General features: G+C 36.3%; 32 protein-coding genes and 2 pseudogenes (1 of these 34 only partly in view). 27 read left to right on the forward strand and 7 right to left on the reverse strand.

The annotated features are described in order from the left end of the window. From NON16_RS07760 to NON16_RS07780, 5 genes are all read left to right on the forward strand, one after another. Positions 1-269: the end of a LysR family transcriptional regulator gene (locus tag NON16_RS07760; RefSeq protein ID WP_257348260.1), read on the forward strand. Its footprint begins 613 nt before the window's first position; the window shows 269 of its 882 coding nt (coding positions 614-882); its start codon lies off the left edge, out of view; its stop codon occupies positions 267-269. Positions 270-435: 166 nt separating this feature from the next. Then, the gene (locus tag NON16_RS07765) at positions 436-1,638 is read left to right on the forward strand and encodes a M20 family metallopeptidase (protein ID WP_257348261.1); all 1,203 of its coding nucleotides are present in this window, start codon (positions 436-438) and stop codon (positions 1,636-1,638) included. Beyond that, complete coding sequence (locus NON16_RS07770) at positions 1,605-3,080, forward strand: YfcC family protein (RefSeq protein ID WP_257348263.1); 1,476 nt, start codon at positions 1,605-1,607, stop codon at positions 3,078-3,080. Before NON16_RS07765 ends, NON16_RS07770 begins: the two co-directional genes overlap by 34 nt. 29 nt (positions 3,081-3,109) lie before the next feature. After that, positions 3,110-3,262 carry a hypothetical protein gene (locus NON16_RS07775; RefSeq protein WP_257348264.1) on the forward strand — a complete coding sequence of 51 codons (153 nt, stop codon included), beginning with the start codon at positions 3,110-3,112 and terminating at the stop codon, positions 3,260-3,262. Positions 3,263-3,716: 454 nt separating this feature from the next. Then, complete coding sequence (locus NON16_RS07780; RefSeq protein WP_257348305.1) at positions 3,717-4,868, forward strand: M28 family metallopeptidase; 1,152 nt, start codon at positions 3,717-3,719, stop codon at positions 4,866-4,868. Here NON16_RS07780 and NON16_RS07785 read toward each other — a convergent pair. From NON16_RS07785 to NON16_RS07795, 3 genes and pseudogenes are all read right to left on the reverse strand, one after another. Next, positions 4,837-4,965 (reverse strand): annotated as a pseudogene (locus NON16_RS07785) (SDR family NAD(P)-dependent oxidoreductase); the annotation flags it as partial. The gene NON16_RS07780 and the pseudogene NON16_RS07785 sit on opposite strands and share 32 nt — an antisense overlap. Before the next feature lie 194 nt (positions 4,966-5,159). After that, the gene (gene blaI, locus NON16_RS07790; RefSeq protein ID WP_257348266.1) at positions 5,160-5,540 is read right to left on the reverse strand and encodes a penicillinase repressor BlaI; all 381 of its coding nucleotides are present in this window, start codon (positions 5,538-5,540) and stop codon (positions 5,160-5,162) included. Between the two features lie 23 nt (positions 5,541-5,563). Continuing rightward, positions 5,564-7,333, reverse strand: coding sequence for a BlaR1 family beta-lactam sensor/signal transducer (locus tag NON16_RS07795; protein ID WP_372508767.1), 1,770 nt, complete (start codon positions 7,331-7,333; stop codon positions 5,564-5,566). 753 nt (positions 7,334-8,086) lie between these two features. On the opposite strand from NON16_RS07795, the gene NON16_RS07800 reads away from it, so the two are divergent. The 3 genes from NON16_RS07800 to NON16_RS07810 all read left to right on the forward strand — a co-directional run bounded on the left by NON16_RS07800 (position 8,087) and on the right by NON16_RS07810 (position 11,737). Continuing rightward, a complete protein-coding gene (locus NON16_RS07800) occupies positions 8,087-10,099 on the forward strand; it encodes a penicillin-binding transpeptidase domain-containing protein (RefSeq protein ID WP_257348269.1) in 2,013 nt (670 codons plus the stop codon). Positions 10,100-10,227: 128 nt separating this feature from the next. Then, on the forward strand, positions 10,228-11,130 hold the full coding sequence (gene bla / locus NON16_RS07805; protein ID WP_257348272.1) for a subclass B1 metallo-beta-lactamase: 903 nt from the start codon (positions 10,228-10,230) through the stop codon (positions 11,128-11,130). A gap of 166 nt (positions 11,131-11,296) precedes the next feature. Then, the gene (locus tag NON16_RS07810; protein ID WP_257348273.1) at positions 11,297-11,737 is read left to right on the forward strand and encodes a cell wall hydrolase; all 441 of its coding nucleotides are present in this window, start codon (positions 11,297-11,299) and stop codon (positions 11,735-11,737) included. Positions 11,738-12,874: 1,137 nt separating this feature from the next. Here NON16_RS07810 and NON16_RS07815 read toward each other — a convergent pair. Further along, the gene (locus NON16_RS07815) at positions 12,875-14,287 is read right to left on the reverse strand and encodes an L-cystine transporter (RefSeq protein ID WP_372508762.1); all 1,413 of its coding nucleotides are present in this window, start codon (positions 14,285-14,287) and stop codon (positions 12,875-12,877) included. 335 nt (positions 14,288-14,622) lie between these two features. Here NON16_RS07815 and NON16_RS07820 point away from each other — a divergent pair, with 335 nt between their 5' ends. Then, positions 14,623-15,402, forward strand: coding sequence for a TerC family protein (locus NON16_RS07820; protein ID WP_257348275.1), 780 nt, complete (start codon positions 14,623-14,625; stop codon positions 15,400-15,402). 784 nt (positions 15,403-16,186) lie between these two features. Here NON16_RS07820 and NON16_RS07825 read toward each other — a convergent pair. Further along, entirely contained in the window at positions 16,187-16,435 is a 249-nt protein-coding gene (locus NON16_RS07825; protein ID WP_257348276.1) for a hypothetical protein, read from the reverse strand. 65 nt (positions 16,436-16,500) lie between these two features. Here NON16_RS07825 and NON16_RS07830 point away from each other — a divergent pair, with 65 nt between their 5' ends. Beyond that, positions 16,501-18,435 (forward strand): hypothetical protein, encoded by a 1,935-nt coding sequence (locus NON16_RS07830; protein ID WP_257348277.1) that lies wholly within the window; start codon positions 16,501-16,503, stop codon positions 18,433-18,435. 48 nt (positions 18,436-18,483) lie between these two features. On the opposite strand, the gene NON16_RS07835 is transcribed toward NON16_RS07830, so the two are convergent. Continuing rightward, on the reverse strand, positions 18,484-19,392 hold the full coding sequence (locus tag NON16_RS07835) for an LCP family glycopolymer transferase (protein ID WP_257348278.1): 909 nt from the start codon (positions 19,390-19,392) through the stop codon (positions 18,484-18,486). A gap of 303 nt (positions 19,393-19,695) precedes the next feature. Between NON16_RS07835 and NON16_RS07840 the strand changes: the two genes are divergently transcribed. The 16 genes and pseudogenes from NON16_RS07840 (at position 19,696) to NON16_RS07915 (ending at position 38,029) form a co-directional block, all read left to right on the forward strand. After that, on the forward strand, positions 19,696-20,439 hold the full coding sequence (locus tag NON16_RS07840) for a YveK family protein (protein ID WP_257348279.1): 744 nt from the start codon (positions 19,696-19,698) through the stop codon (positions 20,437-20,439). Next, the gene (locus tag NON16_RS07845; protein WP_257348280.1) at positions 20,429-21,130 is read left to right on the forward strand and encodes a CpsD/CapB family tyrosine-protein kinase; all 702 of its coding nucleotides are present in this window, start codon (positions 20,429-20,431) and stop codon (positions 21,128-21,130) included. The genes NON16_RS07840 and NON16_RS07845 overlap by 11 nt, the downstream gene beginning before the upstream one ends. A 150-nt stretch (positions 21,131-21,280) precedes the next feature. Then, positions 21,281-22,045, forward strand: coding sequence for a tyrosine-protein phosphatase (locus tag NON16_RS07850; RefSeq protein ID WP_257348281.1), 765 nt, complete (start codon positions 21,281-21,283; stop codon positions 22,043-22,045). 190 nt (positions 22,046-22,235) lie between these two features. Then, on the forward strand, positions 22,236-24,065 hold the full coding sequence (locus NON16_RS07855; protein WP_257348282.1) for a polysaccharide biosynthesis protein: 1,830 nt from the start codon (positions 22,236-22,238) through the stop codon (positions 24,063-24,065). Between the two features lie 13 nt (positions 24,066-24,078). Next, positions 24,079-24,325, forward strand: a pseudogene (locus NON16_RS07860) (sugar phosphate nucleotidyltransferase); the annotation flags it as partial. A 337-nt stretch (positions 24,326-24,662) separates the two neighbouring features. Then, the gene (locus NON16_RS07865) at positions 24,663-25,778 is read left to right on the forward strand and encodes a DegT/DnrJ/EryC1/StrS family aminotransferase (protein WP_257348283.1); all 1,116 of its coding nucleotides are present in this window, start codon (positions 24,663-24,665) and stop codon (positions 25,776-25,778) included. Beyond that, a complete protein-coding gene (locus NON16_RS07870; protein WP_308216593.1) occupies positions 25,778-26,419 on the forward strand; it encodes a sugar transferase in 642 nt (213 codons plus the stop codon). Before NON16_RS07865 ends, NON16_RS07870 begins: the two co-directional genes overlap by 1 nt. After that, positions 26,420-27,058 carry an acetyltransferase gene (locus NON16_RS07875; RefSeq protein WP_257348284.1) on the forward strand — a complete coding sequence of 213 codons (639 nt, stop codon included), beginning with the start codon at positions 26,420-26,422 and terminating at the stop codon, positions 27,056-27,058. A gap of 110 nt (positions 27,059-27,168) precedes the next feature. Then, positions 27,169-28,425 (forward strand): glycosyltransferase family 4 protein, encoded by a 1,257-nt coding sequence (locus NON16_RS07880; protein ID WP_257348285.1) that lies wholly within the window; start codon positions 27,169-27,171, stop codon positions 28,423-28,425. Positions 28,426-28,445: 20 nt separating this feature from the next. Further along, positions 28,446-30,302: a heparinase II/III domain-containing protein gene (locus NON16_RS07885; protein WP_257348286.1), complete on the forward strand. Its 1,857-nt coding sequence runs from the start codon at positions 28,446-28,448 to the stop codon at positions 30,300-30,302. Positions 30,303-30,344: 42 nt separating this feature from the next. Then, positions 30,345-31,475: a glycosyltransferase gene (locus NON16_RS07890; RefSeq protein WP_257348287.1), complete on the forward strand. Its 1,131-nt coding sequence runs from the start codon at positions 30,345-30,347 to the stop codon at positions 31,473-31,475. A 50-nt stretch (positions 31,476-31,525) separates the two neighbouring features. Next, positions 31,526-32,755: a nucleotide sugar dehydrogenase gene (locus NON16_RS07895; RefSeq protein ID WP_257348288.1), complete on the forward strand. Its 1,230-nt coding sequence runs from the start codon at positions 31,526-31,528 to the stop codon at positions 32,753-32,755. A gap of 19 nt (positions 32,756-32,774) precedes the next feature. After that, the gene (gene wecB, locus NON16_RS07900; protein ID WP_257348289.1) at positions 32,775-33,887 is read left to right on the forward strand and encodes a non-hydrolyzing UDP-N-acetylglucosamine 2-epimerase; all 1,113 of its coding nucleotides are present in this window, start codon (positions 32,775-32,777) and stop codon (positions 33,885-33,887) included. A 570-nt stretch (positions 33,888-34,457) separates the two neighbouring features. Beyond that, positions 34,458-35,810 carry an O-antigen polymerase gene (locus tag NON16_RS07905; RefSeq protein WP_257348290.1) on the forward strand — a complete coding sequence of 451 codons (1,353 nt, stop codon included), beginning with the start codon at positions 34,458-34,460 and terminating at the stop codon, positions 35,808-35,810. Positions 35,811-36,275: 465 nt separating this feature from the next. Beyond that, positions 36,276-37,508: a lipopolysaccharide biosynthesis protein gene (locus NON16_RS07910; RefSeq protein ID WP_257348291.1), complete on the forward strand. Its 1,233-nt coding sequence runs from the start codon at positions 36,276-36,278 to the stop codon at positions 37,506-37,508. A gap of 71 nt (positions 37,509-37,579) precedes the next feature. After that, on the forward strand, positions 37,580-38,029 hold the full coding sequence (locus NON16_RS07915; RefSeq protein WP_257348292.1) for a VanZ family protein: 450 nt from the start codon (positions 37,580-37,582) through the stop codon (positions 38,027-38,029). A gap of 128 nt (positions 38,030-38,157) precedes the next feature. Here NON16_RS07915 and NON16_RS07920 read toward each other — a convergent pair whose 3' ends face one another. After that, positions 38,158-39,549: a sigma-54 interaction domain-containing protein gene (locus NON16_RS07920; RefSeq protein ID WP_257348293.1), complete on the reverse strand. Its 1,392-nt coding sequence runs from the start codon at positions 39,547-39,549 to the stop codon at positions 38,158-38,160. A 258-nt stretch (positions 39,550-39,807) separates the two neighbouring features. On the opposite strand from NON16_RS07920, the gene NON16_RS07925 reads away from it, so the two are divergent. Beyond that, positions 39,808-40,692 (forward strand): iron-containing alcohol dehydrogenase, encoded by an 885-nt coding sequence (locus NON16_RS07925; protein ID WP_257348295.1) that lies wholly within the window; start codon positions 39,808-39,810, stop codon positions 40,690-40,692. The last annotated feature ends 141 nt before the right edge of the window (positions 40,693-40,833 follow it).

The following is a 40,833-nucleotide window of genomic DNA, read 5'->3' on the forward strand; positions in this document are numbered from 1 at the left end:
ATTGGTGGCATGAGAGATTTAATGAGTCACCTCTGATAACCATGCAAGTTGACAGCTATGAGACTTGTAAAGAGATGGTGAAAAATGGGTTGGGATACGCCATTATTCCGAGAAGTTTTGTGAGCCCTAGTGATGATCTATATGGGATAGATTTAATTCGAAAAAATGGCCAAGCCATTAAAAGGAATACGTGGATGTTGTATAGAGAAGCGTCATTGCAATTCACGATTGTGGAGAAGTTTATTAATTACATAAAAAGCTTGGAGTGAACAAAGTAAAGGGGGATTCCGGAAACAGGGGGTTCCCTTTCTATTTGGATTTTTAATAAAAATATTTTATTAATATTACTAAAAATTATTAATTTTACTTATTTTAATATGTATTATAGAATAAATTCAGAAAATATAAAAAATAATCAAAAAGGGGAATTTCGAAATGATTAGAGAAAAGAAGATCCATCAAAAAGAACGTATCAAACAAGCTATTGAGGAACTCAATACAGAGCTGTGTGAAATAGCTTTGAAGATACATGCGAAGCCAGAGCTGAGTTTTCAGGAACAAAAAGCCATTGAGTGGTTAACAGCTCCTCTTATTCAAGCCGATTTTCAAGTTGAAAAAGGTATCGCTAATCTTGAAACCGCTTTCCGTGCTACATGGGAGGGAACCCCTGGTGGCCCAACTATTGCTCTACTGGCGGAGTACGATGCTCTGCCTGGAATCGGACATGCTTGTGGACACAATCTTATCGGAGCGGCAGCAGTTGGTGCTGCACTGGCCCTAAAGGATTCGTGCCCTGATCTACCCGGACGGATTGTTGTATTAGGTACTCCAGCAGAAGAGGAGGGTGGCGGGAAAATCATCATGTGTCAAAAGGGGGTCTTTGATGACATAGATGCTGTCATGATTTGCCACCCGCATAAAAAGACAATGGTACTTCGAGGAGGATTAGCCTGTGTTGATTCCACTTTCCGTTTTTTTGGGAAACAGTCTCATGCCTCTTCTGCACCAGAAAAAGGCATAAGTGCACTTGACGCATTAATTAACTCCTTTGTAGCAATTAATTCACTGCGGCAGTTCTTTAAAGAAGATGTAAGAATTCATGGGATTATTAGTAAGGGAGGGGATGCGCCGAATGTAATTCCAGAATACTGTGAAGCAAAATTTATGTTCCGTGCTTCAACAGTGAAAGAACTTGATGTAGTCCGAGAGAAGTTGTATACGGCTGTGAGGTATTCAGCTGAAGCAGTGGGGGCCCGATTTGAAGTGAGTGAAGGTCTTGTATATGCGGAACGAAACAACAACAAGGAATTGGCAATGTTGTTTCAAAGAAATTTGGAGTTAATGGGAATTGAAGTGAGTGATCCTCCAAAGAAAGGAGGTATCGGATCTTCCGATATCGGAAACGTAGGTCAAGTGACTGCAACAATACATCCATATATTGAAATTGGAGATGTTAATGCGCATACGCCTGAGTTTTGCCAAGCGGCCGGATCGGAAAAAGGGTTAAAAGCTTTAAATCATGCAGCGAAAGCTTTGGCCATGACAGCGTTTGATTTATGTGTTGATTCCGATTCATTGCAAAGAGTTCGTGAAGAGTTTAAAAATTGGAAGAAAAAACAAAACGTGGAGGTAAGATGATGCATGATGTTCAAGACAGTCCCGACATACAGCGAGATAGGAAGCTAGCCTTTCGTCTGAGAAGGGTATTAAAAATGCCCCATACTTTTGTCATACTGGTCTTCCTAATTTTCTTTGCCGCTGCTTTAACATACTTTATCCCTGCAGGCGAATTGGACCGAATAGAGGATAAAGCTACTGGGAAAGAACTCGTAGTTGAAGGGTCTTACCAACAGATTGAAGAGAGTCCGGTCGGAATTTTTGATATTCCGTTGGCCATTGTTCATGGATTAATCGGTGCTAGTGATGTTATCTTCTCTATACTAATTGTTGGAGGAGCATTTCAGGTTATTATGGCCACTGGAACCGTTGAGGCTGCAACGGGAAGAGTGGCGAACCGGTTCTCAAAAAACGAAAAATGGGTTATCCCAATATTTCTGTCCCTTTTTTCCATTGGTGGATTTACGATGGGAATGTCTACAGAGGGCATAGTATTTGTCCCAATAGGCATAGCCATTGCAAGATCTCTTGGATATGACGCCATAACTGGAACCGCAATGATTGCATTAGGGGCTTCTTGCGGATTTACGGCAGGCCTGCTAAATCCCTTCAATGTAGGACTTGCGCAAGCGATTGCTGGAGTTCCTCTATTTTCTGGAATGTGGCTAAGGGCTGTTTTACTGGTCGTTTTTCTGGTGATTACAAGTATATACCTCATTCATTATGCAACCAGGGTGAAAGAAGATCCCTCCAAAAGTGTTGTTTACGGATTAGAAAAAAACGCAACAGAAAAAGGGGTCGACCATTCGCATTTACCTTCCTTCGAGCTTAAACACTACCTTGTAATCTTGACAATGATACTTTGTTTTGTCCTTTTAATCTGGGGTGTTTCTAAAAAGAATTGGTGGATAGAAGAAATATCTGCCCTTTTCTTAACGATGGGAGTTGTATCAGGACTTTGTGCAAGATTTGGTCCCAGCAAAATCTCAAGCGAATTCGTAAAGGGAGCTACTGCAATTACATTTGGAGCGCTCATTATTGGTGTCGCAAGGGCTATCGTGGTTGTATTGGAACAGGGGAATATTATCGATACCATTGTAAGTAGCTTAGCAATGGTAGTTGGGGAGTTACCTAGTTCTGTGCAAGTTCTAGGAATGTATGCCTTCCAAACCCTCATGAATGTGTTGATTACATCGGGATCAGGGATAGCAGCTACAACTATGCCAATCATGGCACCGCTTTCTGATCTGCTTGGCATAACAAGACAAACTGCAATACTAGCCTACCAATTAGGCGATGGTATTTCTAACCTTATCCTACCCGTATCTTCTACACTGATGGGAACCCTTGCTATTGCTGGTATCCCTTATCAAAAATGGGTGAAATTCATGTGGCCGTTAATGTTGATTTGGATGGTCACAGGAGCCGTCTTTCTGTTGATTGCTAATTTCATAAACTATTGACATTGAATAGTGTTGGGAGGGGAACTAACGTGAATGGAAAAGCGTACCGCAATAAAAGCAATTATGGAATTATTAATGCGATAGACAAAGGCCGGATGGGTGAACACCTAAAAGTCTTTTGCCAGTTGAACCGACTAACCGGGGAAAAAGGATGCAGAAGCAGCAGTCAATTATATCATTAAAAAACTTGAAGAATACAGTGTGAAAAATGAAAGGTACTGGTTTAATTCATATTTCAGTGATCCAATTCAAGGTACAGTAAAGGTTATCCTACCTGAAAACTATGAAGTAGGAGCAAAAGCCAAATCGTTTTGTTTACCCTGCCCTGACGGAATAGAAGCAGAGGTTATTTATGATGGATACAGTAAAAATAAACATCTCAGTCCTAGTGAAGAAGTAGGATGGTTTAAAACTTTTAAAGACAAGATTGTTTTGAGCTGGAATTGCTCTGAAGACTATGTAACAAAGATTGAACATTCCGGGGCAAAGGGATTAATTCATATCTGGTCTACACAGGAGGATGTTATCCATGAAGATACTGTAGGAACGGTATGGGGAACACCGACTACCAAAAACGTATACACATTACCTCGAATCCCCGTAGTTGGAATAAAGTATCATGACGGGGCAAAACTGATGGAACAAGCGGTTGCTGGCCAATTAAAGGTGGTAATCGCAACGAAACTGAATGTCGGAATCAAACATGTAAGTCTACCCGTTGCTTATATACCTGGTGACACTGACGAGTTTATATTGTTGTCTGGTCATTACGATTCATGGCACAAGGGAGCCACAGACAATGCTGGTAGCAATGCTCTATGTTTGGAATTGGCAAGAGTCTTTTCTAATTACTTAGGAAAGTTGAAACGAGGAATAAAAATTGCCTGGTGGCCAGGGCATTCTAATAAGCGATATGCTGGATCAGCTTGGTATTGCGATCATTTTTGGCAGGATTTAAATGATAATTGTGTGGCACATATTAATGTTGATTTTTCTGGATCAAATGGTGCAGTGAAGATTATTTCAAAGTCAACCACTATGGAAGATCAAGACTTGCTTAAGAAAATCATATCGGATTTTACTGGTAAGGAAACGAATACATTCGATTACTTGCCCTGTGGAGTGGATCAATCTTTTCTTGGGGTGAGTATTCCCATTCATCTTGCAATCAGATATGAATCAGAAGATAAAAGCATCATCTATAATCCCGGTGGAGGATGGTGGTGGCATACGGAGGAAGACTTGTACGATAAGATAGATCTAGAATTGCTACTGAGGGATACAAAGATTCATGCGGCTATTATCCAGAACATATCTCAAGCGGATGTATTACCTCTTAAATTGACTCAATTTCTTAAAAATAGCAAAAAAATCCTAGAAGAGATTGATAAGAATTCGGATGAAGCATTTGACTTCACTCCCATTTATCAATCACTTGAAGGATTCCGTGAAAAATGGAATGAAGTAGAGAAAAGAAACACGGTGCCTCTAGAAGTATACAATCAACTGCTAAAAATCATCGCGGGTGACTTAAACAGACTTATGTTTTCCTATTCCAGTGAATACGATTTTGATAGTACCTTTCCTAAAAAACCGTTTCCAGGGTTACAAAAAGTTGAACATATTTACAAACCAAGTGCTTCAAAAGAATCTTACTTATTTACAATGACGTTTTTTGTACGACAGCGAAATAGGTTTATCAATGAAATGAAAATGATGATAAACATAATTAATAATTTTATGCAGTACAAAAATAGTCTTTACCCCGTTCCGAAAAGTCTGCAATGACCACCTTTGCACCTTCTTCAGCAAAAAGGTGAACAGTCGCTTCACCAATTCCACTTGCTCCACCTGTTACGATTGCTACTTTATTTTCAAGTCTCATACTCCACTCTCCAGTCCTTTTTGTAATTTGAAATGTTTATTAATTGCTAATATTTTCCGGTCTGAATAAAAGTATTCATCAGTATATCACATGAGGAAAGCTAAATTAGATAAGCAAATATTGCGAAGCTTGTTGTTATATTGACTTTTTAAATTTTTTAACATCTAATCTACCATCACTGACTTCCACCAATCTCATTTGTTACGCTTTTTATCCAAAATGGAACGCAATTCTTTAATATCCTCTTCTGACAAAGAATCCTCCTGGATGAACTGAACTAGCATCGACTTTAACGTTCCACCATAAATTCGCTTAATAAAGGACTGTGCCTCGGCGTGCTGGCAATCATCCTGGGAATAAAGCGGAAAAAAAGTATAGACCTTCTGATCTTGATTCACACCGACCACTTTTTTTTGGGCGAGTCGATCCAAAAGTGTGCGTACTGTTTTCGGCTTCCAGTCCTTTTTCTTCTGCAAGGAGGAAATGACTTCGTTGGCTGTTTGCGGAGCCTTTTTCCAAAGCACATTCATGACTTCCCATTCTGCTTCTGATATACTAGGTACTTTATTTGACACACTAATCCTCCTTTATCAACTACTTAATATATACCTTTATCCCTCAAAATAGATTTCGTTATATCTGCCGCCTTACTTCCGTTGGTATTATTTTCATTCTGTATATTTGTTGCAAAGAAATAAGTATCCTTCTTCGACTCTACATATCCAATGAACCAACCATTAATATTTTTCCCATTGACACTCCCCGTACCAGTTTTTCCTGAGAGCATTGCATCATCTTTTTCCTCTAATTTGATCATCTCTTTAACGGATTGAACGTTCTTATCCTTAAATCCAAATTCGTTTGTATAAAAAGCTTTGAGTGTTTGTACCTGTTCTATTGGAGAAATCTTTAGTGAAGATTCCATCCAATATTCGGATATTCCCCCAGAGAGATCGTGATTACCATAGTCTATTTGTTTTAGATAAGCTTGGATAGTATCCTTATGGACTCTTTTATCCAACTCCTGAAAATACCAGTTTACTGAATAACTTATTGCTGTAGATAAATTTTGATCCCTATTCCAAGAGTCATAAGGATACTGCTCACCATTCCACTTCAATGTGGAACTTTCACTCGTTATGACATTTGACTCCAATGCAAACAATGCGCTATAGATCTTGTAAGTAGAATTCGGAGAAACCCTTAATGTGCTTTTATTTTCATTATAGATATGATATTGATCAGCTTGCAAATCATATAATACAAAGCTCCCTTCATATCCGGAAAAATACTTGCTTAGATCCTCATACACTGTCCGTTCTCCTTCAAAATCGTGACGATTATCCTCGTAAGCCATCGCAGAAATGACTGGAACCTGACTTGCAACAAATACCCCCAGAAGCATGAAGATGACTATGCTTTTCAGTTTCAACAGCTTTGATTCAGTCGTAAAGGATGCAATACTTTCAATACGTCTTTTTATTTGCTCCTTCGAACCGTTTAGCTGATTTACCAAAGTGAAGTACCTTGTCCGAGAGGATCTATCAACAAAATTAATAATTGTATCCCCATATTCTGCATAACAGTGCTTATTCAAAGAATTTAAGACAGCGATATCACAAGCTATTTCGCGATCCAATCTCATTTCCCTGAAAGCAACCCAAACAAAAGGGTTAAACCAGTATAAAATTTGATAAAAAACGATCAGGTAATTCGTTGCAATATCTTTATATTTATAATGATTCAGTTCATGTAAAAGGATGTATTTGATATCGTCCATAGACAGCCATTCTTCAAAATGTCTCGGAAGCACAACATAGGTCTTAAAAAGACCAAACGTCATAGGAGAATTGATAAGCGGTGATTCCCCTATAATCAAATGTCTCGATATATTTAAACGTTGCTTGCACTGTTCGAATAAGACCAGGATTTCTTTATTTTTTATGCTAGATATAGTGCCTTTGATTCTCTTTAACTTTAACCAAGCGTGTATTGTCAGAACAGTCATAACGAACATCCCTATAATCCATATGCCGGCTAAAATTTCATTCAGGAATGTCAAGTCGAAACGGTTTACTGATACCGTAAAGTCCTGCATCCAATTTTGGTCCTTTAATGCATGGTCTCCGGTAGAGGCAGCAGAATGACTTGATTCATTACTTTGATGAATATCCCATGAAAAGTAATTTCCAAAATTAAGCAAATGATTCGGTATAAAAGGAAGAGTCAATGCAATCAGCAAAAGAAACCATAGATTATATTGCCATTTCGCTGATAATTGATTTTGGAACACTTTCCTGATCAGCATAATGATTGCAACAGTAATAGAGGACACTATAAAACTTACTACAAAGTGAGTAAAGAACATGCTATTCGTCTCCATTTCTAGATCTTCCACCTAATATATGACATAATTCGTTGCTATCTTTCCTGAAACTTATTCCTAGTTAGATAGTTCAACAATATGGTAATTTTGCCATTTAAAAATATCCCGTTTTTCTAACGAAGTCAACAGTAATGTGTAAGAAATATATGGAATCGAATCATATAATCCGGCGTTTGAACCCGATTATTCGGCGCTCGCCCAGAAAATTTTATAACTTCATAACTGTTTCTAAGATTTATTAGTGTAATTCTCTTAAAAGAGTTAACTCCAAATTTAACACATAAATTTTAGCATTTCACCTTATCCGTTTATCAATCTACCAATTTTTTGTGAACAAGCAGATGGGAATTGAATGGAATCAGTTTTTTGTTGTCTCTATGGTTTTGCAGGTAGACCTAAGACTTATGGCGAAGGGATTTAGCTGCGTTTATCGAGGTTAGGAAATCAACATCAGCAAGATTTGGTGATCTTTCTACGTTCGAAAAGATTTGACATGAATTGATTACGAATGTAGTATCATATTACACGTGTAGTCCAAATGATTGTCTTCTTTAGCAAAGAAGTAAGATTTTATGGAAAACAGTTAATGCTTTAGGTCGCGTCTTCACCCATCACAGGGGATCGTGTGGAGACCGGGAATTAACATTGGTGAACTCTGCCATTGGAGCTATAAATGGTATGTATTGGAAGTTATATTTCAAGTAGTTTATATCGTTTGTAAAGGAGTTGGACGGATTGAAACGATTTTGGATAGGCATAATCATGGTTATGTTTCTTGCTGTTATAGCGGGTTGTTCAAATAAGGAAAAACCGGAGGACATTTTTAAAGCATATCTTTCTAATTGGGAGGATAATGATTTTGAAAAAATGTATCAGCATCTATCTCAGCAATCTAAAGAAGAAATCTCAAACAAGGAATTTGTTGAGCGTTATAAGGATATTTACAAAGGAATTGAAACTGAAAACTTACAAGTGGATGGAATATTTGATAGTAAAAACGACGAGGATCTGAAAGACGATTCTGTTACCTTCAAATACCGTGTAAAAATGGAAACGATGGCCGGTCCTATCGAATTTACGCATCACGCGACTTTAATTAAGGAGAAAAATGAATCGAATCAAGATTGGTCCGTAGAATGGGAACCGTCTCTCATTTTTCCTTCCCTAAAAGAAGGGGAAAAAGTAGCAGCAGAAACATTAGAGGCATCGAGAGGAGAAATCAGTGACAGAAATGGGAGCAAGCTTGCAATTAACGCTAAAGCCAACGTAATTGGAGTCATACCGGGCAAACTCGGCGATGAAACTGAGGATTCTAAAGAAAAATTATCCGATTTGTTAAGAATAACGATTGATGAAATGAACAAAAAGTTAAATGCTTCATGGGTAAAACCGGATTCATTTGTGCCACTTGCCACATTGCCCCTGGATGAAAAAAATCTTCAACCTTTTTTTGAAATTCCTGGGGTTGCAGCTCAAGAAAAAATGGTTCGTACTTATCCCTTCGGAGCCTCGGCAGCTCACTTAACGGGTTATGTACGTAAAATCACTGCAGAACAACTTGCCGAATGGAAAGAAAAAGGGTATTCCTCAGGAGATGTCGTTGGAAAAACTGGATTGGAGAAGACTTTCGAGGAAAAGTTAAGAGGAAAAACCGGTGGTCATATTTATATTAAGAAATCAGATGGAAGTTTTAAAGAAACGTTGGCAAAAACCGAACCTGTTCCGGGAGAAGACATTCAGTTGACTATTGATGCTAACCTTCAGCAAGAAATATATGATCAATTGAAGGGAGACGCTGGGACTGCCGCAGCTATAGATCCAAAAACCGGAGCGGTTTTGTCTTTAGTCAGTTCACCTTCATATGATCCAAATGCTTTCATAAGAGGACTTTCCGACAAGCAATGGAAGGAATGGAGTAACAACCCCAAAAAACCTTTTTTAAATCGCTTTATCAATCGTTACGCGCCAGGTTCGGTGTTCAAGACGATTACTGCAGCCGTAGGATTAGAGTCAGGGATAACTGATCCGAACGAAGTCAGACACATTGAGGGTCTCCACTGGACAAAAGATAAGTCATGGGGCGACTACTACGTTACACGCGTTCATGAGAAAGCTTCTGTGAATTTACGTGATGCATTTGTTTATTCCGACAACATTTATTTTGCACAGGAAGCACTTGAGATGGGGAAGGACACATTTTTAAAAGAAGCAAAGGCATTCGGATTTAAAGAAGAACTTCCCATTCCATTATCGATAGAGCCTTCAATACTTTCAAATAATGGGATAAATAGTGAAGCACAGTTGGCAGACACTGCCTATGGACAGGGAGAAGTAATGATGAGCGCCCTTCATCTTGCATTAGCCTACACGCCTTTTGTGAATGAAGGTGATTTGTTATCCCCCTATCTGTTGAAGAAAGAAGGAGAACGAACGGTATGGAAAGGAAGTCTAATTGAGCCGAAAACCTCTGAATTAATCAAGGAGGACTTAATCCGGGTTGTTGAAGACCCTAATGGTACGGCCCACGGTGCTTATATTCCTGGCATGACGATTGCGGGCAAGTCTGGAACAGCCGAAATCAAAGAAAGTAAAGATGACAAAAACGGTACAGAAAATGGTTGGTTCATTGGATTTGACACAGAAGATAATGATTTACTGCTAGCAATGATGATCGAAGATGTCAAACAGCGTGGTGGCAGCGGTTATGTTGTTCCGAAGGCGAGAAACGTTTTTAAATCATTACAGTAGTGATTGGTTTGTCTAAATCTAAAAATAGGTTGATAGAATGGCGTACCTTTATACTCCATCACTGGAGTGAAAGTAAGACCAATGTTAAGTGATAAATAAAATTTTTTTAGAAAAGAGGTTAGATTTTTATGAGTTCATGGAACACGATTTTTAGTACTTTTAAATTTAAAAAAATTGTACCTGTATTACTTCTCTCATGTCTCACGCTTGTAGGTTGTTCAGAGGATAACGCCCATTCTACTCAACCTAAAAGAAATCAAGAAACCGCAATTACAGACGACCTTGCCAAACTTAATTATCAAACAAATGCTCAAACTGAAAAATCATCTCCCGCCAAGATTACCAATCAAGATAAGACGATTGTATTAACGAAATTGAATGACAAAGTATGGGCACATACATCATATAATGATTGGAATGGCACAACCTATGGCCACAATGGGTTAATCATTTCTACTTCCAAAGGAGCAGTCCTGATTGATACAGCATGGGATACAGCGGGGAACCACCAAAAAACTGAAGAGTTATTAAAGATGATCAAAAAACATTTGAAGAAAAAAGTTGTTCTGGCGCTTGTTACTCATGCGCATGATGATAGCATTGGAGGCATTCAAGCGTTACTGAATCAGGGAATCGATGTACACAGTACACGTTTGACAGCAAATCTAGCTAAAGAATATGGATATCCTTCGCCCAAACCGACACTCGATGAAAAACCAGTGATGAAAGTAGGCGACAAAGTAATTGAAGCCTTTTATCCTGGAGAAGGCCATTCGAAAGATAACATTACTGTTTGGCTTCCCCAATATAAATTATTATTCGGTGGATGCTTCATCAAATCATTAGATGCAAAAGATCTTGGAAATCTTTCTGATGCAAATGTAGAACAATGGGATGACTCCGTTAAAAAGGTAATCGAAAAATATCCACAAGTGAAAACAGTTGTACCTGGACATGGGGAATGGGGAGATAAGAACTTACTCTTCCACACAATTGATCTGATCAAACAACATACTGATAAAGAAAGCTAAACGAAACTATCTTAACTTATGTTTTAAAAGAAATGGTGTTTCATTTGTTCCTAAAATGGTTTGTATACGGATCTATAACTGTAAACTTTAAAAACTATGCATTCCTATTTAATAAACAATAACATCAATATAGGCTTTTTTTCGTATTATATTTTGGAGGTGAAAAATGCCAAGAATAAAATACACAAGTTCAGACGTTGACTTAATGGCAAGGATGATGAGAGCGGAAGCCGTAGGTGAAGGAAAACAAGGAATGTTGTATGTCGGAAATGTAATTATTAATCGTGGTGTAGCGGATTGTTTAGACTTTAAAGATGTAAGAACAATTCCACAAGTCATTTATCAAGTACAAGGAGGAAATTATTCGTTTGAAGCTGTCCAAAAAGGTAATGTATTTTATCAAAGAGCGAGAACTGCTGAAAAAAGATTAGCAAAAAAGAATTTGGATTATTGGAGACAACACCCAGGGAAATATGCTCTTTGGTACTTTAATCCATATGCCCCATGCCCTCCAACATGGTACGGTCAACCTTTATCCGGTCAATTTAAAAATCATTGTTATTATGAACCAAAAGCTGGAACATGTGATAGTGTTTATATGGGTTAAGTTTACTCTTTGAGTAGTAAGGTGGCGATTGCAGCACAAGGTGATCGCCTTCCCCTTACTCAAGTATTGGGCAGTTATCTGGAAGAATGTATATAAATACTATATATTCAACTGACTGGGGCGAAGGTTGAAGAAGTATCCTTTTTAAAACGTGATCCTTCGTAAAAAGAATACTTAATAATGGGGTGGTTTGTAGTGGGATATCAATTCCCGAAATTTGTTTTTTCTTAGACGGCACCACTAACACAGTAAGTTAGTTGTGTTGTATCCATCTCATTTCGATCATGCTTAAATATTCATCTGGTGCTCTTTTAAATCTTCTTTGCTTTGTATGCGAAAATATACGTTTTTTCCAGGCTTTTGCTTCCTCGTCATAGCTTTTCAAAGTCAACTTGCTTAATCCAATCCAGCCCTTGTTTGAAATCACCAATATTTTCGGTAAATACAATATTTTAACCATGCCTGATAATATAGCGATTCCAAGTCCGACTACCCGTTATTCTTCTGTGTTTTTGTTTCGTCCTTCTAAAGAAAGGCTCCAAATCATTATTTATTCTTGGAATAGAAGGGTAATCGTAACACGTAAATAGCCCCTTCCAAAAACCCTTGTTATATCTCAATAAATTATCGATGAACGGAGTGTCTTCTTCTTTATTCAGGTTCTTTTTTGTCTGTTTTAGGCATTGATCGACTTTCTTCTCTACCCATTTACTTGTCTTCTTTAGTGAGGGTTCCATCAACGTTGCGATGTTCTTTACTGGTGTGAACCACCGTTGGACAAGCATGAAGTATCTGATTTAGATACAAAGCTGACTCCAAAGGTTTTTTTCCTGTTGCTTTCTTATGGGACGTGGTATATAGCAACACCCAAAATCAAAGACAACATATAAAAAACGCTATCCTTTCCATCCTATTACAGAAAGAATAGCGTTTTTCTCGATTCTGGGATAATGATTTGCCTTACCTTGATGGGCATGGGCTCCTACCTCTATAGCGGAAACAATGAGAGTCTATTTTTGGTTTTTGGTTTTTAACAGTTGATTTCTTATGATCAAACCTTTTGCTCCCATTTCATAAAAACCCTAATTGGATTGATAATATCCATTATGCCATTTGTCTGCAAGGTACTTGCTGCGATTATACCGCTATATCTTTTTCAATTGCCTTTGTGTCATTATATGTTTTCAGGTTCAATTTGCCCAAGAAACGTGATGTTAATGTTCCTGATACCATAGCGTTATTAACATTCAGTGCAGTACGCCCCATGTCGATTAATGCCTCGATCGAAATAAGGAGTCCTGCTAATCCAACAGGTAAACCCATTGATGAAAGTACAATTAATGCTGCAAATGTAGCACCACCACCAACTCCTGCTACACCAAATGAACTAATGCCGATAATCAGCACTAATTTAACAATAAATCCTGGTGTTAAAGGATCAATCCCTGCTGAGGGAGCAATCATCACTGCCAACATGGCTGGATAAAGTCCTGCACAACCATTTTGACCAATCGTTGCACCAAATGAGGCTGACATATTTGCAATACCCTGGTGAACACCAAGTGAATTTTTCTGTGCTTGAATGTTTAGTGGAATCGTTCCAGCACTTGAGCGTGATGTAAACGCAAAGCTTAATACAGGCACCACTTTTTTCAAGTATGTCAAAGGGTTTAATCCGAATATTCCTATTAGGATTAAGTGGATAACAAACATAACAAAAAGTCCCACATAGGAGGCAACGACAAATTTGCCTAGTTCGAGAATACCTGCAAAATCAGTACTTGCTATCGTATTTGCCATTAATGCCAAAATTCCGAATGGAGTTAACCGCAGGATCAATGTTACCATTCGCATTACAACCGCGTAGAAAGAGTTTACTATTTTTGTAAACATTTCTGCTTGTTCAGGATCCTTCCTACGCAAACCTAGAACCGCTGTACCTACGATTAATGAAAATATGACAATGGCAATAACAGATGTAGATCTCTGTTGCGTCATATCCAAAAAGATGTTCGATGGAATAAAACTTAGAATTTTTCCAGGCGTTGACATGCCCTCAACTTCACCTAATGTAGATTCCAACATTTCACTACGTTCATTCTCCGCTTGCCCTGCTTCAATTTGATCTGCGTTAAGGTCAAATAGTGCTGCACTGCCAATACCAACTAATGCTGCTATCATTGCGGTAGTAACAAGAATTCCAATAATCCACGCTGACATTTTTCTAAGTTCAGACGATTTTTCTAAATTAATAATCGATTGGATGATCGATACCATTACAAGAGGAACAACAATCATCATAAGTAGCGTAATATAACCACGACCAACGATGTTATACCAATCTGTTGTTTGTTCTAACACATCAGACCCTGTTCCATATGTCATTTGCAAAAAGGCACCTAACACAATTCCAAGTCCTAACCCAGTGAACACACGTTTACTAAATGATAAATGTTTCTTTTGCATCCAGATAAGAAGTCCCATAATTGCTAATAAAATTACAATGTTCACCAATAAAAAAACGATATCCACTATTGTTTCCCCCCTCATATTAAAACACTTATAATCCCGATGAATTTTGTTGGTTTTAATACTATACATGGCTAGTTAATGATATGTCAAGTATTGTTTACTTCGAAAAAATATAAATAAGTAAACAATTTTAACATTCAAATTATTAGTAGAAAAATATAGATTTTAAAGAAAATTTGTTGTAGTGGATGTTAAACTAAAATGGCGCCACTTGATAAGGAAGCGCTGACTCTGAATTGGGTACTGTAAAAGTATTTTAGCTATAAGTTTTAGGATTACCTGTAGCTTAATGGGAAAATCTATTGTTAGCAAAACGTTTAACTGATTTTTAGTTTTAGAAAGGAGAGAAGTGCATGGAGTCACTATGGCTAGAGTATGCTTGGGCATTATTAATTTTAATCGGATTAGAAGGATTATTATCAGCTGACAATGCCCTTGTACTAGCAGTAATAGCCAAGCATTTACCCGAAGAACAGAAAAAAAGAGCTATAAATTACGGAATTATTATGGCTTTCGTTTTCCGATTTGCTGCCCTTTTTGCCATCTCATTTATTGCAAATGTCTGGCAGATACAGGCAATAGGAGCATCTTATCTTCTTTATCTAGGATTAAAGCATGTCATTCAGGCACGGTTCGGAAAAGACAATAAGAATATTCATAAGGACGACGAAGAGGAAGCCGCTGGAAAAGGTTTCTGGCCGACAGTAGGGAAGATTGCATTAGCTGACCTTGCTTTTGCAATTGATTCGATACTTGCTGCGGTTGCTCTTGCACTGGGTCTTCCAGATTCCCCGCTAGGCGATTTCGGCGGAATGGATGGAGGAAAGTTCTTGGTAGTTCTTCTTGGAGGTATTGCCGGTCTTGTCTTGATTAAATTTGCAGCAACCTGGTTTGTGCAACTTCTTGAAAAACGTCCAGCATTGGAAACAACAGCATATGCAATTGTTGCCTGGGTCGGTGTCAAACTCGCTATTATCACCCTTGCTCATGAGGATATTGGTGTCTTAGATCATCATTTTCCGCACAGTACAACTTGGACTTTGATTTTCTATGGGGTATTAGTCGGTATTGCCCTAATTGGTTGGTTTGCACCAGGAAAGAAGTCGTTTCAGAAAAATCCTTCAAGTGAATAAAGAGAGAAAAGAGAAGGTGAGTAAATTAATTACATATAGCGTATTCAATCTCCATAAACACATGTGCTTTTCTCTCATCAAATGAATTGTCCAAAAGGAACCGTAAGAATTGGTTATGCATGTGATTCCCAAGTGTTAAAAGAAGGTCTAGCGAAAGTATCCGAATATATTGAGGAATTAGTATCTGAACGGCTGAAACTCGTTTGAATATGTGAAACAGATGTATTTAGAACCAAGCACTCGGCCAATTTTTGGTGAGTGCTTGGTGATTAAACCTTTTTTGAAAAGAGAGTTGTAAGTATCCACTTTGGAACTACAATTCTAGCAGTAACAAGCTCATTAACAATGGGAAAACAGTTCAAGTTTTATTGCACAAGTAAAGAAAGTATAAAAATTTGCTGCATAGATGCAATGTCTAGCTACAGCACCCAGGTGTTCGAGGTCGCTTCGATTTCTGGCATCACGCTGGAATACGCGTTCTTGTCCAGAAATCTCCAGCGCTTGTCGTACCTGAACAGGCCACTTCCACTTTTCTTGTTATCTCGATAATTTTAGTTGGCTTTTTCCCAACAGCCCTAAAGGAGGATTTTGGGATTGTACGGCTAATTTATAAAATAAGTGCGTGTTCAAAAGAGAGATCGAGTAACGAAGAAATTCGACAGGCTATTAAGGGAAGTTCGATTAAACTCTCCACGTCCTGTGGTAACATCGAACTGACTAACATCCTGTTAGCCTCCAGGCTTTTTGAACAACCTCTATAAGCGCGCTGCTAGATTTGTCCCCATCACGAAACAACGGAGTACACCACATAACACCCCACCGTAAGCAACACCATCACATTAAGAACCATCCATCTCATGTCACCCGTCTTAAACTGTAAAAAGTAGCTGATCATCCACAATAGAATAAGGGATACCGGTAGCAACTGATAAAACATACCTCCTCCAAAGCTACCAATCGCGTAACTTGAGAAAATAAGGACAGGTATGCAAACGACACCGATCAAAATATTGACTAAATGGATGAATTTCATTTTCGTGCCCCTCCCGAATTGGTTAGTCATTAGCTTTTACTAATTTTAAAAAGGAGACAGGTAGGATGAAAAAATCACTCATACTCATCAGCAGTTTCGTTCTTATTTTAAGTGGGACGCCAGCTTTAGCGGAAGAAGATGCTACACAAAAAGTGCAGGGACATGGACCGAACAAATCGCTTATGTTTGAACCACAAAAGGATTATGATCATGACGGACTTACAAACATAGAAGAGGATCAACTCGGCTTATTCATTTTAGAAAAGGATTCGGATTATGATTCGTTTTCGGATTCTGAGGAAAGAAAGCGCTATGGGACAGACCCAACCGCAAAGGATACAGACAAAGATGGGTTAAGTGAGTCGGTAGAAATCAATGACTTCAAGACGGATCCACTAAATAAAGATGAAGATAACGATGGTTTGATGGATGGCCTAGAGGAAAGAAGCTATCCTATACGGGAAAACAGCGAAAACATCACTGGACAAGTTCATGGCGTAGGACCGATCTCGCAACAAGTTAAAGTCGAACCGTCACCGATTGTTATATTAGATTATATTGCAGCACTAAAGTCATTTCAACTCCAATCTTTGAACCCGGATTTAACCGTTAACCTCACGATACCATTCGAGTCTGAAAAAAAAGATATGAAGCTATTTCGTTATGAAAACACTGAATTACACATCGTTAAGAAGCAAAAAGTGAAACAGAACACGATAACAGCGGAAATTCAGGGCGGTGGTAATTTTGTAATAGCATCGATAAGTGAATATAAGAAGTCCCAAGCAAAGGGCAACAAGTTGCGAAAAGTAAAAAAGGTTGAGCGAAAAGAGAAGGTTAAGGTTATAAACATGCCGGGATTAACGATAAATCCATCTGAACTCTCTGAAAAGGATGACGTGATTACTTTTAAAAAGGAAGTCATTAAGGAAGGGAAGAAAGTTGAAAAGAAAGTCAAATACAAGCTGGAAAGTGTCGTGACAGACGGATATGAGCAATTTGCTACATTAGAGGCTGTGACAATGGAGACAGGTAATACACCGACGATACTGATTCACGGATTGTTTGGCAGCTCCGGAACATGGGGTTATACGAACCATTGGGATAACGAAAGCTCTTCTCCAAAAGTTGAACAATCGATTTCTTCTACCTGTACCTTCACTGGAAAATCGTATTCAGACAATACAACGTCCAACTATTCCAACCCTGACGTCCATTATATATGCGGAACATCGGATGCAGGAGAACTTGGTCCCCAGCTTGATGTCGATTTCGGCTATACCCCTAATGTGGACTTGTTTGCATTTGAATATCACCATAGTGGTCATGTTGCAACCGGTGCACGGCATCTGGGTAATTTTATCAATGCATTAAGGGCTCAAGGAATTATTAGGAAGTATGACGATGTAAATCTATTGGCCCACAGTAAAGGAGGTCTCATTTCTCGCTATTTCATTGAAAATCAGGGTGGAACCGATGATGTTGAACGGCTTATCACCATTGGAACCCCTCACTTTGGCTCGGATTTATCAACGTTTGGTGATATGGACCGAGATGATAGTGACTTATGGAAAAGTGGAAACCATGATGAATTGTGTGACACCTTTACAAACCGGCATGCCGATACAGAGTACTTTACAATCGGTGGATTTGATCCGAGTTCCGGTCACCTCCCATCAAGCTTAAGTGGGTATCAAACAGTCGGAGATCTAAGTAACAAAAACTACATTTCCTTTGATACCGATGTCCGGGAAACCTTCAAAGCACATGGACAAAGATTATCATGGTGGAGTTATGCCGATATTGAGGATGGAGCAGTTAACATGGACAGTGCATTAGGCTCTGACCAAGATCCGGATTATGATGGAACACTGACTAAATTAGTGGTTAACAACCGGTTCTATGTATTCGATCCATCCTATGGCGGCCACTCAGCGATGAGAAAACATCCGGATACAGATAATTATGTAGCAGGAATACTAGAGGGTAGCTGGGATTAATAAGGGTATTATAAAAAGCGGATAACCGCACTTGGTTATCCGCTTTCTCTATCCGATCTCTAAATGTTGTTTTAATGTTTGTGTGATTCGATCTTGTTCTTCGTCTGATACAATGTAGTAGTAGATGTTATCAATGCGGGTTCCACTACCCTTTACTTCAAAGGTCTCAAGTTGTGCACGGGCTCCCTTGTAATTGGCTTGAATCTCTTTCATTTCATCAAACGTCATATTCGTTTTCACATTATCACCAATTGCATTGAGGATATTATCAAATTTCGTTATCGATGAAACGCTAGCGCCTTCATTGATAACAGCTTTAATTACCTCACGTTGTCGTTCATTCCGTCCAAGATCTCCTCGAGGATCCTGCTTCCGCATACGCACATAACCGAGTGCCTCATCACCATCTAAATGAATTTCTCCTGTTTCATATACTCGTTCAGGACTCTTCCATGGGTTATCATTCGTAACAGTCACACCACCAACTGCATCGACAATATCTTGAAATGATTGCATGTTAACTTTAATATAGTAATCTATTGGGACTTCTAGAAAGTTTTCTACCGTTTCCACGGCCATTTTTGTTCCACCAAAAGCATAGGCATGGTTGATTTTATCGTCAAACCCTTTCCCGACTATCTCCGTTCTAGTATCACGCGGGATATTAAACATGTACATCGACTTATCTTCCGGGTTTACAGTTATCACAATCATCGTATCAGATCGTCCACGGTCTCCAGTCCGTTCATCGACACCCATTAACAAAATGGAGATGGGCTCAAGTGTTTTCTTATCAACCTTAGGCTTTGGTTGTGACGATCGTTGCGTGTCAATTGGTTCATGGATTTTCGTGGCAGTTTTCTTAACAGAATCAAAAAGGTAATACGCATATCCTCCCACCCCAAGTAAAACAATACCTGCAAGTACACCTACAATAATTAATAGTTTTTTAATCATCCGATCTTAGTCTCCTCTAAAACTAGGAATATGTATCTAGTAGAATTATACACAATTCGCCATAGTTTTCCATTAAATTTTTCTTGCATAATAGTTTAAAATTGGTGATGTTGCACCGATAGAACAATCAGAGGCTGTGCATATTAACCAAATGTTACAGAATGTTAATTTTGTATTAATACTATTTTAACAAAAACATTTCGTAAAATAACTAATAATCCCAGTCATTTATGCTATAATACGACATAATTAGAGAGTAAGTGTCAAAAGGGGAGTATTAGAACAAAAGGGGAATAAAAAGACATGGAAGAAACAATCAGCTTGAAAGATATATTTGAAACATTAAAAAAGCGAATCGCACTCATTATTATGATTACACTTATAGCAACCGCAGCTAGCGCGATAATCAGTTACTTTTTCTTAACTCCAATCTACCAATCATCTACCCAAATTCTCGTCAATCAATCGGATTCGGAACAACAACAGTATAGTACTACTCAGATCCAAACGAGTGTAGAAATGATTAATACGTACCGGGTCATTATAAAAAGTCCTGCCATCCTAGAAGGTGTCATTCAAGAGCTTGATCTCAATCAAAATGTTGATCAATTAAATGAATCTATTTCTGTTAACAGTGAGCAAAACTCGCAAGTCTTTACAGTAGCGGTCCAAAATGCGGATCCAGAACTTGCAGTGAAAATTGCTAACACGGTAGCGGAAACGTTCCAAAAAGAAATTGCATCAATTATGAAAATAGATAACGTAAGCATCTTATCGAATGCTGAATTACCATCAAGTCCTTCACCGATAAAACCCAATCCTTTATTGAACATGGCGATTGCAATGGTCGTTGGATTAATGGTGGGTGTAGGAATCGCATTTTTGCTTGAATATCTCGATAATACGATTAAATCGGAACAAGATATTGAAAAGTTATTAGAACTACCAGTACTTGGGGTTATTGCAGAAATGGACGAAAAGCAATTCCAACAATCGAACACGACAATTTCCAAATCACGGGTAAGGAGTGAAACGTATGAGGCGTAAACAAAATAATAAAGCGGTTAGAGATTTTAAAGAACGTAGCCTAATTACTCATTACAACTCCAAATCACCCATTTCAGAACAATACAGAACGATTCGCTCAAACATCCAATTTTCCTCTGTGGATAATGAATATCGCACAATTATGGTTACTTCTTCAGGACCAGGTGAAGGGAAATCAACAACAGCGGCAAATCTTGCGGTGACATTTGCACAACAAGGTAAGAGAGTGCTATTTATTGATGCTGATCTTAGGAAACCTACTGCACACTACACGTTTCGGGTGAGTAATGCACAGGGACTAACGAATGTATTAACAAAACAAATACCACTGGGAGAAGCACATCGTACAACAGAAATAGAAGGACTGCACATTCTTCCAAGTGGCCCTGTACCACCGAACCCTGCTGAACTACTTGGATCTCGAATGATGAAGGAAATAACGAAGGAAGCATCAGAAGAATTTGATGTTATTTTGTTCGACACACCGCCTTTACTTGCTGTAACAGATGGTCAGATTCTAGCAAACTTATGCGATGGCGTAGTATTAGTTGTCGGAAGTCAGAAAACAGAAAATGAGGCAGCATTAAAGTCTAAAGAACTACTTGAAGCAGCGAAGGCAAAATTGCTTGGTGTCGTATTGAATCGTAAGAAAATGAAAGAGGGCAATTATTACTACTATTACGGGTCATAAACAGTCATTATTCGACAAAAACTTCCTGTTGACCGGTACTTTAGTTATGATAAAATAGTTTCATAAACTGCTAAAAATAGGATATCAAACCAGAATTACCGATTGATAACAATATATTGATATAATTATAATGATGAGGAGGTAGAGTTGTTGATTGACATCCATTGCCATATCTTGCCCGGAATCGACGACGGGGCACAAACAGTAGAAGACAGCATCGAAATGGCTCGAGCGGCGATTGATGAAGGCATTACTACCATTATCGCTACCCCTCATCATAACAGTCATTACCAAAACTACGGATCTACCATATTAGATAAGGTAGTACAACTAAACGATGTTCTCAACCATCAACAAGTCGATCTAACCATCCTACCAGGCCAGGAACCGAGAATTACTGGTGAACTTCTAAGCCAATTCGAGACAGGGGAAATACATACCTTAACAGGCGGTCGGAAGTACATGCATATCGAACTACCTTCAAATCATGTCCCTAGCTATTCCAAATCAATTGTCTTTGAACTTCAGCTTAAAGGAATAACACCAATTATTGTACATCCAGAACGAAACCAAAAGCTTATTGAAGAACCAGATTTATTATATGAACTAGTTAGGGATGGTGCGCTTACGCAGGTAACCGCATCCAGTATAATTGGTAACTTCGGAAAGAACATTCAGAAATTTTCGCAACAACTAATCGAAAGCAACTTAACGCACTTTATCGCCTCTGATGCCCACAACACAACAAATAGAGCTTTTCATCTCCGTACTGCATTTGAAGAAGTCGAGAGAAAATTTGGGATATCTGTACGATACAACCTACAAGAAAACGCAGAATACATCGTACGAGGAGAAAGTGTTTTAATTAGCCCACCAGAACCAGTTAAACGAAAAAGATTTCTAGGTCTTTTTTAATAGCAACCTTTGTATATAAAACTAATTAACTTCAATACTCTCAACCTTTTTATGACTTAACCAAGTTAATATCTAATGAAAGCGTACGTTTCACATGTGTATTTTCATTAGGTATTTATTTTTTGCTTAAAACATGTATTTTACTTGAAACGTCCAAAAATAAAAATAAAAATAAAAAGGAGGCACCCATGTGAGCTATCAGAGAAGACTTTCATTATTGGTTTTGCTAGATTCCATAATTGTATTATTTGCTATCTATTTAGGATATTTTATACTTCATCCGTATTTCAATATCTATACATTTCCCACATTAGTAATCAGTTCTATCACGTTACTTGCTAGTCACCATGTATTCGCCTCTATGTATCGCCTTTATCATAAAGCTTGGGAATATGCGAGTGTAGGGGAACTGGTTGCCATTGTTAAGGCTGTTAGTTTTTCTATCCTTGCAACTGCTGCAGTACAGGCTGTTGTACATGGGAATATCTATATCCGAGTACTATTAATTACATGGTTGCTACATGTTGTTTTAATCGGTGGTTCTCGGTTTTCATGGAGGGTATTTCGAGACCGTTACATAAATTCTCATTCTGAGAGGAAGCGTGCACTTATTGTTGGCGCTGGTTCAGCCGGGACGATGATTGTTCGACAGTTATTAAAGAATAATGAAACGGATATTTATCCGGTTGCCTTTGTAGATGATGATACGAAGAAACAAAAACTGCAAATATATGGGTTAACTGTACTAGGAAAAACAAAAGACATATCAACGGTTGTAAAAAACCACGATATCCAAACGATTATTATTGCGATTCCATCATTAGGAAAAAAGGAAATTCAACGAATATATCAGGAATGCAGTAAAACAGATGCAAAGACCCAGATCATTCCTATGCTTGAGGATTTAGCAACAGGTAAGGTATCTGTAAATCAATTCCGTGACGTTCTAGTAGAAGACTTATTAGGGAGAAAGCCAGTTGAGCTTGATCTTGAAAGCATCTCGAAAAAAGTCACAAACAACACGATCTTAGTCACTGGAGCGGGTGGATCAATTGGTTCTGAAATTTGTCGTCAAGTTTGTAAGTTCCAACCAAAGAAAATTCTATTACTAGGTCATGGAGAAAATTCTATTTATCAGATCGATATGGAATTACGACAAAACTATTTAAATGAATTTGAAATAATCCCAGTCATTGCCGATGTTCAAGATCGAAATCGAATTTTTGAAGTCATGCAGGAACATTCTCCAGATGCTGTTTATCATGCAGCTGCCCATAAGCATGTTCCATTGATGGAATACAACCCGAAAGAAGCAGTGAAAAACAATGTGATCGGAACAAAAAATGTTGCCGAGGCTGCAGACACTTTTGGTGTAACCACGTTTGTTTTAGTATCTTCGGACAAAGCAGTGAATCCAACAAACGTAATGGGGTCAACGAAAAGAATTGCAGAAATGGTTATTCAGCAGCTTGCACAAACAAGCAAAACCAAATTCGTTGCGGTACGTTTTGGAAATGTACTTGGAAGTCGGGGAAGTGTAATACCGCTATTTAAAAAACAAATTCAAGCAGGTGGGCCGGTCACAGTCACCCATCCTGACATGACACGTTACTTTATGACGATACCAGAAGCATCCCGATTGGTTATGCAAGCGGGAGCACTAGCTCGTGGTGGAGAGATCTTTGTGCTAGATATGGACGAGCCAGTAAAGATAGTGGATTTAGCTAAAAACCTGATTCATTTATCCGGATATACAATTGACGAGATCGGTATCAATTACTCTGGCATTCGACCAGGTGAAAAAATGTATGAAGAGCTTTTAAATGAGAATGAAGTCCATAATAAAGAAGTTTTCCCAAAGATATATATTGGAAAAACAGCCAACATTTATATTGAAGAAATACAAGAGATTCTTGGTTCCTTATCAACAATAGATAATGGGGATTTAGCACACACACTATTAGATTTAGCAAACAACAGAAGTAAGAAAAAGGAAATGTATGCAGTTTCCAACATATGAGGAGGACTTAAAAATGAAGGTAACAAAAGCCATTATACCAGCGGCTGGTTTAGGACAAGATTTTTACCAGCCACGAAAGCCCAGCCTAAGGAAATGTTACCGATTGTAGATAAACCCACCATTCAATATATTATTGAAGAAGCTGTAGCATCTGGGATCGAAGATATTATTATTGTTACAGGTAGAGGGAAGCGTGCGATTGAGCCATCATTTTGATAAATCCATATGAGCTAGAAGAGACGTTATCTAGGACAGGGAAAATTAATTGCAAATTGATTTTACGTACCATGTAATGAAGTAATAGTAAAAACCTTAAGGAAGATTCATAATCCTTAAAAAACTGTCTATTTGCTTTTGGACATCCTTAATGCGATTTAATAACTGCCTCATCCTAGTCAGGGTGGATTTTTCTCTATCGTTGTTATAAATCCCTATGAACAGTAATTGATGTTTAAAAAGTATTGGTGATATTGAGATGAAAGAGTAATTTAGTAGTTAGTAAGAAAGGGTTTTTGATTAAGTACTAACCAACTAAATAAATGTTTCTAAATGCAATTTACATATATAGTAAGTTAATAAGGAAGGAATTTTTGTAAAATGAGAGACAGGATATTCCTCTCATCGCCACATATGAGTGATGAAGGCTATGAAATGCTGTATATAAAGAAAGCTTTTGATACGAATTGGATTGCACCACTTGGGGAAAACGTGAATGAATTTGAAAAAGAACTGGCGATTAAGGTTGGTTCTAAGTCTGCTGCAGCACTATCATCTGGTACTGGAGCTATCCATTTAGCTTTAAGAGCAGCAGGAGTGGGTGAAGGAGATATTGTGTTTTGTCCAACGCTCACCTTCTCAGCTACGGTCAACCCTATTATTTATCAGAATGCTATTCCTGTTTTTATTGATAGTAATTATGAAACATGGAATATATGTCCTAAAGCTTTAGAAGAAGCTTTTAAGAAATTTCCGGAAGTCAAGGCTGTTATTGTGGTACATCTTTACGGTTTGTCAGCAGATATGGATAAAATTGTAGAACTTTGTAAAAGGTACAATGTAGTTTTAATAGAAGATGCTGCAGAGTCTTTGGGCACCTTTTATAAAGGAAAACATACAGGAACCTTTGGTAATTATGGTGTTTTCTCTTTTAATGGTAATAAGATCATTACTACTTCTGGTGGTGGAATGTTAGTTTCTGACAATGAAGAGAGAATCGCCAAGGCTCGTTTTTGGGCTACTCAATCTAGGGATCCAGCAAAGCACTATCAGCATAGCGAATTAGGGTTTAATTATCGTATGAGTAATGTGGTTGCTGGGATTGGTAGGGGCCAACTTAAGGTCTTAGACCTAAGAGTTGAGAAAAAGAGGCATATTTTTGAGTTTTATAAGAAAGAGCTAGGTGGGCTCGACGGTGTTGAGTTCATGCCTAGTAATGGGTGGAATGAGCCAAATTACTGGTTAAGTTCCATGACATTAAGTGGCAAAGTGAGACCTATTGATATTATGGATGCACTTGAAAGCGAGAATATTGAGTCTAGACCAATTTGGAAGCCGATGCATATGCAACCATTTTTTCAAAGGTATGACTTTATTGGAACGGATGTTTCTAGGAAATTATTTGATAATGGTGTGTGTTTGCCATCTGATACGAAGATGACGGATGGGGATTTGGATAGCGTTGTAGAGATTATAAAAGGTTTGTGGTTAAAGTGATGGTATCTTCTAAAGGTGGTATTTATAAAAGATTTATAAAAAGACCAATGGATTTTATATTAGCTTTGATTGCTATTATAGCTTTCTGTCCAGTTCTTTTAATAGTTGCTATCCTTATAAAAGTAAAGTTAGGAAGTCCAGTATTATTTAAACAAAATAGACCGGGACTTAATGAAAAGATTTTTACGATATATAAGTTTAGGACGATGACGGATGAAAAAGATCATACCGGGGAATTGCTACCAGACAGTGTTAGACTTACAAGTTTCGGGAAGTTCCTACGTTCTACAACACTTGATGAGCTACCAGAACTATTTAATATTTTAAAAGGTGATATGTCGATAGTTGGGCCGAGGCCGCTGTTGGTAAAGTATCTTCCATTATATAATGAACATCAAAAACGTCGCCATGAAGTTAGACCGGGTTTATCAGGCTTGGCGCAAGTTAGTGGTAGGAATGCTATTAGTTGGGAAGAAAAATTTAATCTCGATTTTGAGTATGTAAATAATGTTAGTTTTTATAGAGATTGGAAAATTATTTTTTTGACCATTAAGAAGGTTTTCATAAGAGAGGGTATTAATTCAGAGACTACAGCAACGATGGAGCCTTTTAAAGGAAGCATAAGACGGAGGATTAAATAGATGAAAGATATTGTGATAATTGGAGCAGGCGGGTTTGGAAGAGAAGTTGCTTGGCTTATTGAAGATATAAATAAAGTCAATAAAGAATGGAATATTGTTGGTTTTGTTGATGATGATGAAAAAATTCAAGGAACAGAAATTAATGGGTACAATGTTGTTGGTAATGTTGAGTGGTTAAGAAAACAAGAGCTCCATGTAGTCAATGCTATTGGAGATCCAATTGTGAAAAAGAAAGTAATGGAAAGAATCGAGTATAGCAAAAACACATACCCAGTACTAATTCACCCTAGTGTAATTTGTTCAGACAAAGTTTCATTTGGTGAAGGCTCTATTATATGCCCTGGTAACATTATCACTGTTAATATTGAAATTGGTAAACATGTAATAATTAACTTAGATTGTACTATTGGACATGATACTGTGATTGGCAATTATACAACTGTTCTTCCAAGTGTTAATGTTTCTGGTTTTGTAGAGTTAGAGGAATGTGTAAGTGTCGGAACCGGGTCGGCAATTATTCAAGGTGTAAAAATTGGTGAAAATACCATTATTGGAGCAGGTTCTGTAGTTGTAAAAAATTTACCCGTTAATTGTACAGCTGTCGGTGCTCCTGCAAAGCCCATTAAGTTTCATGAATAGCAATAGAAGGTTACTATTCAATAGTAATTAATAGTGGTTCCTATGAAAATGCAGATGCGTTTAGGGTATATTCATTGAAAAATAAATTGCTGTGACTGAGGTGGCATAAATTGAAGAAAAAAATATGGTTGTGGAATCATTATGCGACTGATATGTACAAAAACCGAGGGGGACGACATTATTGGTTCGCGGAAAACCTGATTAAACAAGGATACGAAGCAACGGTTTTTTGTGCAAATACTTATCACAACAAATCTGAATTTATTGATACAAAAAATAAAAGGTATGCCACAGATACCTTAGATAACATTCCTTTTGTTTTTGTAAAGACTACAACGGCCCTTGGGAATGGAATTGATAGAGTTAAAAATATGGTTTTATTTTACTTCAATTTATTTTATGTGGCAAAGGAATATTTAAAGTTGAATGGTAAGCCTGACGTTATTCTTGCTTCTAGTGTACACCCATTAACCATGGTTGCAGGAATTCAAATAGCTAAGAAGCTTGGGATTCCTTGTATATGCGAGATTCGAGACTTGTGGCCAGAAGCTATCTTTTCATTTAACAAAGCTAAAGAAAGAAGCCTGTTAGGACGCGTTCTTACTGCTGGTGAACATTGGATTTATAAAAAGGCAGATGCTCTAATTTTCACTAAAGAGGGGGATACCGATTATATAAGAGAAAAGAAATGGGATACTGGACAAGGTGGAAATATCGATCTTGAAAAATGTCACTACATTAACAATGGGGTAGATATAAACGCATTTGAAATATCATCTTTTAGAAAGGTGGAAGATGAAGATTTAAGTACAGATAAGTTTAATGTAGTTTATGTAGGAGCAATTCGACCAGTGAATAATGTAGGTAATATACTGGATGCAGCATCAATCTTAAAAAGTGAGAGTGAGATCCAATTTTTAATATATGGTGATGGTAATCAAAAGGAAATACTGGAAAAGAGAATTGCTAATGAAAATCTAACTAATGTGAACATGAAAGGCTTTGTAAATAAACAAACTATACCTTATATCCTAAGTAAATCGTCAGTAAATATTCTTAATTATTCACAGACAGAATACAATTGGTCGAGAGGGAACAGTTCAAATAAACTATTTGAGTATATGGCGTCAGGGAAACCAATTATATCAACAGTAAAAATGGGTTATTCAATATTAGATAAGTATAAGTGTGGAATTGAACTGGGAAGAAGTACACCTGAAGAGTTAGCTAAAGCGATTTTAAAAATAAGAACTATGACCAATCAACAGTATGAAGTTATGGCTAAAGGTGCAAAAAAAGGTGCAAAGGACTTTGATTTTAAGCTGTTAACTAGAAAATTAATTGATGTTATTGAAGGTGTTCATTAATCCAAAAATGAGGTATTGCAATGATTAAGTCACTAATAACTGAATATGGGTTGCCGTGGGTTATTAACCGCTCACTCTATTCAGCAAAGCTGAAGATGATGGGAATAATACCAAACAGTGAAAAAATGTTTGAAAAAAATATTCATGTAAAAAGGGTAGATATATTTAACCTGAAAATAGAACCGATTGAAGATTTTTTAAAAGAATTATCGAGAAAAAAGAAAACAGAAATTATATCTATTGCTAACAATGCAATAGAAGGTAAAATAATGGGTTTTTCTTCGGTTGAACTTGACTACGGAAACCCTGTCAAATGGCATTATAATCCTATTACCAAAGAAGAAGTAGATAGAAACCTAAAATGGTATCAGATTCCAGACTTTGATCCTAAACGAGGAGATATTAAAGCCATTTGGGAAGCGTCAAGGTTCACACACTTTTTTTATTTTACTAGGGCTTATCTTATAACAAAAGATAGAAAATATTACGATGCTTTTTCAAATCAGCTAAATGGATGGTTACATGAAAATTACTATCCTTATGGCGCTAATTATAAATGTGGTCAAGAGGCGACATTAAGAATGATTAATATTTTAATAGCTTATTCCGTATTTGAATCTTATAGGTTAATAACACCAAAAGATGAAGAAAATGTACGACTGATTGTAGAAGGTAGTTATAAAAAGGTATTATCAAATTTTTTTTATGCCTATAGGTGTATTAAAAATAACCATACTCTCTCTGAGATAACAGGACTTATAATTGGAGCTTGGTCTTGTAAAGATGAAAGAAGATTAAAACAAGCATATGCTTTGCTTGATAAAGAGATTCAAAAACAGTTTCTTCCAGATGGTGGATATATACAGTACTCCTTTAATTATCAAAGATTCGCACTTCAACTAATGGAGTTTGTGATAAAAATAAGTAAGAAAACTAATATTGCTATATCTGAACGAAGCGAGAACTTAATAAAAAACAGTGCTTACTTATTATATCAAATGCAAGATGAAACGGGAGATGTACCTAATTATGGATCAAATGATGGTGCTTTAATATATCCAGTCACATCTTGTGGATATAGAGATTATAAACCAGTAGTAAACACAATTTTTGCTTTAATTGAAGGCAAAAGGATATATGAACCAGGTGATTATGATGAAGAGCTATTGTGGTTTGGAGATGAGAGATTATATCATATCCCCATTTCTTTAATTAAAAAGAAACATTCATCGTTTATCAAATCAGGTTTTTATTCTTGGAGACATAATGCTGGCTTTTTAATGACGGTCTTACAAGATTTTAAAACTCGTCCAGCTCAGTTGGACCAGCATCATATTGATTTATGGCATAAAGGTATAAATGTTTTTTGTGATAGTGGTACTTATTCATATGCAACTGATATTGGTAAAAACATGGCACTAACTTCAGCACATAACACTGCAATGATGCAAGGCAAAGAGCAGATGAAAAAACGTGGACCGTTTTTAATCTATGATTGGACTAGAAGTAGAGATGTAAAGTATGCTGATGACGGTTTTACAGGAACTATGATCTCCCAAAATGGTTATGAACATACAAGAAACATAAGAAAAACTGATCGGGGATATTTGATCACTGATGGAGTTATTGGTGATGGTGAATATTGTGATTTTAATTTTCATACCCCTTGTAAGGTCAAAAAAGTTGCAACAGGATTTGAGTTGTTTCATGATGAACACCTAATTTGCAATGTGAAAACTGAAGGGATAGTAGAAGTAAAAAAAGCTTATAGAAGTTTGTATTACATGAAAAAAGATGAGATTTATTGCGTTTCAATTAGAGGTAAAATGGTCAATAAAAAATGCAGTACCTCATTTGAAATAAGTCTTATTAAATAATATTGCATTTAATTATATATAACTATTATGAGGAGTTATCTTATGAAAAATGGTAAGAGTGGGATTATTATGTTATTTCCTCATCTTCCTAACCCAAGAATGCTCAAAAGAATTAACGCATTAAAAGAAGATTACCTTGTGGAAGTAATATATTGGGATAGAGGAACCGAGTTTGATAAGATAAATCAAATTCCTCCAACAATTAAAAAAAATGTAATTCATAGAAAGGCAAATGAGGGTAATCCATTAAGGAGGATAGGAACAACTATCAAAGTTCTAATGGACGCATTAAAGATTATCCGAGAATCAAAACCACAGTACCTGTATATTTCTAAATTAGACATGTTGATGATTGGGGTTATATACAAACGTTTTTTTAATAGAACAGTAGAAGTGATTTATGAAGTGAGTGATTTACATTCGCTAGTAATTGACAAACAAAAAAAAATAACTAAAAAATTTATTTCAGAAGTTCTCAATAGTACAGAAAAGTTATTATGTAAAAGTATTAATTTGCTTGTGGTAACTTCAGAATATTTTTACAAACATTATTATAGCGATTTTGTTAATGAAAATAAACTTCTTTTTATTCCTAACACTCCAGACTCACAAGTCTTTAATGATTTTTCACGTCGACAAAACCAAAAATTCACAATAGGATTTATAGGTGCTGTTAGATATGCTAAGCAAATTGAAATGCTAATTGAGGCTGCTGAGATAAGTGATGTTAATGTTTTTATAGCCGGCAAGGGTGTGGACTATAACAGAATTAAGGAATACGCAAAGGGCAAATCCTATGTTGAAATGTATGGAGAATATGAATATGAAAAAGAGATTAAGTTTCTTTATGAAAAAGTAAACTGTATTTATTCTGTATATGATGCTAGTAAAAAAAATGTACAAATTGCATTGCCAAATAGACTCTATGAAGCAATATACACAAGCACACCAATTATAGCAGCAAAAAATACATATTTAGGAGAGATCGTTGAAACACATAAAATTGGAGAAACAGTAAATTATAATGAAATTCATGATCTAGTGAATGTAATTAATAGGTTGAAAAATGATGAAAACATAATTAACTGTATAGAAGGTGAAGCATCACACTTAAAAGAAAAGTGGGTTCTAAAAAACTTTAATAAAAAGCTATTGGATGCTATTAGGACTTAATCTTTTGGTCCAATAAATAAAGAAAATTCATATAAGATAGGAAGGTTTAAATGGAAAATCAAATAAATGTAATAGGATTAGGTTATATAGGATTACCCACAGCTCTAATGTTTGCAAAGAATGGGATTAAGATAGTAGGAACCGATAACAATACTAATCTAGTAAACTCATTAACAGAAGGTAGGCTTACTTTTGAAGAAAAAGGGTTAGAAGATCTTTTCCAGGAAGCATTATCTAATGGAATTGAATTCACAACGGAATATCAAAAGACTCATACCTATATACTTGCGGTCCCAACACCTTATATTCAAGAAAGTAAAAAGCTTGACCCAAAATATGTTATTTCAGCAGTGAATAGTGTCCTTGATGTCTGTGAAAAAGGAGCAATAATAATTATCGAATCAACAATTTCACCTGGTACAATTGATAAGTATATTCGTCCTGAAATTAAAAAGAAAGGTTATGTAATTGGAGACGATATTCATCTTTTGCATGCACCTGAAAGAATTATTCCAGGGAATATGATTTATGAACTTGAGCACAATTCAAGAACAATAGGTGCGGATGATCTTGAGATTGGTGAGAAAGTTAAAGGGCTATATTCAAACTTCTGTAAGTCAGAAATCGTCGTAACGGATATAAGATCAGCTGAAATGTCTAAGGTTGTAGAGAATACTTATAGAGATATCAATATTGCTTTTGCAAATGAATTAGCTAAAATTTCTCGTACAGATAATTTGGATGTTTATGAAATTATTAAAATCGCAAATAAACACCCCCGAGTTAATATATTACAACCTGGTCCAGGGGTCGGTGGGCATTGTATTTCAGTAGATCCTTGGTTTCTGGTTGGGGACTATCCAGATTTGACCAATCTTATATTAACAGCACGTAAGATAAATGATTCTATGCCTAGACATGTATTAGGGCGAATTAGAGATATTATGAGAGAACATGACATTAAAGATATTACAAGAGTTGGATTATATGGATTAACTTACAAAGAAAACGTTGATGATTCAAGAGAAAGTCCTACATTACAACTATTAGAAAGAATGGACGAGCATTTAGCTTTTGGGGTTAAAGTATTTGACCCATTAGTAAAGACCAGAAATGTAGACCATCAATTTATGAACTTTGAAGATTTTTTAAATGAGATAGAAATTCTAGTTATTATGGTAGGACATGATCATATTAAAAATAATATGGATCTTATTAAGGACAAGCTTGTTCTAGATACCAAAAATATCTGTGTATTTGAAGGTCCATATAAATTATAAGGTAAAGTTGGTAGATTAAATGAACAAAAAAGTAATGGTAGTTTTCGGTACAAGACCCGAAGCAATTAAAATGTGTCCTTTGGTTAAAGAACTAAAATCACGAGATAAATTAGATACGGTACTTTGTGTTACTGGTCAGCATAAAGAAATGTTAGACCAAGTCATGAGCGCCTTCCATATAGTTCCAGATTATGATCTTTCAATCATGAAAGCAAAACAAACATTATTTGATGTGACCATAAATATCCTGGGAAAAATAAAAAGCGTTCTGGAAAAAGTAAAGCCCGATGTGGTTTTAGTCCATGGGGATACTTCTACAACTTTTGTAACAGCACTAGCTTGCTTTTACTTACAAATCCCTGTTGGTCATGTTGAAGCTGGACTCAGAACGTATAATATCTTTTCTCCATATCCGGAAGAGTTTAATCGCCAAGCTGTTGGAATTGTAGCAAAATATAACTTTGTCCCGACTGAAATGTCTAAAGAAAATCTTTTAAAAGAGGGTAAAGATTCTTCTACTATATATGTAACTGGTAATACTGCTATAGATGCACTTAAAACAACGGTTAGAGATGATTATTCTCATGAACAGCTTGATTGGGCAGCAGGTAGCAAACTTATTATGATTACTGCACATAGAAGAGAAAATCTCGGTGAACCAATGAGAAATATGTTTAGGGCTATCAAGAGAATTATAGATGAGCAACCAGATATTAAGGCGATATATCCTATTCATATGAACCCAGTAGTGAGAGAAGCAGCTAATGAGATTTTAGGAAGCTGTGCCAGAGTAAGACTCATTGAACCTTTGGAAGTTTTGGATTTCCATAATTTTCTTTCAAGATCCTATTTAATACTGACTGATAGTGGCGGTATTCAGGAGGAAGCTCCAAGCTTAGGTAAACCGGTAATGGTTATGCGTGATACGACTGAGCGACCTGAAGGTATAGCAGCTGGTACATTGAAACTGGTTGGAACCGATGAAGAGGTTATTTATCAGACTTTTAAATTGTTACTTGAAAATAAAGCGGCGTATGAAAAAATGAGTCAAACTAGCAATCCTTATGGTGATGGGTTTGCGAGTAAGAGGATAGCGGATGTATTATGCCAATGCAACGTTAACATGATATGATGTTTTTATTTTTGGAAATGTCGTTTGCAAGTAAATAATGAGCGGCTTCCAGTGAAAGTAGAAATAATAATCAGATCTTAGATAACAAAAAAACAAGTAAAGCAGCATGCTAGCTTCTTAACAGTACTGACAATTCAACACTATTTTATTTTACTCATTAGGGATGTCTGATATATCAAGGGTACAACTAATTTCAATAGTTTTAGTTGGAGTTATTTTTTTTATGCACTTCCGAAGATATATTTATTGTTCCTTGAGAAACACTTATATCTTAATGTGTGATGTGTGATAATCCCAGCTTTCTTTATGTCATTGACTGTTTACAGATGAATCTAGTGATTAAAATAAACCAAACTATGAAGAAAAGCAAGTTTGATAATTTTCCGTATTTTAGGAAATACTAAGTATCCAAATCTTTACTGGCAAAGCTTTAGCAGGTGCATTCAGCCTTTCTTTTCTTATTAATTTCCAACCATTATTTAGAGGAATTACTCACTAAGAGCACTTTTGTTCTCATAAAAATTCCACTAGTTGCAAACTAGCATTGGGCTCAAGAAAGGAAGTGCCCTCATGACAAAGAAGAAAAAATTCATGCTTATTTTTTTAGTTTTTTATACAATGTTAATCTCCTTGATTATTGTAAATAGTAATGACGAAAAAATGTTATTATCTACTTATTTGATAGTATTACCTGCAATTATTATATATATGGCTGTTTATGTAAAGTTTTTTTCAGCAACTTTTTTCTTTTTAATCTTTTATTTGATGTTGTTTTTCGTACAACCAATATATAACCTTTTGATTGAGTATCATTATTATCAATATAGTGCTGAGTCAATTAGAACGCTTACAGTGCTATCGGTTTTAGGTGTTTTGCTTTTCTGTATTGGTAATTGTATTTCTGTCAGTAATAATAAAGTTAAATTAGAAAAAGTATATATAGAGAATAATGGAATACAAAAAGTAACTATTTTGATAGGTTTTGTTACATTAATTTCCGTTTTGCTTTGTATTATAGACGCCGGTACACTTAATATAATGAATTTAAGTCGCTTAGAACTTAAAAATTCGGGTAGTCCTTTTCGTTTAGTGGCAAATTATGGTTTTTATACAACATCAATTATGTTTTTTGGAGTCTTTTTTACTGTTAAAGCCAGACGCTGGTCTAATGTTGTAAAATGGTTATGTATTTTTGTTTTGTTGGAAATTTTAATATTTATGCTATTTCGAACTAGGTCACTTTTGGTGGTTCATTCAGCTTCTGTTTTGGTCGGTTATTACTATAGTGGATTGTATGGATACAATAAAAATAAAAATCACTTATCACCGAAAGTTATAACTTTAGTTTTAGGTGTTGGACTGTTCTTAGCAGCTATAATATCGCGATTTTTCCGTGGTTATTTACAGCCTGGTCAATCTGTCGGAAATTTCAACTTCAATTTAAAGTTTTTTTTGGAAAGCTCTATAAATTCTGGAGATATAGGGTACTCTACAACAGTATTGAAAGTTATAAATTATGTACCCTCGTACCATGACTTTTTATACGGACAATCATATTACCGATTATTATTCACTGTCATTCCCAGATCACTTTGGGAAGGTAAACCTAAAAATACACAACAAATTGTTGCGAGTTGGTTGGAACCCGAAATTCGAGGAATGTCTATACCACCAGGTATTATAGGGGATGCCTATATAAATTTCGGGACATTCGGAATATCAATCCTTATTTTATTTGGTATATTTTTTGCTATATTAGATAGAAAACTATCAATTAAGTACTTTATGGTGTGGGCAGTTAGTGCAACTTGGATTTTCCATCTTGTAAGAGGAGGGTTTACTAACCCTATAATTATCTTTACGATGTTATTTATCGTAATAACATTTATTAACTATAAATTTTTTAATAAGACAAATGGATGATACTGTGCAATAGAAGAGATAAATTGTTACCTGTCATAGAATCATCGTTGAATATACTATTTTTTTAAAAAAAGAGGATGTCCATTAAAGTAAAAAAGATAGGAGTTATTATTAAAACTTCTTTGGAGCAACCTCTTAAAATCCAATTTTAGGGCATATTCTGGGGGTTGGTTAGAGATTCGTATGTTCGAAACTTTTCCTTAGAAGTATTATCACATTTTTTTGCGTGGTATAACTTTAATAGTACTCATGTTTTTGATATTAATGAAATATTAACAAGAGATACAGGAAAATATAGTATCGTTACTATTTGGCAGTCTTGGGTTCATAATTGCAATGGTGAGTGGTTCTTACTAAATAGATGTTAATTATAGAACTTAATTTATTGATAGGGTTGATTGCAAACAGTTTAATTAATCATAATACTATTAAATTTTCAACTTAATGATACCTAAGGAGTATTTTATGCTCAAAAAAAAGTTTATATTCGACTCAATTTTAAATATTATAGCAACTGCAATCCCTTTATTAATAATCCAATTAGTCGCACTCCCGTTTGTCGGTACAAGGTTAGGCGATACTCAATATGGCTTAATAGTTACTTTAATAAGCCTCTTTACTTTACTTAGTCTTCCTTTTGGAAATGTTCTAAATAACATAAGATTATTATTAGATAATGAATATGAACAAAAAAAGATTACCGGTGATTTTAACGTTCTACTCGCTGCTAGTATAATAATAAGCGCATTTATTGTAATGGTTGGTACAATATATTATGAGGGAACTTTTTCTATTATTAGTGTTATTCTGATAATAACCATATCTTGTTTAAACTTAATAAGAGAATATTTGTTGGTAAGTTTTAGAATAGAGTTAAATTACAAAGCCATATTGGTTAATAATATAATATTAGGAATAGGCTATATGACTGGTACCTTGGTATTTTATTTAACTGGATATTGGCAATCAATTTTTATTTTGGGCTCCGGATTAAGTTTGTTTTATATCATTAGAAACTCAAATCTGTTAAAAGAAAGTTTTACAACTACTAAATTATTCAAAAATACTCTATATAAGAATCTTATTTTATTTTGTTCAATTTTTTTAAAAACTATATTGTCTTATGCTGATAAACTTTTGTTATTCCCATTACTAGGACCAACAGTAGTATCAGTATACTATACCGCCACAATAATAGGAAAAATAATATCAATGATGATAACGCCAATAAATAGTGTGATTTTAAGCTATCTTACTAGAATGGAGAAAATAGGATTTAAAAATTTTTTATATGTTATTATTATTACGAGTGTTGTTGGAGTAATGGGGTATTTTATAACTATTCTAATAAGTCACCCACTATTATACTTTTTGTACCCTAGTTGGGCAGCAGAGTCTATGGAACTAATTTATATTACTACAGCAAGTGCTATTTTAGGAGTAATGAGTTCTGTAATTCATCCTTTTATTCTGAGATTTAATAATATTAATTGGCAGTTGTTTATTAGTGGAACAAATGTGGTGATATATATAATTTGTGCATTTGTATTTTTTAATCTTTATGGATTAATAGGATTTTGCGTTGGTATTTTAATAGCAAATGGCTTTAAATTGGTTATAATGATTTCTATATTTATTTATAATTACAGACAGAATAGTTCGAAAGGTTTAAAGAGGGACATATTAAAAAATGTTTGATTTTAAAGGAAAGAATTGTATTGAAAATGTATAGTGGTTGAGAATATAAATAGAAGAGGGAACTCAAATAAATGTATAAAAATCCTTCCTTGATAGCTGTTATTCTCTGGATTGCATTAATCTTCTACCTATCACATCAACCAGCCACAATGTCTAATGAACTGAGTACAGGAATAACAGAGGTTATCGTCAAAACAGTAGAAAAAGTTATTCCTAATATGGACTTTGATATTAGAGGCTTTAATCACATCGTCAGGAAAAATGCCCATTTCTTTGCTTACCTAGTACTTGGGTTACTAGTGATTAACGCCTTGAGAAGAAGTGAGTTATATGGATATCGGAGCATAGGACTGGCTTTATTGATTTGTGTGATTTATGCCATATCCGATGAAGTGCATCAGTTATTTATCCCCGGAAGATCAGGAGAGATAAGAGATGTACTAATTGATAGTACTGGAGCGAGTGTGGGGATTGGTGTTTATTTGATGATTGATTGGATGAAATACAGAAATATCCGCTAAGCTAAAATTGGCTTATCGGGTATATTTTTTTGTTTATCAAACAAATGTATATTCTTATAGAGTTTAATAGTTCCTAGCTAATCGAAATTTATTAGTTTGAGCTTTTTACACGTTCGGCTAACTATTGATTACAGTCCAGCTAATTCGATCTCAAGACTTTTGCACTTTCTTGATAGCGTTGATGGATCGACTTTTAGTTTTTTTGCTGCGTCTCGAAGGCTTTGACTTTCCTTAAGCATGTCTGTAATCAGTTTCTTTTCAAATGTGTTGATGCGGTTTTTTAAGGAATCATTTTCATTTATTTTTATGTCAGTATTATCTAACTTCATGTGAATTGGCAGGTGTTCAGGCGTAATCACTTGTGTATTCGTCATGACGTAGAGCCGTTCAACGAGATTGATCAATTCTCTGATATTACCAGGCCAATGGTATTGCTCCATGATGTTTAATGCTTCAGCAGAAATCGATTTTTGCGAGTTATACTTTGTACATAGCTCGTTAAGCTTCTTGTTGATAAGCGGGTGGATATCTTCAATTCTCTCTTTCAAAGGGGGAATTTGTATCGGTATGACGTTGATCCGGTAGTATAGATCCTCTCTGAATTTTCCTTGCTCCAGCATTCCCTCTAGCGACCGGTTTGTAGCAGTTATTAATCGAAACTTGACCTTCTTCGGTGTTGTGCTTCCTAAACGGGTGATTTCAAAGTCTTGTAAAACACGGAGCAGTTTGACTTGAAGGTTTAGGGGCAGTTCACTGATTTCGTCCAGTAACAACGTACCGTTTTCGGCAATTTCAAATAAGCCTGGTTTACCACGATTATCGGCTCCGGTAAAGGCGCCTTTGACGTAGCCGAACAGTTCAGATTCTAGCAAATGGCCTGGGATGGCTCCGCAATTTATTTTAACGAATGGTGCATTCTTTTCCCTTCCGTAATCATGAATTAGTTTCGATAGCACTTCCTTCCCTGTTCCAGACTTTCCAGTTATTAATACGGGTGAGTCGACTTTCCCGATCATTGAGATGTTCTCCAAAATCAACTGCATTTTTTTACTATTTGCGACGATATGAGGATTTCTTTCATGTAGTTCTTTGTATTGGGTGAGCTCTGTGAGGTACCTTTCCGAGCGTTCTTCTGCATCTCTGAGCTTATTTTGTAAGGTGTTCAACGTTGTCACGTCTCTTGCAGTAAAAACAATCAAGTAAATTTCCCCATTTTCATCATAAACAGGCTGTCCTGTCACTAAAACATCGTTACCGTTTCGAAATGTTTGAATTAATGAGACCTTTTCTTGTGCCTCCATTACCATTACCCCGATCGAATTAGAGACAAGGCCTTCTTTTACCAATTGTATACTCGTATTGCCGATGATTTTGTCAGTTTGAATCCCTGTTATTTTCGTATAGGCACTGTTGATACATAAGCATTTTAAGTTGCCATCATAAATAGCAATGCCTTCTTGAAATGCCTCGACTACTACTTCTAAGTCCATAAGGGAATTGGTTTCCTTGAATTTATCCATGAACACACTCTACACCTTCCTACGATTGTTGCAAATTGACATTTTGTGTTGAATTAATGCAACAAGTGGTTTATCTATTAGGGGATAAGTCCTAAGTAGTAGTTGAGGGACAGATTATTTAGTGCTTGATGCAAAAATGCAACATTATTATTTAGATTATACTAATTATTTCGACAATAGACAAGGATATTAGAAGTTGGCATGTTACTTGCAGATTAAAAGGGTGAATAAAAGTTTTATTAAATAAGGAGGATTTTAATGAGTTATACGGTTTTTTCACCATCGCGTATTTTTAGTGGCCCCGGTAGTATTGAACGTTTGAAAGGCCTTGTAGAGGAACTTGGTGCTGAACAATTATTCGTTGTGACAGACCAAGGGCTGCGCAAAGCTGGGATTGTAGAAAAAGTGGTCAATCTACTCAATGATGAGCGGTTAAATGTAAGCGTTTTCGACGAGACTCAACCTGAACCAACAGTCGGTAATTATGAAGACGCATTAAAGTTAGCGAAGGATACTAAGGCACAATTAATTATTGGTCTTGGGGGAGGAAGTTCAATCGATCTGGCAAAGGCTGTTTCACTCGGTATGGTTCACCCGGGATCAATTCTTGATTATGTCGGAATTGACAAGGTTCCTGGCCCGGGGCTTCCAACAATACTTGTTTCGACAACCTCTGGTACGGGTTCTGAAGTTTCAAAGTTTGCTGTTTTAACAGACGAAGCAACCAACCTTAAAAGCGTTGTTTGCAGTCCGTACAATCTAGCCGTCGCCTCAATCGTTGATCCAGAGCTTACGCTTTCATTACCGCCTGTTATTACAGCACATACAGGAATGGATGCCTTAGTTCATACGATTGAAGGCTACATCGCAGAACGTTCTTCTCCTTACACTGACCAACTGGCTCTTTTAGCCTTTGAGAAGATTTGGAATAACTTGAGCACTGTTTACCATGATGGGTCAAATGTGGATGCAAGGACCGAGATGGCGATTGGTAGTATGATGGGCGGCTTAGTATTGAATACAACGGATGGCGCTGGAATGGTTCACGGACTGGCATTCTCACTCGGTGTTTATTGTCATCTGTCCCACGGCCTTTCAAACAGTCTTGTTTTGCCTTACGTTTTGGAGGTAGTGGCCCCATGAATATTTCGTTTAAATAGAACCACTTTCTCGGACAAAATGAGCACTTATCACGGAAAGATAGAACCACTTTAACGGTAGGGGAACCAGTATTTTTAAACATAAACACATCTACAGTGTGGATAATGCCTCCACACTGTAGAC

Source organism: Pseudalkalibacillus decolorationis (assembly GCF_024609785.1).
GTDB lineage: Bacteria > Bacillota > Bacilli > Bacillales > Fictibacillaceae > Pseudalkalibacillus > Pseudalkalibacillus decolorationis.

Excerpts from the sequence above, each read along its gene's own strand:
- NON16_RS07765 (WP_257348261.1), top strand. The coding sequence starts at position 436 with ATGATTAGAGAAAAGAAGATCCATCAAAAAGAACGTATCAAACAAGCT.
- NON16_RS07780 (WP_257348305.1), top strand. The coding sequence starts at position 3,717 with ATGGAACAAGCGGTTGCTGGCCAATTAAAGGTGGTAATCGCAACGAAA.
- NON16_RS07795 (WP_372508767.1), bottom strand. The coding sequence starts at position 7,333 with ATGTTCTTTACTCACTTTGTAGTAAGTTTTATAGTGTCCTCTATTACT.
- bla (WP_257348272.1), top strand. The coding sequence starts at position 10,228 with ATGAGTTCATGGAACACGATTTTTAGTACTTTTAAATTTAAAAAAATT.
- NON16_RS07810 (WP_257348273.1), top strand. The coding sequence starts at position 11,297 with ATGCCAAGAATAAAATACACAAGTTCAGACGTTGACTTAATGGCAAGG.
- NON16_RS07815 (WP_372508762.1), bottom strand. The coding sequence starts at position 14,287 with ATGAGGGGGGAAACAATAGTGGATATCGTTTTTTTATTGGTGAACATT.
- NON16_RS07820 (WP_257348275.1), top strand. The coding sequence starts at position 14,623 with ATGGAGTCACTATGGCTAGAGTATGCTTGGGCATTATTAATTTTAATC.
- NON16_RS07825 (WP_257348276.1), bottom strand. The coding sequence starts at position 16,435 with ATGAAATTCATCCATTTAGTCAATATTTTGATCGGTGTCGTTTGCATA.
- NON16_RS07830 (WP_257348277.1), top strand. The coding sequence starts at position 16,501 with ATGAAAAAATCACTCATACTCATCAGCAGTTTCGTTCTTATTTTAAGT.
- NON16_RS07835 (WP_257348278.1), bottom strand. The coding sequence starts at position 19,392 with ATGATTAAAAAACTATTAATTATTGTAGGTGTACTTGCAGGTATTGTT.
- NON16_RS07840 (WP_257348279.1), top strand. The coding sequence starts at position 19,696 with ATGGAAGAAACAATCAGCTTGAAAGATATATTTGAAACATTAAAAAAG.
- NON16_RS07845 (WP_257348280.1), top strand. The coding sequence starts at position 20,429 with ATGAGGCGTAAACAAAATAATAAAGCGGTTAGAGATTTTAAAGAACGT.
- NON16_RS07865 (WP_257348283.1), top strand. The coding sequence starts at position 24,663 with ATGAGAGACAGGATATTCCTCTCATCGCCACATATGAGTGATGAAGGC.
- NON16_RS07870 (WP_308216593.1), top strand. The coding sequence starts at position 25,778 with ATGGTATCTTCTAAAGGTGGTATTTATAAAAGATTTATAAAAAGACCA.
- NON16_RS07875 (WP_257348284.1), top strand. The coding sequence starts at position 26,420 with ATGAAAGATATTGTGATAATTGGAGCAGGCGGGTTTGGAAGAGAAGTT.
- NON16_RS07885 (WP_257348286.1), top strand. The coding sequence starts at position 28,446 with ATGATTAAGTCACTAATAACTGAATATGGGTTGCCGTGGGTTATTAAC.
- NON16_RS07890 (WP_257348287.1), top strand. The coding sequence starts at position 30,345 with ATGAAAAATGGTAAGAGTGGGATTATTATGTTATTTCCTCATCTTCCT.
- NON16_RS07895 (WP_257348288.1), top strand. The coding sequence starts at position 31,526 with ATGGAAAATCAAATAAATGTAATAGGATTAGGTTATATAGGATTACCC.
- wecB (WP_257348289.1), top strand. The coding sequence starts at position 32,775 with ATGAACAAAAAAGTAATGGTAGTTTTCGGTACAAGACCCGAAGCAATT.
- NON16_RS07905 (WP_257348290.1), top strand. The coding sequence starts at position 34,458 with ATGACAAAGAAGAAAAAATTCATGCTTATTTTTTTAGTTTTTTATACA.
- NON16_RS07910 (WP_257348291.1), top strand. The coding sequence starts at position 36,276 with ATGCTCAAAAAAAAGTTTATATTCGACTCAATTTTAAATATTATAGCA.
- NON16_RS07915 (WP_257348292.1), top strand. The coding sequence starts at position 37,580 with ATGTATAAAAATCCTTCCTTGATAGCTGTTATTCTCTGGATTGCATTA.
- NON16_RS07920 (WP_257348293.1), bottom strand. The coding sequence starts at position 39,549 with ATGGATAAATTCAAGGAAACCAATTCCCTTATGGACTTAGAAGTAGTA.
- NON16_RS07925 (WP_257348295.1), top strand. The coding sequence starts at position 39,808 with ATGAGTTATACGGTTTTTTCACCATCGCGTATTTTTAGTGGCCCCGGT.